Annotated in this window: 53 protein-coding genes (2 of these 53 running past the window's edge); 25 read left to right on the top strand and 28 right to left on the bottom strand. The window is 52.0% G+C overall.

The window, feature by feature from the left end:
- The 4 genes from BBB56_RS10555 to pqiB form a co-directional block, all read right to left on the bottom strand.
- Window positions 1-16, bottom strand: partial view of a transporter substrate-binding domain-containing protein gene (locus BBB56_RS10555; RefSeq protein ID WP_123800914.1) — the 5' end (the start) only. The gene continues 821 nt to the left of window position 1, outside the view; 16 of the gene's 837 nt are visible here — the first part of the coding sequence; its start codon is at window positions 14-16; the stop codon falls past the left edge of the window.
- Window positions 17-268: 252 nt separating this feature from the next.
- Window positions 269-1,120 (bottom strand): MurR/RpiR family transcriptional regulator, encoded by an 852-nt coding sequence (locus tag BBB56_RS10550; protein WP_123800913.1) that lies wholly within the window; start codon window positions 1,118-1,120, stop codon window positions 269-271.
- Between the two features lie 156 nt (window positions 1,121-1,276).
- Complete coding sequence (locus tag BBB56_RS10545) at window positions 1,277-1,939, bottom strand: MarC family NAAT transporter (RefSeq protein WP_123800912.1); 663 nt, start codon at window positions 1,937-1,939, stop codon at window positions 1,277-1,279.
- A 228-nt stretch (window positions 1,940-2,167) separates the two neighbouring features.
- Window positions 2,168-3,820: an intermembrane transport protein PqiB gene (pqiB, locus tag BBB56_RS10540; protein WP_123800911.1), complete on the bottom strand. Its 1,653-nt coding sequence runs from the start codon at window positions 3,818-3,820 to the stop codon at window positions 2,168-2,170.
- Between the two features lie 599 nt (window positions 3,821-4,419).
- Between pqiB and BBB56_RS10535 the strand changes: the two genes are divergently transcribed.
- The gene (locus BBB56_RS10535; protein WP_123800910.1) at window positions 4,420-4,743 is read left to right on the top strand and encodes a DUF3302 domain-containing protein; all 324 of its coding nucleotides are present in this window, start codon (window positions 4,420-4,422) and stop codon (window positions 4,741-4,743) included.
- A 4-nt stretch (window positions 4,744-4,747) separates the two neighbouring features.
- Window positions 4,748-5,884 (top strand): HlyD family secretion protein, encoded by a 1,137-nt coding sequence (locus tag BBB56_RS10530; protein WP_123800909.1) that lies wholly within the window; start codon window positions 4,748-4,750, stop codon window positions 5,882-5,884.
- Window positions 5,885-6,052: 168 nt separating this feature from the next.
- Here BBB56_RS10530 and BBB56_RS10525 read toward each other — a convergent pair whose 3' ends face one another.
- Complete coding sequence (locus BBB56_RS10525) at window positions 6,053-6,721, bottom strand: DUF3313 domain-containing protein (protein ID WP_233593017.1); 669 nt, start codon at window positions 6,719-6,721, stop codon at window positions 6,053-6,055.
- 461 nt (window positions 6,722-7,182) lie between these two features.
- On the opposite strand from BBB56_RS10525, the gene yahO reads away from it, so the two are divergent.
- Both yahO and BBB56_RS10515 read left to right on the top strand, forming a co-directional pair.
- Complete coding sequence (gene yahO, locus BBB56_RS10520; RefSeq protein WP_123800908.1) at window positions 7,183-7,452, top strand: DUF1471 family periplasmic protein YahO; 270 nt, start codon at window positions 7,183-7,185, stop codon at window positions 7,450-7,452.
- Window positions 7,453-7,937: 485 nt separating this feature from the next.
- Window positions 7,938-8,984 carry an SDR family oxidoreductase gene (locus BBB56_RS10515; RefSeq protein WP_123800907.1) on the top strand — a complete coding sequence of 349 codons (1,047 nt, stop codon included), beginning with the start codon at window positions 7,938-7,940 and terminating at the stop codon, window positions 8,982-8,984.
- Window positions 8,985-9,029: 45 nt separating this feature from the next.
- Here the strand turns inward: BBB56_RS10515 and BBB56_RS10510 are convergent, their stop codons facing one another.
- The 4 genes from BBB56_RS10510 to BBB56_RS10495 all read right to left on the bottom strand — a co-directional run bounded on the left by BBB56_RS10510 (window position 9,030) and on the right by BBB56_RS10495 (window position 13,431).
- Window positions 9,030-10,328 (bottom strand): CitMHS family transporter, encoded by a 1,299-nt coding sequence (locus BBB56_RS10510; RefSeq protein WP_123800906.1) that lies wholly within the window; start codon window positions 10,326-10,328, stop codon window positions 9,030-9,032.
- Window positions 10,329-10,613: 285 nt separating this feature from the next.
- The gene (locus BBB56_RS10505; RefSeq protein WP_123800905.1) at window positions 10,614-11,744 is read right to left on the bottom strand and encodes an L-dopachrome tautomerase-related protein; all 1,131 of its coding nucleotides are present in this window, start codon (window positions 11,742-11,744) and stop codon (window positions 10,614-10,616) included.
- A 17-nt stretch (window positions 11,745-11,761) separates the two neighbouring features.
- Window positions 11,762-12,454, bottom strand: a complete 693-nt coding sequence (locus BBB56_RS10500; RefSeq protein ID WP_123800904.1) for an RraA family protein — start codon at window positions 12,452-12,454, stop codon at window positions 11,762-11,764.
- Window positions 12,451-13,431: a hydroxyacid dehydrogenase gene (locus BBB56_RS10495; protein WP_123800903.1), complete on the bottom strand. Its 981-nt coding sequence runs from the start codon at window positions 13,429-13,431 to the stop codon at window positions 12,451-12,453. The genes BBB56_RS10500 and BBB56_RS10495 overlap by 4 nt, the downstream gene beginning before the upstream one ends.
- A gap of 94 nt (window positions 13,432-13,525) precedes the next feature.
- Here BBB56_RS10495 and BBB56_RS10490 point away from each other — a divergent pair, with 94 nt between their 5' ends.
- The 7 genes from BBB56_RS10490 to BBB56_RS10460 all read left to right on the top strand — a co-directional run bounded on the left by BBB56_RS10490 (window position 13,526) and on the right by BBB56_RS10460 (window position 19,869).
- Complete coding sequence (locus BBB56_RS10490) at window positions 13,526-14,413, top strand: LysR family transcriptional regulator (RefSeq protein ID WP_123800902.1); 888 nt, start codon at window positions 13,526-13,528, stop codon at window positions 14,411-14,413.
- A gap of 121 nt (window positions 14,414-14,534) precedes the next feature.
- Window positions 14,535-14,948: a DoxX family protein gene (locus BBB56_RS10485; protein ID WP_123800901.1), complete on the top strand. Its 414-nt coding sequence runs from the start codon at window positions 14,535-14,537 to the stop codon at window positions 14,946-14,948.
- 40 nt (window positions 14,949-14,988) lie between these two features.
- Window positions 14,989-15,654 carry a sugar dehydrogenase complex small subunit gene (locus BBB56_RS10480; RefSeq protein WP_123800900.1) on the top strand — a complete coding sequence of 222 codons (666 nt, stop codon included), beginning with the start codon at window positions 14,989-14,991 and terminating at the stop codon, window positions 15,652-15,654.
- Window positions 15,641-17,233 (top strand): GMC family oxidoreductase, encoded by a 1,593-nt coding sequence (locus BBB56_RS10475; protein WP_123800899.1) that lies wholly within the window; start codon window positions 15,641-15,643, stop codon window positions 17,231-17,233. The genes BBB56_RS10480 and BBB56_RS10475 overlap by 14 nt, the downstream gene beginning before the upstream one ends.
- Before the next feature lie 2 nt (window positions 17,234-17,235).
- On the top strand, window positions 17,236-18,612 hold the full coding sequence (locus BBB56_RS10470; RefSeq protein WP_123800898.1) for a c-type cytochrome: 1,377 nt from the start codon (window positions 17,236-17,238) through the stop codon (window positions 18,610-18,612).
- Window positions 18,593-19,066: a GlcG/HbpS family heme-binding protein gene (locus tag BBB56_RS10465; RefSeq protein ID WP_123800897.1), complete on the top strand. Its 474-nt coding sequence runs from the start codon at window positions 18,593-18,595 to the stop codon at window positions 19,064-19,066. The genes BBB56_RS10470 and BBB56_RS10465 overlap by 20 nt, the downstream gene beginning before the upstream one ends.
- A 566-nt stretch (window positions 19,067-19,632) precedes the next feature.
- Window positions 19,633-19,869 carry a hypothetical protein gene (locus BBB56_RS10460; RefSeq protein WP_123800896.1) on the top strand — a complete coding sequence of 79 codons (237 nt, stop codon included), beginning with the start codon at window positions 19,633-19,635 and terminating at the stop codon, window positions 19,867-19,869.
- Between the two features lie 10 nt (window positions 19,870-19,879).
- Here the strand turns inward: BBB56_RS10460 and BBB56_RS10455 are convergent, their stop codons facing one another.
- From BBB56_RS10455 to BBB56_RS10415, 9 genes are all read right to left on the bottom strand, one after another.
- Window positions 19,880-20,110 carry a hypothetical protein gene (locus tag BBB56_RS10455; RefSeq protein ID WP_123800895.1) on the bottom strand — a complete coding sequence of 77 codons (231 nt, stop codon included), beginning with the start codon at window positions 20,108-20,110 and terminating at the stop codon, window positions 19,880-19,882.
- A gap of 70 nt (window positions 20,111-20,180) precedes the next feature.
- Complete coding sequence (locus BBB56_RS10450; RefSeq protein WP_123800963.1) at window positions 20,181-20,663, bottom strand: MarR family winged helix-turn-helix transcriptional regulator; 483 nt, start codon at window positions 20,661-20,663, stop codon at window positions 20,181-20,183.
- Window positions 20,664-20,846: 183 nt separating this feature from the next.
- Entirely contained in the window at window positions 20,847-23,114 is a 2,268-nt protein-coding gene (locus BBB56_RS10445) for a xanthine dehydrogenase family protein molybdopterin-binding subunit (RefSeq protein WP_123800894.1), read from the bottom strand.
- A 23-nt stretch (window positions 23,115-23,137) separates the two neighbouring features.
- Window positions 23,138-24,130 carry an FAD binding domain-containing protein gene (locus BBB56_RS10440; RefSeq protein WP_123800893.1) on the bottom strand — a complete coding sequence of 331 codons (993 nt, stop codon included), beginning with the start codon at window positions 24,128-24,130 and terminating at the stop codon, window positions 23,138-23,140.
- Window positions 24,127-24,615, bottom strand: a complete 489-nt coding sequence (locus BBB56_RS10435; RefSeq protein WP_123800892.1) for a (2Fe-2S)-binding protein — start codon at window positions 24,613-24,615, stop codon at window positions 24,127-24,129. Before BBB56_RS10435 ends, BBB56_RS10440 begins: the two co-directional genes overlap by 4 nt.
- A 524-nt stretch (window positions 24,616-25,139) precedes the next feature.
- Window positions 25,140-25,415 (bottom strand): putative quinol monooxygenase, encoded by a 276-nt coding sequence (locus BBB56_RS10430; protein ID WP_123800891.1) that lies wholly within the window; start codon window positions 25,413-25,415, stop codon window positions 25,140-25,142.
- A 68-nt stretch (window positions 25,416-25,483) separates the two neighbouring features.
- Window positions 25,484-26,650 carry a zinc-dependent alcohol dehydrogenase gene (locus tag BBB56_RS10425; protein ID WP_123800890.1) on the bottom strand — a complete coding sequence of 389 codons (1,167 nt, stop codon included), beginning with the start codon at window positions 26,648-26,650 and terminating at the stop codon, window positions 25,484-25,486.
- Window positions 26,651-27,184, bottom strand: a complete 534-nt coding sequence (locus tag BBB56_RS10420; protein ID WP_123800889.1) for an SRPBCC family protein — start codon at window positions 27,182-27,184, stop codon at window positions 26,651-26,653.
- A gap of 131 nt (window positions 27,185-27,315) precedes the next feature.
- Window positions 27,316-27,612 (bottom strand): hypothetical protein, encoded by a 297-nt coding sequence (locus BBB56_RS10415; RefSeq protein ID WP_123800888.1) that lies wholly within the window; start codon window positions 27,610-27,612, stop codon window positions 27,316-27,318.
- A gap of 1,248 nt (window positions 27,613-28,860) precedes the next feature.
- On the opposite strand from BBB56_RS10415, the gene yddG reads away from it, so the two are divergent.
- Window positions 28,861-29,772: an aromatic amino acid DMT transporter YddG gene (gene yddG / locus BBB56_RS10410; RefSeq protein WP_123800887.1), complete on the top strand. Its 912-nt coding sequence runs from the start codon at window positions 28,861-28,863 to the stop codon at window positions 29,770-29,772.
- A 467-nt stretch (window positions 29,773-30,239) separates the two neighbouring features.
- Here the strand turns inward: yddG and BBB56_RS10405 are convergent, their stop codons facing one another.
- Together BBB56_RS10405 and BBB56_RS10400 are read right to left on the bottom strand one after the other, a co-directional pair.
- Window positions 30,240-31,118, bottom strand: a complete 879-nt coding sequence (locus BBB56_RS10405; protein WP_233593016.1) for a glycosyltransferase family A protein — start codon at window positions 31,116-31,118, stop codon at window positions 30,240-30,242.
- Window positions 31,119-32,787: 1,669 nt separating this feature from the next.
- Window positions 32,788-33,009, bottom strand: a complete 222-nt coding sequence (locus BBB56_RS10400) for a TraR/DksA C4-type zinc finger protein (protein ID WP_123800886.1) — start codon at window positions 33,007-33,009, stop codon at window positions 32,788-32,790.
- 600 nt (window positions 33,010-33,609) lie between these two features.
- Between BBB56_RS10400 and BBB56_RS10395 the strand changes: the two genes are divergently transcribed.
- Window positions 33,610-34,056 (top strand): PACE efflux transporter, encoded by a 447-nt coding sequence (locus BBB56_RS10395; protein WP_123800885.1) that lies wholly within the window; start codon window positions 33,610-33,612, stop codon window positions 34,054-34,056.
- A 456-nt stretch (window positions 34,057-34,512) separates the two neighbouring features.
- Window positions 34,513-34,716: an Hha/YmoA family nucleoid-associated regulatory protein gene (locus BBB56_RS10390; RefSeq protein ID WP_123800884.1), complete on the top strand. Its 204-nt coding sequence runs from the start codon at window positions 34,513-34,515 to the stop codon at window positions 34,714-34,716.
- Between the two features lie 59 nt (window positions 34,717-34,775).
- Here the strand turns inward: BBB56_RS10390 and BBB56_RS10385 are convergent, their stop codons facing one another.
- The 5 genes from BBB56_RS10385 to BBB56_RS10365 form a co-directional block, all read right to left on the bottom strand.
- Window positions 34,776-38,744 (bottom strand): S6 family peptidase, encoded by a 3,969-nt coding sequence (locus tag BBB56_RS10385; RefSeq protein ID WP_123800883.1) that lies wholly within the window; start codon window positions 38,742-38,744, stop codon window positions 34,776-34,778.
- 562 nt (window positions 38,745-39,306) lie between these two features.
- On the bottom strand, window positions 39,307-39,606 hold the full coding sequence (locus BBB56_RS10380) for a putative quinol monooxygenase (RefSeq protein ID WP_123800882.1): 300 nt from the start codon (window positions 39,604-39,606) through the stop codon (window positions 39,307-39,309).
- A 40-nt stretch (window positions 39,607-39,646) separates the two neighbouring features.
- Complete coding sequence (locus BBB56_RS10375; protein ID WP_123800881.1) at window positions 39,647-40,009, bottom strand: hypothetical protein; 363 nt, start codon at window positions 40,007-40,009, stop codon at window positions 39,647-39,649.
- Between the two features lie 140 nt (window positions 40,010-40,149).
- Window positions 40,150-41,166, bottom strand: a complete 1,017-nt coding sequence (locus BBB56_RS10370; RefSeq protein WP_123800880.1) for a zinc-dependent alcohol dehydrogenase family protein — start codon at window positions 41,164-41,166, stop codon at window positions 40,150-40,152.
- Between the two features lie 229 nt (window positions 41,167-41,395).
- A complete protein-coding gene (locus BBB56_RS10365) occupies window positions 41,396-41,680 on the bottom strand; it encodes a putative hemolysin (RefSeq protein WP_123800879.1) in 285 nt (94 codons plus the stop codon).
- A 425-nt stretch (window positions 41,681-42,105) separates the two neighbouring features.
- Between BBB56_RS10365 and BBB56_RS10360 the strand changes: the two genes are divergently transcribed.
- Window positions 42,106-42,420, top strand: a complete 315-nt coding sequence (locus tag BBB56_RS10360; RefSeq protein ID WP_123800878.1) for a NirD/YgiW/YdeI family stress tolerance protein — start codon at window positions 42,106-42,108, stop codon at window positions 42,418-42,420.
- A 163-nt stretch (window positions 42,421-42,583) separates the two neighbouring features.
- Here the strand turns inward: BBB56_RS10360 and BBB56_RS10355 are convergent, their stop codons facing one another.
- The 3 genes from BBB56_RS10355 to BBB56_RS10345 all read right to left on the bottom strand — a co-directional run bounded on the left by BBB56_RS10355 (window position 42,584) and on the right by BBB56_RS10345 (window position 46,716).
- Window positions 42,584-43,549 (bottom strand): hypothetical protein, encoded by a 966-nt coding sequence (locus BBB56_RS10355; protein WP_123800877.1) that lies wholly within the window; start codon window positions 43,547-43,549, stop codon window positions 42,584-42,586.
- 1,867 nt (window positions 43,550-45,416) lie between these two features.
- The gene (locus tag BBB56_RS10350) at window positions 45,417-46,073 is read right to left on the bottom strand and encodes a helix-turn-helix transcriptional regulator (RefSeq protein ID WP_123800876.1); all 657 of its coding nucleotides are present in this window, start codon (window positions 46,071-46,073) and stop codon (window positions 45,417-45,419) included.
- 52 nt (window positions 46,074-46,125) lie between these two features.
- On the bottom strand, window positions 46,126-46,716 hold the full coding sequence (locus BBB56_RS10345; protein ID WP_123800875.1) for a helix-turn-helix domain-containing protein: 591 nt from the start codon (window positions 46,714-46,716) through the stop codon (window positions 46,126-46,128).
- Between the two features lie 996 nt (window positions 46,717-47,712).
- Between BBB56_RS10345 and BBB56_RS10340 the strand changes: the two genes are divergently transcribed.
- The 10 genes from BBB56_RS10340 to BBB56_RS10295 form a co-directional block, all read left to right on the top strand.
- The gene (locus tag BBB56_RS10340) at window positions 47,713-48,030 is read left to right on the top strand and encodes a hypothetical protein (protein ID WP_123800874.1); all 318 of its coding nucleotides are present in this window, start codon (window positions 47,713-47,715) and stop codon (window positions 48,028-48,030) included.
- A gap of 9 nt (window positions 48,031-48,039) precedes the next feature.
- Window positions 48,040-48,279 carry a hypothetical protein gene (locus tag BBB56_RS10335; RefSeq protein ID WP_123800873.1) on the top strand — a complete coding sequence of 80 codons (240 nt, stop codon included), beginning with the start codon at window positions 48,040-48,042 and terminating at the stop codon, window positions 48,277-48,279.
- Window positions 48,280-48,379: 100 nt separating this feature from the next.
- Complete coding sequence (locus BBB56_RS10330) at window positions 48,380-48,895, top strand: fimbrial protein (RefSeq protein ID WP_123800872.1); 516 nt, start codon at window positions 48,380-48,382, stop codon at window positions 48,893-48,895.
- An 80-nt stretch (window positions 48,896-48,975) separates the two neighbouring features.
- A complete protein-coding gene (locus BBB56_RS10325) occupies window positions 48,976-49,689 on the top strand; it encodes a fimbrial biogenesis chaperone (protein WP_123800871.1) in 714 nt (237 codons plus the stop codon).
- 25 nt (window positions 49,690-49,714) lie between these two features.
- Window positions 49,715-52,297 (top strand): fimbria/pilus outer membrane usher protein, encoded by a 2,583-nt coding sequence (locus BBB56_RS10320; protein ID WP_123800870.1) that lies wholly within the window; start codon window positions 49,715-49,717, stop codon window positions 52,295-52,297.
- A gap of 5 nt (window positions 52,298-52,302) precedes the next feature.
- A complete protein-coding gene (locus tag BBB56_RS10315; protein WP_123800869.1) occupies window positions 52,303-53,379 on the top strand; it encodes a fimbrial protein in 1,077 nt (358 codons plus the stop codon).
- 64 nt (window positions 53,380-53,443) lie between these two features.
- Window positions 53,444-54,100: a response regulator gene (locus tag BBB56_RS10310; RefSeq protein ID WP_233593021.1), complete on the top strand. Its 657-nt coding sequence runs from the start codon at window positions 53,444-53,446 to the stop codon at window positions 54,098-54,100.
- A gap of 34 nt (window positions 54,101-54,134) precedes the next feature.
- Window positions 54,135-55,457, top strand: coding sequence for a TolC family outer membrane protein (locus BBB56_RS10305; RefSeq protein ID WP_123800867.1), 1,323 nt, complete (start codon window positions 54,135-54,137; stop codon window positions 55,455-55,457).
- A 25-nt stretch (window positions 55,458-55,482) separates the two neighbouring features.
- Complete coding sequence (locus tag BBB56_RS10300) at window positions 55,483-56,742, top strand: HlyD family secretion protein (RefSeq protein WP_123800866.1); 1,260 nt, start codon at window positions 55,483-55,485, stop codon at window positions 56,740-56,742.
- 16 nt (window positions 56,743-56,758) lie between these two features.
- A protein-coding gene (locus BBB56_RS10295; protein WP_123800865.1) for a peptidase domain-containing ABC transporter crosses the window boundary here: on the top strand, window positions 56,759-57,671 show its 5' end (the start). 1,265 nt of this gene lie beyond the right edge of the window; only the first 913 of its 2,178 coding nucleotides appear in the window; its start codon is at window positions 56,759-56,761; the stop codon falls past the right edge of the window.

Genomic DNA, 57,671 nt, shown 5'->3' with positions numbered 1-57,671 from the left:
GTGCTGTTTTTTTCATTGTGGTGTTTCCCTGGTGTTGGTGAAATGACTTTTTCTACTGAGCATATTTTGTGCCAGTTTTTTCATTCACTCGTTAGCGCGCGCGGGGAATCAGGGACTTTTATGTGTAGAATCATAAAGAAACAAACGTTTCTTTTATTTATTTTTTTATTTCTTAGATTTCATTCGCGGCGCAGCGCTTCGGGAAGGCGACAGGTGAACTGCGCTGTTTCAGGGCGTTTTCCGGCGCGGCGCGCGCCAGAATGGGGCACTATTCAAGTTCGTTGAGAGTCTGGTGCAGGGCTTCAACCTGTGCAAGGTAATCACTGCTGGTTTTGCCCATTTGTCGGGCCACCAGCGAACAGAGCAGATTGCACACGCCAGAGAGCGCGGCGGTGCTGTCGAAGAGTAAACTGCTGTCGGTATGGCAGCGTACCACCCAGCGTGCGTGACGCGCCGGTTTGCCAGAGAGCACATCCGCTATATAGAGCATGGGCACTTCACGCTCCGCCAGCGCGCTCATCGCCGCCTCCAGCGCAGGCATGCGGCGGCGCAGGCCAACGCAAATCACCACATCCTGTCGACTGGACGCGGCCAGATGCTCCGCCAGAGAATCTCCGGGGCGCGGCAACAGGCGGACATCAGGATGAATATGCACCAGGTCGCGATAAATGAGCTGAGCAATCGTCTGGCTGTGGCGCCAGCCCATGACGATAACTCGTCGAGCCTGGGCTATCGCGTTCACCGCCTGCTGTAACTGCTCGCTGTCCAGCGAGCGGTAGCTGTTGACCAGGTTAGCGATCTCTTTCTCCAGATGCTGCTGCATAATGCTGGCGAGCGGCGACGCTGTCGGCGCGGCTTGCAGATAAAGCGGCGAACCGCTGCTTTGCATGTCACGGGCCTGACGTCGCGCGGCTTCATAGCTTTCATAGCCCAGGTGGCGAAAGAAACGCGTCGTGGTGGCTTTAGAGACACCGGCGCTGCGCGCCAGCTCAGTCGCGGTGTTCATCGCCAGTTGACCTGGCGCAGCCAGCAGCACGTCAGCCAGTCGCTGTTCATGGCTGGAGAGCCGATCCCAGTGCTGTCGAATCCGACTCTCTAACGTTGCCGCCTTTGCGCTCATGGTGATTCCCTGAAAATAAAAAAAAACCATCCTGCACAGAGCGTGCCGGGTTGTCACCAGAAATTTTAACGGGAGGCTTTAGCGCTTTTTCAACAGGCTATGCGGGAATTAACGCGCAAGCGACGAGCATAGCCGGTAAAGGTTTCTTCTTTGCCGTCAGTAGAGGGAAATGATTTCACGGATACCGTTAATCATAAACTGCACCCCCATACACACCAACAGAAAGCCCATCAGGCGAGAAATCGCATCGATCCCGCTTTTCCCTATCATACGGATGATGGCCCCGGCGCTGCGAAGGCAGAGCCAGGTGATGAAACTGACCACGAGGAAGATCAAAGGCGGAGCAATCATCACCACCCATGCGGGAAAATCAATGCCCTGCTTCAGGGTCGCCGCCGAGCTAATCACCATTGCGATGGTGCCAGGTCCAGCCGTCGATGGCATTGCCAGCGGGACAAAAGCGATACTGGTGTCAGGTCTGCGAGCCAGCTCTTCGGATTTACTTTGCACTTCAGGCGGGTTTTGGTCTGCGGAGGAGGGAAAAAGCATTCTGAAACCAATGAACACAACAATCAGCCCACCGGCGATACGTAGACCCGGTATTGAGATACCAAAGGTATTCATCACCAGCTGACCGGCATACCAGGCCACCATCAAGATGATAAACACGCAGATCGATGTCGTTCTGGCCACCTGATTGCGCTCAGGCTGGTTCATTCCACTTCCCAGCCCTAAAAACAGCACTACCGTCGTCAGAGGGTTTGCCAGCGGAAGCAGCACTACCAGCCCTAACCCGATCGCTTTAATTAATTCCAGCATGATCCTGCCCCGCCATAAGTCATGATTCTGTGCCTGTCGCTTCCCTGGCAATAAGTCAAACAGCCTGTCATTCATTAAGCGCAGAATGTAAACGCCACTGATTTTTCACCGCCAGCCCGTTTTTGGGCGCTGCGTTATCCTGTCTGGTTTGACGCTGCCTCAGCGTCAAACCAGCGTCATTTTCTCCTGACGTGGTTACAAAAACATCTCGCTACACAATTAACCGCGCTATCGGCTTTCCTGCTTCGCCCTTACCGGCACAGGATCGTCTGCCCGTTTAGCGTCAATGATCAGCGCATTACTTTTGCCGTTGAGGGTGTTCAGCAGCGGCTGAAGCTCCTGAAGCACCCGATCGAGGCGCTGCATATCGCCGACCATTTTGTTATAGGCGGGCGAGCCTGGCTGTAAGCCCTTCATGCTGCGGTTTAGCTCCAGCAGGGTTCTTTGCGTCTCTTCGGGCAGCACTTTCATTGCCGGACTGGCGACAATCTGATTAACCTGCTTAAGCCCTTTTTGCAGGTCGCGCAAGGTACGTTGCCCCTCTCTCAGCGTGCCCGTTGCTTCGGTAAGCAAAGGAGTAAGCGGCAGCGTATTGATTTTATCCAGCGTGGCCACCAGCTTTTGTTGAATCTGGTTAAGACCGCTACGGGTTGTCGGGATAACCTTATAGCCCGCGACCTTGTCAGGGCCATTGTAAGGACCCATGTTGTCGTAAAAATCCACATCGACATAGAGCGAACCAGAGAGCAGATTGCCCGTTTTCAGCGTGGCCCTTAATCCGTGCTTTTTGCCCCGCTCAAGCCGCTGGTCCAGGTTAAAATCTTTGCCCATGCCGCTGATAAACCGCTCAGGCTCAATGCGAATAAGCACCGGCACATGATAGTGAGTATGAAAATCCTGCGTCACGCCGGGCAGGAAAAAAGGCACCTGCGCTACTGTGCCCAGCCGTATGCCGCGAAATTCAACCGGCGCGCCCGCCTGAAGGCCCCGCACCGAGTCGTCAAAGAACATCAGATAATCAACATGCTGGGTATAGCGTGAATTTTGAATGCTGCGCCGATCGTCATACAGGTGGTAGGTTGCTTTATTGCTGGCAAGCTGGCCCAGCTCCCACCCTTCCGGAACGTCAAAGCTTACGCCTCCGCTGAACAGAGTCGTCAGCGAGCCAACCTCTACCCGCATGCCTGCGGCTGACATATCGACAGCGATACCGCTATCCTTCCAGAAGCGCGCATTGGTGGTGACCAGCCGATCGTAAGGCGACGTGATAAACAGCTGATAACGCATCGTCCTTTTTGCCGCATCAAACTGACTGGTCTCCACCGTTCCTACGCGAAAGCCCCGGAACAGCACTGGACTGCCGGGCGTCAGCTGACCGGCCTGGTTACTGTCGAGAATGATCCGGATACCTTTTGCATCAGCGGGCGCCAGCGGCGGAGCATCCAGCAGCGCATACTCTGCGGGCCGTACGCCCTGAGCGCCTGGCTTTAATTCGATATACGCGCCCGACAACAAGGTTCCAAGCCCGGTCACGCCTTCGCGGCCGATCTGAGGCTTAACGACCCAAAAAACAGAGTCAGCGTGCAGCAATTTTTCCATCCCCGTATGCAGGCGGGCCTTAATCACCACGTGACGAAGGTCGTCCGTCAGTTCTGCGCTCTCCACCAGGCCGACCTCAATACTCCGGTTTTTTATAACTGTTTTTCCCGCCTCAATACCCTCGGCATTTTCAGTAACCAGTATTACCTGTGGTCCCTGATGGCTGTAATGATAAAACAATATCCATCCGCCAATAGCCAGCGTGACGAGCGGAATAATCCACACCGGCGACCAGCTTTTGATTTTTTCTATCTGCGTCTCACCTGGCTTGTTATCAGACAATGCCTGACCCCTTATATCAGCAGATTAATTGACGCCACTACATAATTGAAAAAAGCTGCTCGTTGCGCCGCGATATTCATTGTCATCGTCGTATTATAACTGAAAGAGAGAAATCGCCATGATGCCGACCTGCCTGATTAGTCATGTTAAAACACTAACAGGACCACGATAAAATAAGTGATCCCCTGACAACGAAACGGCCCGTTATAAAACCAAATAAAATTCAGCTACCTTTCCAGCGAGCCGGAAAAACCCCTGCCATGCAGACAGGACCTGACAAAACGAACCGTAAAAGTAAAACAAAGCCATGCGACAAAAAATATCGCGTTAATTATCAGAGTAATTATAATCACCCTCACTAATTAACGCCTCGCTTAATTTATCGTACCCTACTATAAAATGAGCCTAATAAAGACGTCTGACCAAATAAACCGGGGCCAGGTAAAACTGTAGCCACTATCACAAAAAGAAAGCTGATACGCCTTTAAGATTGTTCCCATTAAGCGGGAGAAAGTCCCCCACGAATGATTAAGTCCTCGTATCCCCTCGGCTACGGGTGCTATATTAACATCGTACATTCCAGTTTATAAGAGGCGAGTATGTTTCTTAACTACTTTGCGTTGGGTGTGCTGGTCTTCGTTTTTATCGTTATTTTTTATGGAATCATTATACTCCATGACATTCCTTATTTGATTGCGAAATCACGCAATCATCCTCATGCAGATGCTATTCATGTCGCAGGCTGGGTAAGCCTGTTTACGCTCCACGTAATATGGCCGTTTTTATGGATATGGGCCACGCTCTATCGACCTGAACGGGGCTGGGGAATGCAGACTCAGAATAATAATCTGGAACAACTGCAACAGCGCGTCGCGGAGCTTGAGCGAAAACAGGCCGGACTCAACACACCTTCGTCGGAGTAATAGCATGGATTTATTAATTATTCTGACCTACGTCGCGATAGCCTGGACTATTTTTAAAGTCTTCAAAATACCCGTCAATAAGTGGACCGTTCCCACGGCGGCGCTGGGCGGCGTTTTTATAGTTAGCGCGCTTATCCTGCTGATGAATTATAACCATCCCTATACGTCTCTGGCGCAGAAAGCAGTGGTCTCTGTGCCGATTACGCCGCAGGTAACCGGCGTTGTCGTGGAAGTCACGGCGAAACAGAACCAGCGAATTAAAAAGGGAGAAATGCTATTTCGCTTAGACCAGACGCGTTTTCAGGCGCGCGTTGATCGGCTACAGGCTGATCTGACGACGGCGGTTCATAATATTCAGTCTCTGAAAGGACAGCTGAGCGAGGCTATTGCTAACACAAGTCATGTTTCAGCGGAGCGGGACCGGTTATTTCAGGACTATCAGCGTTATTTACAAGGCAGCAAGGCAAAGGTAAATCCGTTCTCAGAACGCGATATTGATAATGCGCGCCAGGATTTTCTGGCGCAGGATGCGCTGGTAAAAGGCTCGCTGGCGCAACAGGAACAGATTAAAAGCCAGTTAAATAGCCTGGTCGGCGGCGAACAGTCTCAGATTGTCAGTCTGAGAGCGCAACTGGCGGAAGCCGAATATAATCTTGCTCAGACCGTGGTGCGCGCGCCAGATAACGGTTACGTCACTCAGGTCTTAATTCGCCCCGGCACTTACGCCGCGGCGCTGCCGCTGCGCCCGGTCATGATATTTATCCCTGAACAAAAACGGCAGATCGTGGCGCAGTTCAGACAAAATTCGCTGCTGCGCCTGAAGCAGGGCGACGAGGCTGAAGTGGTTTTCAATGCGCTGCCGGGACAGGTATTTTCAGGAAAACTGAGCAGCGTCCTTCCTGTAGTGCCGGGGGGAACCTACCAGGCACAGGGCACGCTTCAGTCGCTCAGCACGGCTTCGCCATCCGATGGGGTGCTGGCGGTGATCGAGCTGGCCCCGAACAAAGACGTTGATGCCTTACCGGACGGTATCTTTGCTCAGGTCGCTATTTATTCTGATCACTTCACGCATGTGTCTGTGATGCGCAAAGTTCTGCTGCGCATGACCAGCTGGGTGCATTATCTGTATCTTGATCACTGATGCCCTGTGCGGGCGGGTGGTAAGACGCTCTGACTGCAAATAAAAATCCCTCCTGATAATGTTGATAGCAGAACCTTATCGGGGTTCTCAACATGACCAGGAGGGAGATGTATAGCTGTACTGCCTCGCTCCATTAACACCGCTTCCTGCAACAACTAATCTCTGCGCTTATTGACCCTGGAAATCCACAACATCGGCTACCATCACATCAATCGCGCCTTTAATATCTTCCGCAGTAATCGGCGCCTGACTGTTTGACACTCTGCTGCCATAGGCTTTCCTTACCACTTTCACCACGGGTTTATTGGTAGAGACATCCGTTAACACGGCCTCAATAAACAGGAAGGTATTTTGCGAGCGTTTGCCTGTCACCGTCATTGTCCCCGCGACGACAGCCGTAACGGGTAGAAACTCATAAAACTGTATATCTTTATTTTCAGCTGAGACCGCGGTAATAGCCGTCTTAAGCATTAAGCCCCCCTGATGCGGCTGACTGCTTAACGGTTTGTGTGAACTTACACCGCTTTTAAGACGCTGCTCTGTATACAGGCGAATTTGCTCAAGGGTAGCGGCACTGACGCGACTGTCAGGTCTGGGGGGCGGATAATAGACGACCGGAGCAAAATAAATGTCTTTGTATTTATTTATATTGAAATCTGGAGCAACCCAGCGCAGCACCTCCTGACCAGACGAGGTTTTGACCGGCTTCAGATTCGAATAGTCACCTAAAAAACCCGAATAATCGCTATTCTCAGCCACCTTAGACGAACAGCCTGCAAGCGTCAGGCAGAGCATCATTGCGCTAAGTTGTATACACGCTTTCTTTGAGATAATCATTTTACCTCCAGGATGAAATGAATTACATCATAGCCATATAACCCTTCTCGATTATAAAGTAATTTTTATTGGCACGCTCAACTTTCTTCCCCTGGATAAAAAATCCATCAACATCACAAAAACACATTAAAGAAGAGGAGCGCCGCATTAAAAATGTCAACATCAAATAAAAAAACCTTATAACAACCCCTGTCGCTTATACATAAAACACGCTAACCAGCGCCATTTTCGTTTAGCTAAGCCTCTCTGATCGATGCAGAAATCCGTCCGTATCAGGAAGGCTGACAGGTCCAGATAAAAACGGGAAAACCCTCCCCGGCAAAACAGAATAAAAAATACGGCCACTCTCACAAAAACCAGACTAACAGGCAGAAGCAAATAGAAGGTTAACACGCTATCGTCTATATATTATTGTGGCAACAAAACTCATCCGTGACATCATGTTCATAAAGGAAACACAAATGAAAAAGGTGATTATCGGCACTATCGCCTGTACCTTCGCATTCAGTTCATTTGCCGCAGAAATGATGACAAAGAATGATTTTGAGAAGGTAAAGGATCAGTACGAAAAAGTAGGCAATATATCGACTTCTGGTGAAACCAGCGCCGCTGATGCGAAGTCAGAATTATCAAAGCTGGCTGATGCTAAAGGCGGGGACATTTATGTCCTCTCGTCGGGCAATACCAGTAATAAAATCCATGGTACGGCTGACGTCTATAAGAAAAAGTAAGTGATTAACGCATAAAAGCGTCAGCGCCATGCGAGCACCCCTGGCACCCTGTTTTTTGCAGGCTATTTCCCGCTTGTCGCCCGCTGTCTGAACCGCTGTCGATGTCTGTATCACAGCGCCCGGTTACCGCGGGCGCTGTTATGTTAACCTCTAATTTAACCTGCCTGCATTCAGGACATGCCGCCTGTCGCTTATCACCGTATCGGCGACATTTTCATTAGCGCTTCCTTTCTGACAAATAGCGGCCCGCCCTGTCGCAGCGAGAAGATCGCTCTCTTTTTTGTGCATCCATCCCCTTTGGCAGCGCTTTACCTTTTCCCCTGAGCGGCGCGCTTTTATCGCAAAGAGACGCTGGGTAAGCGCTCCGCAAACCGCGGCCAGGCAGAAAGAAAGAGACGTTTTTCCGTCAGGTTGGCTGCTGGCTTCTAGAATTAATGCGTCAAAAAATGACGCAGACTTCTTTTTAACACCGGATGGAGAGAGAGATGAATAACAGGCATGTCCTTTTAGCAGGTGCCAGCGGCGTTGTCGGCTTTGCTGCGCACGATGCTTTCCAGCAGGCGGGCTGGCAAATTACCACGCTTGGCCGTTCGCCACAGAGTCCTCACGCGTCCGCTCATCTCAGCGCCGATCTGACCTCGCTGGATGACCTTCGTAAGCACCATGCCGCCTTTGAGTCTGTTAGCCATATCTTTTACGCCGCCTTGAAACAGGATGCCGATCCCGGCGTGGAAGCGGATATTAACGCGCAGATGTTTGAAAACCTGGTGACGGCGGTTCGCGCTTCCGCGACGGCGCTGAAACACATCATTTTTATTCAGGGCGGCAAGGTCTACGGCGCGCATCTCGGCGTGTATCGCACACCGGCGCGCGAGGAGGACAGCCGTCATTTTCCACCTAATCTCTATTTTCGCCATGAAGACTACGCCAGAAAAATCGGTGATGAGACAGGCATTGGCTGGACCGCGCTGCGTCCGGATATTGTTATTGGCCACTCATTTGGTTCGCCAATGAATCTGGGCAATCTGATTGGCGTATATGGCACAATCTGTCGTGAAACCGGCACCGCCCTCCACTTTCCCGGCCCGGATGAGGCCTGGCGCCATACCCTGGTGAATATTACCGACAGCCGCATCCTTGGCCAGAGCGCCATCTGGGCGGCAGAAAATGAAAAATATGGCGCCTTTAATATCACCAATGGCGATGTTTTCCGCTGGAGCCATGTGTGGCCAAAACTGGCTGAGTGGTTTGGCGTGCCTGTCGGCGAAGCGCAGCCGATTTCGCTCAGCGAACGGCTCAGCGCGCTTAAACCGCTCTGGGCGTCAATTGCGGATAAGGCGCAGCTGAAAGAGCGTGATATTGACCGGCTGGCGCTGGGCGGCTTTGGCGATTTTATTTTTCATGTGCAGAAAGATGCGATTTTCGATGTCACCAAAGCGCGGCAGCAGGGCTTCGACGCAATGATTAAGCGCTCTGATGAGGTGCTAATAGACCATCTGGAGGCGATGCGGAGCAGCAGGTTAATCCCCTGAGAAACAGAGGAACAGCAGTGTGCAGCTGTTCCTGATAACCCGTCCTTACTGCGCCGCGCTCTGATAAAAAGGGAAAGCGCCCAGCAGAAGGCAGCTGCCCAGAAACACCATGCTGGTAATAAATGACCAGCGCAACGTAAACCGCTGTGTCTGGGCGTAATCCAGTTTTAGCATCCCGACCAGTAAATAGGTGGAGGCAACCAGCGGGCTGAGGATATGCACGGGCTGTCCCACCAGCGCGGCACGCGCCATTTCTACCGGCGCGATCCCATAATGCCCTGCGGCCTGCACCAGCACGGGCAACATGCCAAAATAGAAAACATCATTCGACACCAGCCAGGTGACGGGCACGCTGATTAGCGCGGTGATCACCGCCAGATAAGGTCCCAGCGCCTCTGGAATAATATCTACAATCGCCTGCGCCAGCGCATTGGCCATGCCGGTCTCGGAAAAAATGCCGGTAAAGACTGCCGCAGCGAAAATCAGGCTGGCGACCGACAGAATGGCTGGCGCATGACGCGCCAGCTGCTCCTGCTGCTGACTGAGATGGGGAAAATTAACCAGAAAGACGATCGCCGTCGCCAGCATAAACAGGTAGGCCATTGGCATAACATCCAGCACCAGCAGACCAATTAAGGCAACAGTGACAGCCCAGTTTGTCCAGAAGCGCCAGACCACGCAGGGCTTTTCTTCCAGAGTGATGTCATGGCTGCCCGCCGTGTCGCGACGCCATCCGAGGCGTGACCGCTCATGCCGTCCCAGGATCCACGCCATGACAAATGTCCAGACAACACAGGCCAGCAAGGGCAGCAGCAGAGGAACAAACAGCGTGCTGGTTTCTGCGTGTACGGCGGTTGCCGCCCTGGCCGTTGGCCCGCCCCAGGGCAGCATATTGCCTAATCCCGTGCACTGGAGCAGCAAGCAGGCCGCCTTCAGCGTTGACAGACCGGCACGCTTATAAATCGGCAAAAAAGCGGACAGCACGATCATATAGACTGTCGCCCCGTCGCCATCCAGCGCCACGATAAACCCCAGCAGCACGGTACCGGTAAAGATCTTCACCGGGTCGCTGTCCACGGCGGTCACGATACGCCTGATAACGGGATCGAACATACCCGCATCGGTCACACTCATAAAATAGAGCATGGCGAAGATCAGCATCACACCGGTTGGCGCCACCGTGCGCAGGCCTTTTATGACCATATCGCCTGTCTCGACACCAAAACCGGCAATAAGCGCAAAAAAGGTCGGCACCACAATTAATGCTGTCAGTGCAGAAAGTTTTTTGGTCATTAATAAGCCAATAAAAAGGGCTATCATGAGCAAACTGATAATCAGCAGCATAGTTTTATCCTGTTGCAGGTAGGGTCGCGTTTGCCTGAGACAAACGGGAAACATATCGGAATAGTTAATTAAAACAGTGGCATTAATGTTATTATTGGGAATTATTCTGTTAAAAAACAATGAGTAAAACAACGACTAAAACATTCATCCCTGTGCGCCAATTCATATTTTCAGAAAAATTAAATTTACGGATGGTGATAATAAACAGGCGTGAAATTTGAAAATCAGGCGCATTTTATTATCGGGTTAATAAAAATTAACCGGCCCGGCTAACGGGCCGGATGATTACTGATGATCGCGAGGCGAAGGCTGAATGGGTAAATTCAGGCGATAAAGTTTCACCGGGTACGCCACGGTTGACGGCTTTCCTGCGGTCGTCGCAGGCGTACGGTTAATTTGCGCGGAAGGCATCCACAGCTGCCCCTGTGAAATCCACATTGCATCAATCCAGACCAGTCGCGGGTCCTGCACCACCGTACTGATGTCACCCTGCGGCGTGATGCGCTTTACTGAGCGGGTATTAATATCGGAGGCATAAATGTTGCCCTCTGCATCAATCGCGGTGCCGCCCGTACTCCAGGTCTCCACGAATTTCTGCGTATGGCGCGCCACCTCCTGCTCAGACAGAGACGCATCGTTAAGATAGCGCGTCTCAATTCGCGCCATGGGTCCCGGAATCGCCTGATAGTAGAGCCACTTACCATCTGGCGACACTTCAAGCTGATCCAGTCCGACACGCTTCTCCCGCCCATCGCGCAGGAAGAGCTTTTTGCCATCGGCATAGATGGGCTGATGGTCAATGGAGAGGGGATGATTATCCAGCACCCGCCAGCTCTGGCCGGTTTTCAGATTCAGCACCACCAGTCCCACCGCGCCCGGATCGGTGATATAGGCGAAATCTCCGTTGAAGCGCACGTCGTCAAGATAGCTTTCAGGCTTCAGCGTCGGCGCGCTGAACAGATAGCTCGCCACCACTTTGCGCTGCTGAATATTGATACGCACCAGTTTAGCGCCCTTTTCTACCGCCTTATCGCCGGTGCCTATGCCTTTATTACCTGCATCCATCACCCACAGGTCGCCGTCCGGACCAAAGCGCAGCGCATTGACGTGGAGAAAGTGATGGGCAGGGTCCAGGCTCTCCCACCGGTTCCACGCCTCGTCCGGCCAGGACTCGATTTGACCGTTTTTGACTTCGACCAGCTGCGGTCCCTCGCCTTCCGATTGCGTCAGCGAAGCGAAAATACGTCCTTCAGGGCTAACGGTGACGCCATTCCAGACGCGCGGGGACGTCTCTGCCTGCTGTAACCGGCTGTCCTGCTGCGTGGGCAACTCAACCGGCAACCGATCGAGGGCATAAACCTGGCAGGTCGTGACCATCGCCGCCAGCAGCGACGCCAGTTTGATTCTGCTTTTCATTTTTCTTTCCTTTTTTATTACAGCGGGCAGCCTTTAGCGCGTAAAACGGCGTTGAAGCGTTCCGGATCGGCTGTTCCACGACGATTGGTTTCACGTATACGCGCTTCGCGCTGCTCATGCTCACGCACGCGAGGCAGGAGCGACGCCAGCTGCGACAGGGGAATAGCGATCACGCCGTCGGCATCAGCGACAATCAGATCGCCGGGGCTGACCACCAGACCGGCACACTGAATGGTGACGTTGATTTGGCCAGGCCCTTCTTTGCTCGGCCCACGCAGCGTATTGCCGCGCGCCCAGACCGCCACTCCGCCTTCGGCCCATTCGTTCACGTCACGAATGGCGCCATCAATGACAAAACCAGCAATCTTTTTAGCGATGGCCGAGGTTCGCATCAGCCCGCCGATCAACGCCTGGGTCAAATCGCCCCCGCCGTCAATCACCAGCACATCGCCAGGCTGAGCCATTTCTATCGCCTTGTGGATCATCAGGTTATCTCCCGGACGGACTTTTACCGTCAACGCCGGGCCACACAGGACCGAGTGGGGGTCGTTATGCCAGGCCGTCAGGCCCAGCGCGCCGCACGAACGCCCCATACAGTCACCAATATTCGGGACCGGTAAACGGCGGAAAGCGTCGATGGTGTCAGCATCTGGCACGCCGTCGCGTTGCCCGATAAAGTAGCCCGCAGGCCAGTCAGCAGAAGTTGTCATGAGGGTTCCTTAAGCACGGCGCGATTAACGCAGGTCAGGGGATCAATGGCGACTCCCCGGAGGTAATTGAGGCACTGACGAGCCGCATAGAGGGCAACGTTATCCAGCGCCTCAGGTGTGGAGCCGCCAATATGCGGCGTGATCAGCAGGTTATCCAGGGTGCGAAAAGGGTGATCGGCAGGAAGCGGTTCGGTTGCCACGGTGTCCAGGCCAGCGGCAAACAGCTGACCGCTGCGCAGCGCCGCATCCAGGGCCGCTTCATCGATCAGCTCGCCGCGTGAGGTGTTAATTACCAGCGCGCCGGCGGGAAGCAGGGCGAGCGTGCGGCCGTTCAGCATCTGACGCGTTGCGGCATTGACCGGGCAATGCAGGCTAAGCACGTTGCTTTGCGCTAACAGCGCGTCGAGCGACGCAACCTGCTCATCGGGAAAAATTGCCTGCTGGTTGCGTACAGCCGGATCGTAAAAGCGTACCCGCATACCCAGCGCACGGGCGACACGGGCGACACGCTGACCAATCTCTCCCATCCCCACCAGGCCCAGCGTTTTACCGTTCAGCTCAATGCTGCTGCCGTTGCGCGTCCAGCGGCCGTCGGCAATTTCCTGCTGCAACCAGCTGATGCGGCGTGCGGCGTTAAACATCAGTCCCAGCGTCAGCTCCGCGACCGCCTGGGCATTGGTGCCGGGCGTAGTGAGCACCGGGATACCGAAACCTGTTGCCGCCTCGACATCGATATTGGTGACGCCGACGCCATGTTTGCAGATCACTTTCAGCGACGGGCAGGCGGCGATCGCAGCCCGGCTGAGCGTAACGGTGCGAGAGATCACCGCGTCAAAAGGGATACGCGCCATTATGCTTTCGACGTCAGCCGCCTCCTGGCCTTCGTGCAGATAGTGCACTTCACATCCCGCCTCTCTCAGCGCGCGTTCTCCTCCGGCACCTAAAACCGGTGCGGTCATCAGGATAGTCCAGCTCATGTGTTACTCCCTTGTTAATTTTCATCTAGCCTGGCAGGATGAAACGATAAAAAGTATTCACGAAATTTTATTAATTGATTCCTGAGAGGAATGGATGGAGCTGAAAGATCTGAATTACCTGCTGGTGGTGCGAGACACAGGGCATCTTGGCAAAGCCGCGCAGGCCCTTGGTATCACCCAGCCCGCGCTGTCAAAATGCATCCAGCGGCTGGAAAAATCGTGCTCGACCAGGCTGATTTTGAAGATCGGGCGCGGCATTAAACTCACGGAGGCGGGGTTACTACTTTGTGAACGCGCTCAAAAAGTTCTGCATCTGATGCAGGTTACCCGGCAGGATCTCAACGCGCTGGGGTCGGGCGCGGCCGGCGTGATTCGGCTCGGCGTGGCCGCGACGGCGGCAGAATTTATGCTGCCCCATTTAACGCGTGAACTGTTGCAACACGCCCCGACAGTGCTGCTGGAGGTACAGGTGGGCCTCAACGATCTGCTGCAGTCGCGGCTGCGCGAAAACAAGCTGGACCTGATTCTTGGATACTTACCTCAGGAAAATCATGAGTTTGTTACCCGGCCGCTGACGGAGGACCCGGTGGTGGTCGCGGCCAGCAGCCTGCATCCGCTGGCTGGCGTGCACCCTACTCCGGAGCAGTTGAACCAGTTCCAGTGGCTGCTGCCGTCGTCGCAGGTCGCCACCCGCCAGTGGCTGGAACAGCGGCTACGCAGCGGCGGCTACGCCCCGCCGCGCGTGCAGATGGAAAGCAATACGCTGTCGCCGCTGCGCCAGGTTCTGGCCCAGACGCACCTGCTGAGTTTTCTGTCGCGTCGGCTGCTACACGAAGATATGACACAGCATGCCCTGATTGAGATCCCACTGCCGCTGGTGATGATGCCGCGCACATTCGGCTGGCAGTTTCGCTCGCTGAGCGAACTGACGCCTGCCGCGCGGCTGCTGGTGGATCTGGCTGAAAAACGCTGGCAGTGGTAACCCCCACGCTGAGCGATTCCCGTGCGGTAAAAAACGCTTACCGCACAAAAAGTCAAAAAAAAAGTTTATCGGGACGCTTATTTTAAAAAAATAACAACCTCTGATCCGAATAAATAATATTATGCAAAAAGTTAAAAACAGCATTTGGGTGCTGTCGCGCCTGTTTGCGGTCGGCCTGTTTTTTACGTCCGGACTTGATAAAATATCAGGTTATGAACAAAGTTTAATTATGATGCGCGAACAGGGCGTATCAGGCTATTTTCTCCCCTGGGTTATTTTACTGGAAGTCGCAGGAAGCATAGCCATAACCGCTGGATTTTTAACGCGTTTCACCTGCGCGTTTATGGCTGTCTTTTGCCTTCTTTCCGCCTTTATTTTTTACCCTGGCTATTCTCATGCTCACCTGATGGTCTGGCTGAAAAATACGTCATGCTGCGCAGGTTTTTTACTGTTATTAATTCATGGCGCAGGCAACTGGAGTATTGATAACTGGCTAACCACACGCATTAAAAATAATAAGCGCGTCGCAATTTAAAAAAATAATTCTATTTTATCGACCTCTACCCGGAGTAAAAATGAACAGGCGGACTTTCCTGCGCATGATGCTTGCATCAGGCATGATTATTAGCGTACCCGTTACAGGCTTGGCGGCGGCGGCCGCTGAACCCGAAAATACGTTCCACGCCGTTAGTCAGATCTTAACGGGTCGGCAGCAGCTGGATAGGGCCATCAGCCAGCGGCTGTATTCTCTGTTAGTCCGGCAAAATCCCCTGTTTCCTCAGCAGCTCGCCCGGCTGACGGAACGGCTGCGTCACAGCCACGATCTCTCGCCTGACGCCACGCTGGCGGCATTGTCTGATGAAGAGGTCGCCACCGCGCTCGCCATTATTGCCCCCTGGTATCTCGGCTATACCGGCGATCCGGCGACCACGCGCGCCACCGATGATGCGCATTTCGTCAGTTTTCTCTCTGCGTTGATGTATGAACCGACCGCAGATGTCACGCCGCGCCCGTCTTATTCACAGCGGGGCAGTGATTACTGGCAGGCTGTGCCGGAAGGCGTCAGCGCGCCACCGATGCCCGCGACCATTCATGCCTGGGGCAAGGCGTCGCCGCGCGCGGCGTCTCAGATTGCCGAACCACATCCCGCCTGGCTGGCGATGGTTGAAGGCCGTGCCAGCACCTGGACGGACGCGCTGCGTCTGATTGAGCGCGAGGGGGGATCTCATGACGCAATATGACGCCGACGTGGTGATTATCGGATCGGGCGCACTGGGCGCAAACGCGGCATACCAGCTGGCAAAGGCGGGCAAATCGGTGATTATGCTGGAGGCAGGTCCTTCTGTTCCACGCTGGAAAGTGGTAGACAATTATCGCAACAGCGCCAGCAAACGGAACTGGTGCGCCCCCTACCCTGACCTTCCCTGGGCGCCCAACAGCTATAGCGAAGGGTACATCGACGCGCAGGGCGACGACGATTTTCACTATGTGACCAGCTTTCTGAAAGTGGCCGGTGGCAGTACGCGTCACTGGGCTTCCGCCTGCTGGCGACTGCTGCCGAACGATTTCAAGCTCAAAAGCGTGTATGGCGTCGGGCGCGACTGGCCGATTGCCTATGACGATCTGGAACCCTGGTACCTTCGCGCGGAACGCGAAACTGGCGTTGTCGGCACCGCCGATGAGGATCAAAGCGGTCAGGGACGCGATGCTTTTCCGCCGCGCTCCGCGCCCTATCCTCTGCCGCCGGAAGCGAAACCTTACATGGTGCAGCGCGTACAGGCGAAGCTTGGGCCGCTGGGCTATCAGGTGATCCATGAGCCGCATGCGCGCGTCTCACGCCCTTATGACGGTCGTCCCGCCTGCGCCGGCAACAATAACTGTGAGCCGGTCTGCCCGATAGGGGCGATGTATTCAGGCGATATGCACGTTGAGAAAGCCGTGGCGCTGGGGGTCGAACTCCGTACCGAGTCCGTTGCCTGGAAACTGGAGAAAGGGGCTAAAAACCAGATTGTCGCCGTGCATTACCGCAAGCCTGATGGCCGCGATGTGCGGCTGAGCGCGAAAGTTTTTGTGGTGGCCGCGCACGGGCTGGAGACACCCAAGCTGCTGCTGATGTCAGAGGTGGCAAACAGCTCCGATCAGGTAGGCCGCAACCTGATGGATCACACCGGTCTGAGTATGACCTTTCTGGCTGACGAACCGCTCTGGACGGGGCGCGGCTCGGTTCAACACGGCAGCATCGTTACGCGCCGCGATGAACCCAGCCGCGCGCGGCACTCCGCTATTCGCTACTCGCTGCGCAACCTCGTCCCGAATATTGACGTGACGCCTCCCTTGCTCAGGCAGGGGCTGATGGGGCGCGAACTGGATGCGGCCATACGCGATCGGGCCTCGCGCATTATGAACATCAGCACCATGAGTGAAACTTTACCCAGCCCCACTAACCGGGTTATCCCTCATCCTACCCGACGCGATGCGGCAGGCTTGCCGACCTTACAGGTCAATTATCAGCTGGACAGTTATGTACGCGGTATGCGCCCTCAGGCCTACCGGGATTTCGCCAATTTCCTGATGGCGTTTAACGGCGAGATGGTCGAAGCGCCAACCGGCTGGCGCAACCAGTATCACATCATGGGAACCACCCTTATGGGCGATGACCCGCATGACTCGGTGGTGGATGCGCACTGCCGCAGCTGGGATCATCCCAATCTGTTTCTTGCCACGACCGGCGTCATGCCTACTTCTGCCACCGTCAATCCGACCCTGACAGGGATCGCGCTGGCGCTGCGCCTGGCTGATACGCTGATTCAGGAGCTGTGATCATGCGAACGGCTATCCTGCTTCTTCTGTTGATCCCTGCGCTGACGCAGGCGCAACCCGACAAGGCCAGCCTGCAACGCGGCGCCTATCTGGCCATCGCGGGCGACTGCTCGGCCTGCCATCGTAACCCTGATAACGGCCATCCTTTCTCCGGCGGCTACCGTATCTCGTCCCCGCTGGGCGATATTATCGCCACCAATATCACCCCATCGAAGGTTAACGGCATCGGGAACTACACGCTGGCCGATTTTCGTCGCGTGATGCGTGAAGGACGGCGGCGAGATGGCGGCTATCTCTATCCCGCCATGCCCTATACCGCCTTCGCCTCGCTGACGGAAAGCGATATTACTGCGCTGTATGACTACTTTATGTTCGGCGTCGCCGCCGAGGATCATGCCGTACCCGCCACGCAGCTCCCTTTTCCTTTTTCTGTTCGATCCACGATGGCGCTATGGAACGCGCTGTTTCTTTCGCGAGAGCACCTCGCCAGCGGCAGCGCTGACGCTGTCAGCAGCGCGCGTGGCGAGTATCTGGTTAAAACCCTGGGGCACTGCGGCAGCTGTCACACGCCGCGCAATCTGATGATGGCGGAAAAAAGCGACCATTTTCTGCGCGGCGGTCATGTCGGCAGCTGGCAGGCGCCCGATCTGACGCAGGCTCGCCTTTACGACTGGACAGAAGCCGATCTGGCAACCTATCTGAAAACCGGTTCGCTGCCAGGCAAAGCGGTGGCGGCCGGAGAAATGGGGACGGCGGTGGAAAACTCTTTTTCACGCCTGAATGATAACGACAGACAGGCCATTGCCCGCTATCTGCTGACGCTGGGTCAGGCGCCTGCCGACCGCCTGACAACACGCCTCCCGAACTCAGGCAGTCTGACCCGCGTCGAAACCGGTCCAGCAGCGTCGCTCAGCCGCGCGATCGATGGCCAGCAGATGAGCGGCGCGCAGCTCTATAACGCCGCCTGTGCAAGCTGCCACGGCGCAGAAGGTGAAGGAAGCCACGATCGGCCGCAAACGTTCCCCAGACTGACCGGTTCCTCTGCGGTGACCAACGTCGATCCTGCCAACCTGATTATGACCGTGGCGGAAGGCGTAAACCGGACCACTGCCGCTGGACACGCCTTTATGCCTGCGTTTTCCAACCAGATGAGCAGCAGCGAGCTGGCTCGCCTGCTGGATTACGTCGCAACGCAGTTCGGTGATGGCGATCGGCATATTACTGAAAAACAGGTGTCGCAAACGCTGCACCATCCCCGGCATAACCCCTGGCTGCAAGGCGCACCCTGGTTAGGGTTATGCGTACTCGCTCTGCTGTGCCTGGCGGTATGGCGCTATCGTTCTCAAAAAAGGAGTCAACATGAAGAGATCTCTCTGTAGCCTGTGCTGTGTAGTAGCCTCGCTGTGGGCCACCACGGCCAGCGCCACGCAGACGCAAACCATTCTCAGCGCCAGCGACGCGCAGCAAATTCTGGCGCGCGCCGGGAAGGAAGCGCAGGCTTTAAAAGCGCAGGTCTGCATTGCCGTACTGGATCAGTCCGGTCAGCTGCTGGCTTTTACCCGTATGGATAATGCGCCGCCTGGCTGTATTGACTCATCCATTCAGAAAGGACGAGCAGCGGCGCTTTATCGTACCTCAACCGATAAATATATGGCGCGTGTCAACGGGGCAGAGCCTGCTATAGCCACGCTGCCCGGTATGGTGCCGCTGGGCGGCGGCGCGGTGGTAAAGGTCAACGAGCAGGTCACGGGCGCGGTTGGCGTAAGCGGAACGGCGAATCCCGCTGAAATTGCGATTGCCGATGCGGGCAGCAAAGCGCTGGGCCATCCCTGAGCGCCCTGCTGCGTCAGCATCAACGGTCGCCCTTTCTGCTGCGCAACCGTCTGACCGCCGGCTGGCCCGGCTGTTGCTCTCTGCCATTTCGACCGGATTTCCGCAGCGAGGGCGCGCTCAGGCGCGCCTTCTGCGACGGCAGTGCGCGGATGAAGGCGTTGTGCAGCGAAGAGCAATATCTTCCAGGGGAGAATATGGCCCACTGGTTTCCCCACCGCCGGCCGCCAGGCTCGTCTCCGCTGTCGGCATCCCCTTTTTACAGGCTAACAACATCCCCCTCCAGCCTTAGCGCTTTTTAGCGCTGCTCAGATCACCCGGTTCAGGTGCTCGCTAAAGCGGTCAGGGGGGTTAAAAAGTCAATGAGCCGCAGGTCATGCGGCAGGAATGTAAGGGACAGGGGCAGGAAATTCCTGGCGCAAACAGGTTATAAAGTTGATAAGATTTTAGCGTGCGGCAGGAAGCAGGCCCTTTTACCGTCAACATGAAGAGGTTAACCGGTACAGGCAGCGCCTGAATAAAAGGTTTTCACCAGGCATTCAGAATGTAACTCAAGAACAGATGACAATATGAGCATAAAAGACGAAGAGAAGCTGACCAATATAGTTATAGGCGAAGCGGTGATGGCGCTGTTGCAGCAGGGAACGCCCGTTTTTGCTGAACAGGTTGCCGAGAAACTGAGGAGCATGGCCGCGTCGGAAAGCGACCTGAACAGAAAACAGGCCTGCGAACGCGCGCTGGCTGAAGTGCTAAACGGCTCGGATGCGCAAAGCAGTCAGCAGGACGGCACCGCCAGCCTTCACTGAGTGAAACCCGCTACGAGGGCACCTTTGTCGCAAGAAAGCTCAGCGCATCGTCATACTCTTTTTTAAGCAGTATGTCAGCGCTTTGCCCGGCATGCTGTTTCAGCAAATCGCTGAGGCTGGTCAGCTCCAGCGGCCGACCCGCGTTAAGCAGTTCAGCGGCCATCTGCCCAATGACGGCATGAATATCGTCCAGACTCTCCGCTTTTTCAGTGTTCAACACGTCTTTGTCTATTCTGCTCATTGTTGCCAACAGCCCTGTTCAGTTTTTCAGGAAAATTTCAGCAAGGCGTCAGTGTCCCTGCGGTGCGCGCTCAGGGAATCGCCTTAATCAGCTTTTGCCGCAACGTTGCGACCCTGCGCGTCAAATCAGTTAACTCTTCAAGCGGGGTGTCCATTACCGAAATCATATCGGCCGGCACGCCAGCCGCCTGCGCTTTTAGCTGCTGCCCGGCTTCCGTCAGGGTTATCATCACCCTGCGCTCATCCTGACCGACATCCCGCCGTCTGCTGATCCATCCCGACTGTTCGAGTCTTTTCAGCAGCTGACTTAAGGTACCGGAATCAAGATGGACGCGAGCGCCCAGCTCAGAAACGGTCACATTGTCGGTTTCCCACAGCGCCAGCAGCACCAGATACTGGGGATAGGTCAACCCCAGCGGCTTCAGGCGTGACTGATAAAGTTTGGTCATCGCCAGCGACGCTGAGTAGAGCGCAAAGCAGAGAAACTGATCCACCGTGACGGGCGCATCGCCTTCCGGCATCGACCCGCAGGTTTCGGGTAAGTCATCGTTCATATCATTGCCATTTTCTGTCTGCATGCGAATGCCAGACCGGGGGCATTCGTTTCGGCGCTGATAATATTGAACTAAATTAAATTGATGTCAATGTAATACCCTGTCAGTCTCGCCCGGTGCATTTTATCCGTCAGTACAGGATGGCCCGGAAACGGCGATGCCGGGTAGCATCGCCGAATGGGGTCAGTCGATTAACTTATCCAGAGAAAGGGGTAAATCGCGCACGCGTTTGCCGGTGGCGTGATAGACCGCATTACTGATGGCCGCGGCCATGCCGACAATGCCCAGCTCGCCGACCGCTTTACCGCCCATCAGCGTGGCGTGGTAATCCGGTTCCCCGACGTCAATGGCAATGATGTCCGGTACGTCCGCATTCACGGCTATCAGGTAATCCGCCAGATTGTTATTAATGACGCGGGCATTGCGCGGATCGATAACGCCGCCTTCCAGCAGCGCCTGCCCCAGCCCCATCACCATACCGCCGATCCACTGGCTGCGCGCCAGCTGAGGATTGTAGAGACGACCGCTGTCAAAAGCAGAGACCATCCGCCTGACCCGCACAGTGCCGAAATCTTCATCGACGCGCACTTCCACAAAGTGTGCGCCCCAGCTGTGTGCGGAGAACGCCTCTGGCCGCGTCATCTTCGACATGGAATGCACCGCCTGGTCGCGATCCTCTTCGCTCTCTTCCTCGGAGAAGGTGCCGGAGAGCACCGACAGCGTCAGCGAGTCATTGAGCGCCACCAGTTTATCGTAGCGGATGGCGCGGTCAGGCTGCTGCTTCACGCATACCGCGCCTTCACGCAGGATAAGCCCATCGCGCTCGACCTGAAACAGCGGCGAGTCCGGCGATTCCGTTGCCAGCGTGAAAAGCTTGTCGCGCATGGCCTCTGCCGTTTTATGCACCGCCGCCGTCAGGTTGCCCGCCAGCTGCGAACCGCCCGCTACGCCCGCGCGCGGCAGATCGCTATCCCCCAGCTCCACGCGAATTTGCGTTGAGGGGATCTGTAATACCTCAGCCGCGGTCTGCGCCAGAATGGTATAGGTGCCGGTACCGATGTCCGCGCCTGCGCTCTGCACCACCAGACTGCCGTCGCGGTGAAAAATCAGTTTTGCCTCAGCGGGCGAGCGGCTGACCGGGTAGGTCGCGGTCGCCATGCCCCAGCCAATCAGCTCGCGCCCTTCCCGCATCGAACGCGGCGCCATGCTGCGCTTCTCCCAGCCAAACGCCGCCGCTCCCGCCGCATAAGCTTCTTTCAGGCGGCGCGTACTCCAGGGCGCATCAAGCTGATAATCGCGATCGGCCCAGTTGCGCAGGCGAAACTCCAGCGGGTCGATGTCAAGCGCACAGGCCATTTCATCCATCGCCACTTCCAGACCGTAGGTGGCTGGATTTTCCCCTGGGGCGCGCATCCAGCCGGGGGTGACGGTATTAATCGCCGCGACGTAGTGACGCGAGTAGACGTTCGGCACCGCATAGAGACGACCTGTCACCTTGTTGGTTGCTTCGGCGAAGGTATCAATCAGCGACGTATCGCTCAGGCCGTCATGAATAATCGCCAGGATTTTGCCATCGCGCGACGCGCCCATCTCCAGATTCTGAATGGTGGCCGGGCGGCCCCCCAAACCGGTAAAGGTTTGCGGACGGGTTAATGAGACTTTGATCGGTCTGCCCAGCGCGCGCGAAGCGACGCAGGCGAGCGCCACGTGAGTATAAGGCACCGGCTTGGAGCCAAAACCGCCTCCCACGTAGGGGGAGATAATACGCACCTGTTTCTGCTCGATGCCAAGCCATTCCGCGATCTCCGTCTGCGCGCCCATTACCCACTGGCTCGGCTCCCAGACCGTCATGCGATCGTCCTGCCAGGAGGCGATACAGGCGTGTGGCTCCATCGGCACGTTATATTCGCGCGGCGTCGCGTAACGACCGGAAATTCGGACCTCAGCCTGCGCCATGGCCTGATGAGCATCACCCAGATCGATGTTGGTTGCGCTGCTCTCCTGACGCTCTGCGCGCGGATCGTCCGGAAAGACCAGCGCCGGCGTGGTTTCATACTCAACCTCGACCAGGCTGGCGGCCCAGGTTGCCTGCTCGAAGGTTTCCGCCACCACCAGCCCGATGTTCTGACCGTTATGAATAATTTTATCGTCCTGAATGGGCGTATAGGTGGACTGGGCCGCGCCGCCGTCCGCGATGGCGGTGGGCTTATTGATTTTCAGGCTGTTAAGGTGGGTATAAACCGCCAGTACGCCGGGCGCCTGACGCGCTTTCTCCGTCTCGATGCGGGTGATACGTCCGCTGGCGACGGTGGACTGAATAACCACGCCGTGCACCACATTCTCCGGCTGGTACTCAACCGCATAGGTCGCCTGACCCGTTACTTTTACTTTACCGTCCCCACGCGAGCGCTTCTCGCCCAGCGCCTGATAACTCTTTTCTGCCGTATCCATTATGATTCCTCTGTGTTCGACCGTTACGCCATGCCGCCCGCTTTCATCAGCGCACGGGCAATGGCACGCGGCGCCAGCAGCTTTTTATGCTGATTCTGCGGCAGTAGCTCAGCATCCTGGACCACCAGCTCAGCGGCGCGGCGCAGCGTCTGCTCCTCAAAGGGCTGCCCTCGCAGCGCGCCTTCGACGTGACGCGCGCGCCAGGGCTTAGTCGCGACGCCGCCAACGGCGACGCGCAGATCGCGGATGCGGTCGCCATCCAGTTCGATACCTACGGCAGCGCTGGCGGCGGCAAACTCATAGGAGCTGCGGTCGCGCACTTTCAGATAGTGGGAATGGCGCAGCGCGGCCGTTAACGGCAGCTCTACCGCCACGATCATTTCATCGGCCGCCAGATCGTGTTCCAGATGCGGCGTCTGGCCCGGCAGCAGGAAAAATTCGTCAATGGGAATGCGTCGCTCGCGCTGCGCCGCGTTGCGCACAATCACCACGGCGTCAAAAGCGGTCAGCGCTACCGCCAGATCGCCGGGATAAACGGCAATGCAGCTGTCGCTGGTGCCTAAAATCGCATGATTGCCGTTAACGCCGTCGCGCGCCGCGCAGCCGGAACCGGGCTGTCTTTTGTTACAGGCGGAAAACGTATGTGGATCGCGAAAGTAAACGCAGCGGGTACGCTGAAGCAGATTGCCGCCGATAGAAGCCATATTGCGCAGCTGCGGCGAGGCCGCCTGCCACAGGCTGTCATAGATAACCGGCGCAAGGAGACGACAGCGGGCGTGATTTTCCACCTCGCTCATGCGCGCCAGCGCGCCGATACGCAGGCTATCGCCGCTGAGGTCGATTTCCCGCATGTCGGTCAGCTGGTTGATGTCAATCAGCGCGTCAGGCTGTTCGACGTCACACTTCATCAGGTCGATCTGCGTGGTGCCGCCCGCCAGAAAACGGCTGCTTTCACGCTGTTTCTGCCGTAGCGCATCATCCGCACTGCTGGCGGCAACATAGTCAAACGGATTCATGTTGCCTCCTGGCTGAGATCGACAGCAGCCTGCTGAATGGCCTCTACGATGTTGGGGTATGCGCCGCAGCGGCAGAGGTTGCCGCTCATATATTCGCGGATTTCCTCCGGGGAACCGGCATGGCCTTCGCTAATGCAGGCCGCGGCAGACATAATCTGCCCCGGCGTGCAGTAGCCGCACTGGAAGGCATCGTGCTCCAGAAAGCGCGCCTGCACCGGATGCAGGGTGCCGTCAGGCTGCGCCAGCCCCTCAATCGTCGTCACCGACTGGCCGTTCGCCTGGGCCGCCAGCGTCAGACAGCTCAGCACGCGTTTGCCATTGATATGTACGGTACAGGCCCCGCACTGGCCCTGGTCGCAGCCTTTTTTGGTGCCGGTGAGCGTCAGATGCTCTCGCAGGGCATCCAGCAAAGTCACCCTGGGATCCACCAGCAGCGTATGCGGCTGCCCGTTGATCTCCAGTTGTAAACGCAAATGTTCAGACATAGCTCGTTTCCAGTGTTTAACGGGTTTAAAAAAGGGGGAGTCATGCACGTTATGGGGAATGAATAGTGGTGTGCAGTCCGTTAAGTCTAGACGGCGGAACGGAAGCGGGATCGCCTGATTCTGCAAATCTGTTGCCTGATTAACGCGACGGCGGCGCAGGAGAGGGACATTTACAGGTGGCTGAACAGCGTTTCGTGGTTATCCGGCAGCGCAATACGCGCGGATACCAGACTATTGCCGGCACAGGCATTGCCCATCCGGTAGCCGGTTTCTGAACGGCGGTGCAGATACCAGAGCACCCTGGCGAGGGCAACGGCTCATTATGGAAGCGATTGCGTCCGTTTGCGCCAGCGGTATTGTTGCGACGGATGTGGGCGGTACGGCAACCACTACGGATATAACCCAGGCCGCGGTGGCGTTTATTGATTTCAGAACCACGGTCGCCGAGGCGGTCTGATTAGCCTGTCGCCTGTGAACAAGGAAGCTGCCTGAAGGGCGGCTCCTTGTTCACAGAACGGCATCGCTCAGCTAACCTCGGCGATAACGTACTCTCTGGCAATCCCACGGGTTTCTTTACCCCATGCCGAGGCTTTCGTTCTTGCCTGATGCGCGTCGAAAGTCTCCTGACAGCTAAACAGCTCCTCCACTGACCAGATAAGCGGATCGTTCGTTTCCCTTACCTCAAAAGAGAGACAGCCGCTCTCTGCCTTCGTCAGCCGGGTATGTTCCGGCAGATAACGGCGCACCCGTTCTGCCTCTTCAGGATGTAAACAAACTAAACGGCCAGTGAGCTTAATCATTGTTTTCCTTTCCATCGCCTCAGGTCTCACCTTTCTACACCACCCTGAACCAACGTAAAAGAGAAACCTCAGGGCGCAAAGATGGCTCGCACGCAGCCGTCCTCTTTGTTTTTAAACATTTCATAGCCGCGCGGCGCATCTTCCAGTGAGAAACGGTGGGTCGCCATAAACGCCGGATTCAGCTCATTCTTCGCAACGTGTTCCAGCAGCCGGTGCATATAGCGCTGTCCGTGCTGTTGCGCGGTGCGAATGGTGAGGCTTTTATTAATCATCAGCCCCAGAGGAAACTTATCCATTACGCCGTAAACGCCGAGAATAGAAATATTACCGCCTTTGCGACAGACGTAGAGCGCCTGACGCAGCGCTGCGCCGACGTCCGTTTCCAGATGCAGCAGCTGTTTGGTTTTATCATAAACCTGACTCAGCCCCTCGCCGCGCGCTTCCATCCCCACCGCATCAATACAGCTGTCCGGTCCGCGCCCGCCGGTCAGCTCCAGCAGTGCCTCGTTAATGTCAACCTGGGTGTAATCGAGCGCGATACTCCCGGCGTAGTCACGCGCCATCGCCAGCCGCTCCGGGTAGCGATCAATACCGATGACCTGATGCGCCCCCATCAGCCAGGCGCTCTGCTGCGCCATTAAGCCTACGCCGCCGCAGCCCCAGACCACCACCGTGTCGCCGGGATGAATATTACAGAAATCGGCGCCCATATAGCCTGTCGGCACGGCGTCAGAGAGAAACAGCGCCTGTTCGTCCGTCACCCCTTCAGGGATGACAAAGCAGTCATTATCGGCAAAGGGCACGCGAACATATTCGGCGTGTGAGCCGGCGTAACCGCCGAAGGCATGGCTGTAAGCGTAGATACCGCCGGTAGCATGTCCCAGCACCGTCTCGCCTTTTTCCCACTGGGGATTGGTGTTGTCGCAGCAGGAGGGAAGATGGTGCTGACAATACCAGCAGGAGCCGCAGGAGATAAACGACGGTACGACGACCCTGTCGCCGCGGCGAATATGTTTCACCGCGCTACCGACCTCGACCACCTCGCCCATAAACTCATGACCGAGAATATCGCCTTCGCGCATACTGGGGATCAGACCGTCAATGACGTGCAGATCGGAGCCGCAGGTGGTGGTGAGAATAACGCGAATAATAGCGTCGTGAGGATTAAGCAGGCCGGGATCGGCCACGGTTTCGACGCTGAGATCGTTTACGCCGTTCCAGCAAAGTGCGCGCATTTATTTCTCCTTATCCTGACGTTCGGCATGTCGGCCAGCAGGCTGACCATCCAGCGTGGGGATCTCGCCGGTTTCGGCCAGACTTTTAAAACGGTGCAGCGCTTTGCTGAGGATCTCTTTCGGCAGGAGGTCGAAAAAGGTCGTGACCTTTTTACCCAGCGCGCCGCCGGGCGGCGTAAAGCGCATGGTCAGCGCCAGTTCGGTCCCCCATTCGCCGGGCGCCGGGCGCAGCAGCAGTTCGCCCTCATTAGGCACATCGGCTCCCTCCAGCGATTGCCAGGCAATAATCTCACCTGGCTGCGCCTCGATAATACGGCTCTCCCAGGCATAATGTTTGCCAAGCGGCCCGTCGACCTGCCACAGCGCATCGCTTTTGTTAACCGGCGTCACGGTTGCAAAGTGGCTCATGATGCGCGGCAGGGTGTCGGGCTCCAGCCAGAGAGCAAACAACTCGGTGGCAGGACGGCCAATGGTTATCCAGCGACGAAGCGTTACGATCTCGCCCGCCGCTTCAGGTTGTGATTTTTTAGCCAAGCGTTCCCCCTCAGGCTTTAACAGAGCACGGTTAATTTGAGTTAAGTCCAAGGGAGAAATAATGCGAGCGCACCCGCAGGAAAAAATATTTACTGACTGGTGAAAAAAGCCGGGAGAATTCCCGGCGGGTTTTATGGCTGGCTGTTCTGCCAGTGCTCTTCGCAGCGCGCCCTCGCCTCGGCAGGCAAATCGCGCAGCTCCGGCAGGCTGTCGCCCGATCCATAGTCCATGGCGACGGCGACAGCTTTCTGCTCGTCTCTGGCAGCAAAGGTCAGCTTTTCATCCAGCTTCTGCCAGTCGCCATCCTGCAGACGATAGATCACCGCGTAAACAGGCGTTTTTTCGTCATCGCCATAAATTTCATATTTCTGCACCGGGGCATCGTCAGGACCAAAATGCAGCGTGTCGATCAGTTTGCTATCAGCCATTGTTCCTCCTCTGTGGTTAAGAGTAAGGGTAGTGTAAAGATCAGAAGCAGGCTGAGATTGCGCCTCCGGCATAAAGAATGCCTGACCTCAGCTCACGGGCGGAAGACGCATCCGCCACCTTATCTTGTGCCTCGCCAGCCAGCCGGGCACAGTTCTGTTTACAGATGAGAATAAAACAGATCTGTACGGCGAGGAGATGAAAGCGAGCACGCCTGCACCGTTCTGAGACAGCGTTGCCTGCCTGCTACAATGGCTTGCGCTGTGAGCCTGACGGCTGGCGAAAGATATTGCCGCGCCGCGCTTTGCAGTAGGATATCTAAACCGGGCTCCCATCCTGTTATTCCTGAGCGGCAGGCGGCGCGAATGATTGCCGAATCTGAACGACACAGTGCCACTAACCTTGTGGCCAGAAAATTACCTGATAAGCCATTTTATACCGCCGGAATAAACGTGGTGGATTTTTGAGGTTCCGCAACGCAGAACGCGAGATTTATGCCCTTTTAATCAGGATGTTACCGGCGTATTCATCCCGGTTTCCGATGGTGATTTTCAGGCTGAAAAAAGGCAGGAAAGAGGTGATAGCCAGTCGCCAGAATCGCCCAGGCTCCAAAAGAAAGCTGTTAACTGACAGGCCCCTGGTCAGTCATTATTCCGCCGTTCGCTGGATTAAACGTTGCGTTGTCACTTAAGGAGACTTACCAGTTTTATAACGCCCGTCAGCGATGTTAGCTGGCTTCTCGCCGATGCCTGCATCCGCAGGCATCGCAAAAAGGCATGTTATCCCGACAGGCCTGGCCGCTGCCTTTTACCGCGCAACAGCAAAGTACTTTTCCCTGCGGCGCTGAGGTTCACGCGCAGCCACAGAGAGAGTGCGAGTATCAATCGCCCATTGCCCTGCGTTAGCCCTGGGTTATTTCAAGGCTAAGAAATCAGTAAAAGCTTATAAGGCTTCGCACCGGACAGGAAAGCGCTGCAAAGCACACTAGCGTCATTTTTATCCCGGTCAGGATGATGACAGCAAAAACCATAAAATCGATTTTGTCTGCAATGAACAATATTCTATACATATCATTAGTTTAACAGTCATGATATTTTCGGGGGCAGACAGAAAACGCGCAGGTGTCTCCTTTCCTGGCGACTGAAAGATTTTACAGCCGCGCCGGGGTTCAAGGCAGACTTCCCCCTGCATCTGACAACGCGGTTTGCCGTATCGGTGAACGTTTTTGACTTGAACAAAGGTGGCGGCTTATGTCCCCAAAAAAAGCGACGCTGACTGGCCTGGTTGCCATTCTGCTATGGAGCGCGATTGTTGGACTCATCAAAAGCGTAAGTGAGGCTTTTGGTCCGGTGGGCGGCGCAGCCCTGATTTACAGCTGTAGCGCCGCGCTACTGCTTTTTTCTCCTGGCTTTCCTGACCTGCGCACCTTTCCCCGGCGCTACCTGATTATTGGCAGCATACTCTTTGTCAGTTACGAGATTTGTCTGTCGCTGTCGCTTGGCTTCACCCATACCGGTCGTCAGGCCATTGAGGTCGGCATGGTGAACTACCTCTGGCCGGGTATGACCATTGTACTGGCCGTTATCGTTAATCGTCAGAAAACCAGTCTGATGATTATTCCTGGAATGATGCTGGCGGTAGCTGGCGTAGGGCAGGTTCTTAGCGGCGACCGTCCGTTCTCGCTGAGCGAAATCAGCGAAAACGTCATGAATAATCCCTTAAGTTATGGGCTGGCGTTAAGCGGCGCGATTATCTGGGCGGTTTACTGCGTCGTCACGAAAAAAATCGCCAACGGCAGCAACGGCATCACACTTTTCTTTATTTTAACGGCGCTGACGCTATGGGCGAAATTTCTCCTTTCGCCTCAGCCCGCGTTTGCCCTATCCCCTCAGGCGCTGATCAGTCTGGCGCTGGCCGCCATGGCGATGGGCTTTGGCTATGCGGCCTGGAACATCGGAATACTGCACGGGAATGTTAACCTGCTGGCGGCGGCCTCCTATTTTATTCCGATTATCTCGTCGGTGCTGGCAGCCTTCATACTGGGTTCCCACCTGACATTTTCGTTCTGGCAGGGTGCGGCGATGGTATGCCTGGGATCGTTGATCTGCTGGTGGTCAACGCGAGCGCCGGAGAGCAAAAAAGTGAGGCGCGAACTGCCCTGATCGCGATAGCTCGCCCGCAGAGCAGAAGCGGCGGGCTGCGATCCTTAACTCGACGGCCGTGAAAAGACGTACCCGGCTGTTTCTGTCTTGCAGCACAGCCTTATTTTCCCTTGTGCTGATGCGCTGCGGCGCGATGGATAGCGCAACCGGTGTCCATCGCGCGGCAATACATAGCCGCATATCTTTACGCCGCATCGATTATTTTGAGTTGTTCGCCCGCACTCTCCCCTGTCACGAACGCTGCGCCAGCAGCTGGGCGCGCATCAAAACGCACCTGCGCAATACCCGGTCATGCGCACAAATTCAGCGGGGGTGGCTGATAAAGGGTTTTTCGCTTTCGCGCCGCTCCACGAGACGTCGTAAATCATGAAGGCAGCATTCGCACAGATCGGCGTCCGTCTCAACCAGCCGGCGGAAAAAGCTGCGTTGCACTCCGCACCCGCGGCAGCGGCGATACAATATTTTCTTCATTTTGCCGCCAGAGGATTCAGCCATCGCCACCACCAGAGCGGTCGCCAGTAACGACGAAGAGCAGGCAATGCAGCGGGACGCCGCACACCCTGCGCCAGCGTGACCCAGTCAAAGTTTAAAAACAGGCGGCTGTGTCCGTACTCCTTGCCATACAGGCTGCACTCTTGTTTTTTTCGCAGGTCAACGGGCGTGTTAGCAGACAGATCGCGCGTCAGGCTGTGGTAGCTCTCTTGCCGATCGAGCGTTCTTTCGTAACACCAGACCTTTTTTGGCAGATAACTCTGTCGCGATCCCTGATACTTCTGGAACTTCACGAACCGGTAATCTTCAGCGCCGTAGTTGCCGCTAAACTCTTCATCGTAGCCATAGAAACGTAAAAAGCGCGCGCGGCTCATAAAGAACAGATTGGCGTGGCCTTTATAAAGTGACCCATCGGGTCTTTTGCGCCACATTTTATAAAAGTTTCTTCCAGGATTGGGATGGTTTGCCAGATACGCCAGCGTATCAGGCGGAAAGGCATGATCCAGATCGGACATCAGTATTTTATCGGATTTCGCAAAGGTGACGCCCAGATTGCGCGCGCCCCCCTGATTCCACGGAATATCCGTCGTAACCCTCAACCAGCGAAAATTCAAATCTAGTTCAGGCACGTCATATTTCAACGGCGAGCAGTCATCGACAATGATAAACTCTGTTCTGTCAAGAATATCGGCAGGATATGATTCATACTGTTTAAGCAGGGTTGTAATTGAATCAATGCTTTTTTGATTGCAGTAGAAATGCGTGATGCACGTCAAATCAATATGTGATTTATCGGCGGCGTGTTTATTATCGGATAATCTTCGACAAACATTTAACATATTATTAGTATTCATAGTTAAGCAAAAACTGTCAGCATAATTTAATCAGCGCTATGCTAAAGCATTATCGATGAAATGATAAGCGCTAAGCACCACCTTGCGTTAATTTAAAGATAAATTAAAATAATTCAAAACAGGCAGCATCATTTGTTCTATGATGACTATACATTTCCTGTGCAGACGACCCTCACGCCCTGACTAAAAGATTGACATTGTTAAATATATTAAAAATCACACCAGAGTGTTATCAGCGCATAAGACATAATGAGGAGAGGAATATCAGCAGGTGAATATCCATTTCGTCTCGTATCACAGAGGTTAAATAATCAGAAATCTGAAATATTGAGATAAAACCCATAGCCATAATGGACCAGCCACATGGTCATGTTACGTTTAAACGTTAGGTGCTTGTAGCGCTTGAGTGCTAATATTTTTCATCTTAACGGCAAAGTTAAAAAATAACTTACTAAGACAGAAAGATATGATTAGTTCATCTAAAAATCTCAGCGCCATCATGTTTATCTGGAGCCTGGCGGGCTTAGCCTTTTTGATTTTTATGATTAGCCGCATTCACGCCAGAGGAATAGTAGAGACGGCCGAGTGCCTGTTTAATAAAAGCCCGGACGATTACACTGACTGGTTTACGCATCTGCCACAACTTATTTACAGAGTGTTATTTGAGACCTGCGATCATAATTACCGCTGAAAATGCCTAGGCGTAAATGGAATGGAAAAAAAAGCGTAACAACGCGTGCCACTTGATAAGAATTAACCATACCAGACATCCGGCAGATCCGTAGAGAATCAAAAAAAGAATGATGTTTGTCACTTTGTCTGAGAATCGCATGGGCACTATTTCCGGCATAAATAAAACGACCTCACCAAAATGACAGATTTAATCAATAGCTCATTTGACATATAATGCTTTTGATGAGTGACATTATCCGATAATGAGCATAAATATCTCTTCAACGCTGGACAGTGTTCAGTACCTCGCTGTTATTTCGCTGAACGAACATGATCTTCGTCAAATTCATTCTCCTTCCTGGCGAGCTGAACATAAGAGCGCACGCTATCAATTCCGAATCAAAGGTAAACGTAACCTGTAAAGAATCAGCAGGCTCTGAGGGTGTAATGTTCAGGTAAAGAGTGACGGTTGCGCATTAGTGCGCTTTGCCGGATTCAGCTTTCCCGATGATATATTGTCTGACCTGAACCGTCTTGCGCTTGCGCGGCCAGCTTTTTCAGGCTGAATATCCTGCTCATCGCCACAAAGCGAATACGCCAGACTGTCTCGACTCATCTCTTATGCCGCAGGCGGCTATTCAGAGCCTGAAAGGTTACTCCTGGAGCAGGAAGGCGACTAACATCCACGTCTTGAGGAGTAAATGGAAAAGGGGGAGTCATGTCAGGTTATGCGAGGCGGTTAGCTATCTGGCATAGCTCAGGCGAACAAATAACTGACGGAACAGTAAGAAAAGAAAGGGGCGCACAAAGAGGTTCATGACCACAGCAAGGCGCGTATCAGGTATCCGTCCAGCGAAAAGGCAGTGCGCGACGCCCCCCCTTGATCCGAACGATGACGCGTTGACCTCTCACATCACCCTGATAACCGAGCGGCATATTTCGCCCTGCTGTCTGAGGCACTGCCGACAGAGAGCAGGTCTGCAATCGGGGCTGTCGATCAGAGCTTTTGCCCGGTACGCTCTCTAAACTCCACGATTTCCTGACAGGTCACGCAGGTAGTCACAGAGGGGAGCAATTTGCGTCGCGCGGCTGGGATCAGTTCGCCACAGTTCTCACAGATGCTACAGCCGGGACGGCTTAATTTACTGCGGATTGCAGCAACTTCGGCACCCTCGGTGAGCGCAATGGCGGCCATTGCCTCATCAATAATATCTGCCATAGACGGCCTCAAATATTACTCAGGAATAATAATGCCAACATTTCCTGTTAAGAAACAAACAAACGCCTGAGCCTGGAGAACCTGGTAAAACAAGCGTAATTCTGTAACACGCACGGCCATTTTTAAGAACAATTTTTTGATCACAGCTCGCACGTAGCATTTATTTCATTAGCGCCAGCAGAAACAAACCCACTCCGCCCCAAAAGCCTGTGCAAAGCAAAAAAATCAACCACCATACATCGCTTCGAGTATAAGCCGGATGCTCATGCTTCATTTTTTCACTCCAGCAGGCCAGTACAACTCTTGTTAGAATCACCCTGGAAATATTTCAGTAAAATCTTTAATCAGAGGAAGTATTTTCCTGTGGAATGAACTTAAACCATACCGGTTAAATCATTTATCAACGGCCTGACACAACCCGCAGCGCCAGTTGATCCATATCAAAGCCTGGCCAGATTTGGCTCTATTTTTTACCCCCGTAAATATCACATTTAACCGGGAAGGTTCAGATTAGATCTGACCTGTTAACCAGGGTGGCTGATTGTTCGTGAAGAGTTTTTATCAGGATTCATCAGAGTACACAATTATGAGATTTTCGCTGTGAGTCATATATCGCCTCTGCCCCGTACCGTTACGGAGCGCGTATTCCATGCTGTTGCATTCGAAGTTGTCGCCAACCTGCTGGTGTTTACCCTGTTAATTATTTTTGCTTCTGCTGCTCCATCACAGTCAGGCGTACTGACCCTGGTCTCTTCTCTTACAGCAATGCTATGGAATTATCTTTTCAACCTGATTTTTGATGGATTGCAGGCCCATTTTGGTTTCAGAAAGGGGTTTCTGGCGCGAAGCATTCATGCAATAGCCTTTGAAGCAGGCCTGTTGCTGGTACTTATCCCTTTCGCTGCCTGGTGGCTAAGCATCACGTTACGCTCAGCGCTGAAGCTGGAATGCGGACTGGTACTCTTCTTTTTGCTTTACACGCTGATATTTAATCTCATCTGGGACAGGCTTAGCGAAAAAATAAAAAATCGCAACCCTTTATGTTAATAATATTTTTCTTCGATGCGAGCATAAAAAACATTACCGGCAGTTGAAAACATCAACAAGAAATAAACCAAACCCATTCTGCATTTTAATTTTGACAACAGCCGTTATATCGCCTCTCCTGATTTGTTAGCAAAGCGTTTTTTCCTGTTCATTCCTTACCGAGCAAAAAGAGAAAAAACATTATAATTCATTGTGCTAGATTGCCATACCATCTGAATATGTATTTCCCCTTCGACACTCACACCTGTAAAATTTATTACTTTTTATTTACGATTGAAATTCCGCACTGGTTGATATTATTCCTTTCCGACATTATAACTACAGCCAGGCACAGAAGTGCTGAAATATGCATTTATCAGGATGGCAAGACTGTAATCTGACTTACGACATCAGAAATATCTTAAACAGTAGTAGCAAGCCAGCTTAACTCAGTAATATTTTTGAATGGAACGAACAGTGACTAAAACAGACTATCTTGAGAAATTAAGGAATTGTCCTTCAACGGATATACTGGATATTGTTACCAGCTATATGCGTAAAAAAATCCCCGCTACCGACATCTCTTCCTTTGAAGGCGCATACGATCATCGCAAAGCAGAACTGATCATGAACAGGCTGTATAGCGAAGTCCCGACCGAAATCTGGCGACGGGTCTATTAAAACAAAGCTATAAAAAAGCGCATCACTTAAGGGGAAGTGATGCGCTTTTTAAGTTGATGTTAAAAGTGGTAAGAGAGTCCGACGATACCGCTGTAGTCGGTTTTAAAGTGGCCACCGAAGCTGCGTTCAGCTTTCGCATTGACAGACAGATCGCGATTTATCCTGCCCTCAACGTCTACGCTTGCCCGATAGCGATTATCAGACCAGGCATCATACTGACGGCCTGACTGACGGTCTGAAAGCGTCGTTTTAGCGCCGGTGTTAACCGGCGAATACTGGTATTCAAGGCTGGCGCTCAGGTTAATGTTTTCCAGTCCGGAGCCAAGGCCGCGTTTGACCGCCCTCACACCCGCCGAGCCGTAAAAGGGGGTACTGGAGCTAAGCGAGATGGTTGCATCCTGACCGGCCAGCGAGTAGCCGGAAACAGCGCCAGCGCTGAATGCGATATAGGGTGTAACCGCCAGCGAGTCACTGTCGCTGCCAAACTGGTAGCCTGTCTTTACACTACCAACCAGCATATGACTGTCGCGTTTTCTGGCGCTGATGCCCAGTACAGGATCAAGAGTGAACTCTTGATCGAGGTACAGATAGCGGCTGGTTGTATTAACAAACCAGCCATTACCCGGCAGCCAGGAGTAATACGCTCCCGCCGTTGTCAGACGATGGCTTTCACTACCCGCGCCTTTAACCTGCCCCTGCGAATAGCTGGCGCTTATACCGAAAAGTTGCCTGTCGCTCTGCGTGTCCCAGCCAACATGCAGAGTTTGCTGCTGCACACTCAACCCCAGAAAACTGCCTTTGCGGCGTTCAAGCGTTACCCAGGAACCACTGCTGTCAGGGAATGTACGCAGCGCCTCCGTTCGGTGGTGAAGCTGACTAACGGCTTCGCTCAACAGATACTGCCGGGAGGCCATCAGGGCGCGCGTATGACGAATCAACGGCTGGTTATCCTGAATGGTGAACCAGTCATCCGCAGTAAATTGAGGAGCTTGTTCCTTTTTCGTCTCTTCAGTATCGGACGTTTCTTTCTCCTGGATTGTATGATCATTTGCGGCGGCAGGATTCTGCGCTGGCGAGCCGTCGCCAGCGTCTGGCTGAGCATCATTTTCAGCCGGGGTATCTGGCGCGGCCGGAGTATCTGCCGCAGCCGGGGTGTCCGCCGCAGCCGGGGTGTCTGCCGCAGCCGGGGTATCTGGCGCAGCCGAGGTGTCTGGCGCAGCCGGGGCGTCTGGCGTCGCCGGAGTATCTGCCGCAGCCGGAGTATCTGGCGCTGCCGGAATATCTGGCGCAGCCGGGGTGTCCGCCGCAGCCGGATCTGCGGCCTCGTCAGTGGATGCGTCCTTATTGTGCTCAAGAACCCAGAGCACCCGGTCGTTTTCATCTTTAACCTGATAGTTCGGTGTATAAATGCTAAAACCACTGTAGCGGCTGGCAAAAGAAAAATAATCATGGGCGGTACCCGCGGGCGCATCGACCATGATGAGATCCTGAGCCAAAGCGACATCCTCTGCCGCGCTCACCAGCAAATTAACATCCAGCACGTTATCGCCGCCGCTCGCCGTTCTGTTAATAGTGAGTTTGTCGCTTTCCAGCGTTGAGGGTTTTACCCCTAAATCCAGTTTCAGGCCGGTCGCATCAAGCGCATCAACGATAAGCGTTTTAGCCGACCAGCTTCCCGCTGGCACCAGAGAGAGCGTTGCGCCGCTTTGCGCCTGCAATGTACTTAGACGACTATTGCCGGTCATTGCCCAGTGGGCATCCGCCGCCAGCGTCATGCGCGTCGTACCGGTGGAAGTGACGGCGCCCTGATAGCTGACTTTGCCGAGATAGAGGCTGGCATTATTGGCCAGCTGAACATTACCTGACACGGTACTGACAGGAAGCCGCGCCAGCGCATCAGCATCGCGTACCGGCTGACTGCAAGTGACATCATCCTTATAGACAATCTCATAGCAGCGCCAGCTTTTCTCTTCCGCCACGTCGCTATTGTTGTAGCCGAATGAAAGACGAGCCGACTCGTCAGCCACAAAATCTGCGCTTACGCTGGCATATTCACCCACCTGAAAAAGGGCATTTTTGGCCACCCTGATTTGGCTGGCCTTAAATAAAGACGTTGTCCAGTCATCCTCGATAACCACGCTACCCGCATGCGCCACAGGTTGTCCCGACAAGAGCAGCGTACCTTTATCCACACTGAGAGCGCCGTTCAGGTTCATTCCACCGGTCAATGCCGTAATCGCCGTTGTATTTTCAGGACTGACGGCGACCTCCATTGCGCCGTTAACGCCATTCTCATCCGTTTCCCCCAGGAAGCCGCGAAATACCTGATGGTTCAGCTGCGTTAAGCGGTAATTGATGGCGGCATCGGCATCTGTGCCGAGGTAGGTCCAGGTTGAGGTACTGCTCTTGTCCGTCGGGAAATACCAGTAAGAAGAGGTATTGAGCTGAAAGTATTCGGTATCTTTGGTATAGGGGTTGTTATATACATAGATGGCCCCTGGCGTTCCTTTCGGATTGCTGCCGTTAAACCGGTTAAAAGGCACATCTTCTGCGGTATAGCCGGTAATGTTCAGCCCGGCGCGGCCGTCGCTGCGATGATTCAGCAGCGTTGCGCCGCTATCGGTATGGTTGATCCGTTTGAAAGTCAGCGAGTTGCCATTTAAATCCAGCGTGCCGCCGCGATAGCCAAAATAGATGTTGCTGGTGGCAACCTGGCCAGCATCGTTCAATACCAGCGTCGGCCGTCCGCTCACCAGCGTGACCGAAGAGAAAGCCTGTTTGTTTCCCTCGGCATCGGCGCGCTGATCCAGAATAACCGTGCCATCGCCCACATTCAGACTACCCTGGTTAATGCCTTCAGCGTTGACGTGAAGCGTCCCCTCCCCCACTTTATGCAGCGCATCGTTCGCCAGGCCGTTTACCTGCCAGAGAACCCTTTTATTCGCGTCTACTTCAATACCGCCGCCGGTCCAGGTGGCATTCAGCCCGTCCGCTGGTTTGATGGTGTAATCGCTGGAGAACTGAAGCTTGCCTGCGCCCATATTGATGGGCGCATTAAGCACCACCTGCCCACCTTCACCGTTGAAGCGTAAATCTTTGGTTGCATCCAGTTCTTCACTGGTCGCCGCTGAGGGCGCGATGCTGGCATAAGACTGATTCAGCCCCACCCATGACCACAGGCTGTCTCCCTGGGTGATACCACTATAGTCCCAGTTCAGAACGCCTTTACTGGCTGCATCAGTCACATCCGGCGAGCGGTTTGCCGCCGTAATGGTGTCGATATAACCATCCGGAATGTATTCCCAGATACTGGTTTGATCGGCAATGCGATCGTCAACGAACGCCCCATGCAGTACACCGGCGACCTTCCAGCTTTTGTCCAGCTCGTCAAAGACCATCAGCGGACTGCCGCTGTCTCCCGCCATGGTGCCGATAGAGAGAGGGGACGTCAGCGCATTGTCCGGTCCGTAGCTGGTTGCCCGTAAACTTGAGGAAGTAAAGTTCACTGTACTGGCGTTAACGGTCCCGCCACTCACCCAGTTATACGCGCCGCTCAGAGTAATCCGCGCCGTCTGATCCGCATTGACCTGGCTCTGTGTGCCGCCCCCCAGTCGCGTATACCAGGCGTAGCGGGAGAGATCGCGCTTCATGATCTCCGATTTGACCACCGTCCCGGCGGGCGCCGCATCCGTGACCACTTTGTTCAGGCGAGGCAGGTGGAAATCAACGTTTGCATCCGTTGACTCATTACGATTGATTAGCCTGTAGGTCGCGCCATACTGCGCGCCGTTGCCAAAGCCGACCGTAGTGTAACCGGTATTATGTCGGGCGCTGGCAAGGTAAGACGGCGCGACAAGCGTGCTGTACCCGTTAGTGATCACCATGCCAAAGTCAGGCATAAGAAAATCAAGATAGCCGGAAAGCGTGCCATCTTTTTTGTAAACCGGAATATGCGTCGCACCGACAGAATATTTGCCTCTGTTTTCTGCGAAGTCGCGATACTCCTGGACATCGACATCGTATCTCATGATACCCGCATACGATGTGGTGCAGATAAAAGCGGTGCAGTAAAAGGTGTTTTTGCGAAAGTTTTTCAATGGAAACGTCCGTATTTATAATTGATTTATGCAACAGGCGCTAAAATAAGAGTAACACCGGGAAAAATAATCCTGACATTACACCTTTATAATATATTGACCCCTGTCAATAACCGTCCTGGACTTGAAGGGGGTTTAATATAAGCAATTGATTTTTATCATATAAAAAACATAATCATTATAACAAACATGTTAAAAACACATAAAAAAAATGATAAAAACCAACAAGAAACCCATTGTTATAAATAAAAAAATCACCTTGCCGACAGGTATGAATAACAAAAACAGCTGATAACAGACCTGCCTGCCAGACTGAAAAAGATGCGACCATTGCCTAAATAGCAAACATCTATGCGCTTATTACTCGCTATGTTGCAGCGTCATTTTCAGCGCGGCCTGAAAATATCGTTCGCTGCATATGAGGGAAGAAGGGGAATATTTCTCTGGCGAAAGAGGAAACAGAGCAGAACCTTGTCCGCTCTGTGAATAACAGTCAGGCCTGACCGCCCGCCAGTTTTTCCAGCACGATCACCTCGGAATGATCGATCAGCGGCAACAGCTCGGTAAACAGCTCGGTGATATGCGGCGCATTGCTATGCTTGTCCAGTAGCGCTTTCGACTGCCACTCTTCTGTCCAGACAAAACGGCGAGGATTTTGCGTATCACGGTTCAGCTGATAACGGATGCAGCCCTCTTCTTTCAGCGTTGTCTCAATCACACCGCGAAACAGCGCGTCGAGTTTGCTTTCACAGTCCGGTTTAGCAATAAAAATAGCAACAACAGGAACAGTCATACTGGTCTCCTTGGTAAAACTTACAGCCTTCTGTTTTCAGTCAGAAAAAACTCAATTTTGTAGCCTGAGCCATTTCGGTTTGCGCGTTTATCCGGTTATCAAAAATAACAGCCGCAACGGTGCAAGGCCGAATAGTACCTGAGTCATTGACGCTGTTATTTTCTTTTCCTGCGCTGAGCGTCTTAATGCAATTCTGAATTGCCTGGTATCCGTTGCTATGACTGTGCACGCTGAATATGCAAGAAAGAGCGTTCTCAGGTGAACGAAATAAGGTCGCCGACATCAGGCTCTCTGTTGCCCGGCGGGGACGCGGGAACGAGATGTCCAAACGCCCCTGCTGGCTATCCCTCCGACGCGCCAGCCCGTCAGGCTTTTTTGCTCCTGACGGCGGCCACCCGCTCATCCAGTCATTCCTGACAACCGTTGCTTGTCGGGTTGAACCGGGTGGCGGCCAGTCCGGCGACAATGTCCTCATCAGAGCAAAGGTTATCTGAAAGCCAGGCAAGGCCAGTTAAGCACGCGCAATTTCATTAGGGTGTTCGCTTACCATTCAACGGTGATTTTACCCATGTGCCCGCCGCTACGCTGAAGCGCAAAGGCATCGGCAAGGGATGAGAGTCCGGTGAAGCGATCGCTGATCACCGGACGCAGGCCGGTCTGATTCAGGGCGTTAACAAACTCTTGCTGCTGGCGGCGATTCCCCACAATCAGCCCCTGAATTTTTGCCTGCTTAGCCATCAGCAGCGTGGTGGGGATCACGCCCTCATGGCCTGTCAGCACGCCTATCAGGGCAATATGTCCGCCAATCTTAACGGCATTGACCGACTGCGCCAGGGTTCCTGGTCCGCCAACTTCAATCACGACATCTGCGCCAGCGCCATGAGTGAGATCCCGCACCGCGTTACCCCAGTCAGGCGTGGTGCTGTAGTTAATGGTTTCATCTGCGCCCAGGCTACGCGCCTGCGCCAGCTTCTGGTCAGACGAAGACGTAACAATCACGCGCGCGCCCATTGATTTGGCAATCTGTAGCGCGGTGATCGATACGCCTCCTGTACCGAGCGCAAGAACGGTGTCGCCGGCTTTCAGGGCCGCATCGCCAGCCAGAGCGCGCCAGGCCGTCAGGCCGGAGGTGGTAATGGTTGCCGCTTCAGCATGGCTCCAGCCGGCGGGCGCCAGCGTAAAATGGCTGGCAGGACGGACCACGTACTCTGCGGCAAAACCGTCAGCCCCATCGCCTGGCGTTTGCGTAAAATCCGCTACCTGAGCAAAAGGTCGGCCATCTGCCCACTGAGGAAAGAAGCAGGAGACAACGTTATCTCCAGGCCTGAACTCTGTTACCCCGTCACCGACCTCTTCAACTACGCCAGCGCCATCGGCCATCATGATGCGTTGCGGAGCGGTCGGCATCGCGCCTTCCGCCACCAGCAGATCGTGGTAGTTCAGGGAGGTCGCATGGATGGCGACGCGAATTTCACCGACGCCAGGCTTGCCGGGATCGGCCAGCGTCGTCAGCGTCAGATTATTTAGCCCGCCCGGCGCCGTTAAGGTCATAGCTTGCATAGTTCACCTCGTGTTCAGTTTGACAGAGAAATGTTCAGCATAGCTGCCGCCGGCATTAAGCGGACAAGTTCGTCGCTGGACGGCTTCAACTTTTTCAGGCGCTGCATACGAGAGAACAAAGGCAAAAAGACAGGCCAAATCATGCGCATAACCTGAATCCGGCTATGCGCGGCATAACGACAGAGGAAAGTGACAAGATATTTTATTAATTTATGTCAGATATAAATAATCACTCTTTCTGAGGACGGAATTCGTTTTGACTGCCTGCTGCTGGATGATCACGGCGGAACAGCGCCCACTCCTCAATCCGTTCACCTGAAGGTAACGTACAATAGGCCGTCACGCCCTTGTCGGTCTGAACCTGGGTGAGTTGCCCGCCCGACTGCACACACCAGTCGGCCGCGGGATTATGCATGTTTAACCGTTGCGGATGAGAGGCTTGCTGCGCGCAGGCGCTAAGCTGTAAGCCTGCCAGCATCAGCGTAGCGGGCAGTACCATGCTGTTAATCTTCATAAAGTCACTCCTGAACAGGTTTGAATAGTCTGGCGTAGGCGTTAGTTAAGCACAGGCTTTGATTTAGGGGATTTTCATCGTTATTTAACCTGATTATTGCCCTTGTTAAGGGCATCTGTACGGATAAAAGCCGATCCTGACAGGTTTCAGATAACAGTCGCCAATATTAATGCCTGGTTAATTAACCCTGCATAAACAATAAATTTTGCCTGTATGAACCTTTATGAGCTGCGATAGCGCCTGTGCGCTGAACGGCTCTTTTGTTAAGGAGCAATGGCTGATCCCGTGGCGGCGTCAGTGCGCAGATGACACATTCTGGCGAAAAATGAGGGCGTTAACACGCGTCAGGTCAAGGCGGGGTATCAGGTTAATTTTTACTATTCACCCGTTAATGGAAGTGGGTTTATTTATTAAAGGAGCTATATATGAAGAAAAAAGTGTTAATCGTTCTGGCGCTGCTCTGTTCCACATCGGCATTTGCGCGACAAGAGGTTAGCGTCGCTCAGGCTAAAGATATGCGTGACGATCGGCATGTTGCTCTGACGGGCACCATTACCGGACGCGCCGATGAGGATCACTACTGGCTACAGGATTCAACCGGCCGCATCCTTATTGACCTTGATGACGATGATGATGATGGCCGCTACCTGACGGGTAAAAAAGTGCGCATCACGGGGGAAGTTGATCGGGACAATGGCCACGTTGAAATTGATGTCGATCGGATCTATATCCTGAAATAACGGCGCTTTTTCCATGCAGAAGCTCACGCATGTGTGGGCTTCTGCAAAGCAATTTCAGCTTATTTCGCAGATAGTTTCCTGCTCGCGCAGTACAGGCCGCAGCAGATCATGCTTATCTGTACTTATGCTGTTATCTCTTCAGGCGGCCACGAATACGCCGTGTTTATCTCAATGCGGACGAGCCTGGCAGCGGCGCGCAATGCCGAGGCCCACCCTCTTGCACGCTGACATCACTGCTGAGCTGGAGCGTGACCGTATTGAAGGCTTCCCTTTCGCCGTTGCGTTTCGGGCTGTTCAGGCTGAGCTGGGCGGTCCACTTTGGGTGATTCCATTTCGTCCCCAGTTCTATGGCTGCTTTCGCCTCCTCTTTGAGAAAATGAGAAACTTTCCAGCGGGAATTTTCCAGCAGAGCTTTTCGCGCCTGATTTGGCGATGCAGGCACCAGGCCTGTTTTCCTGGGGTCAGGCAGATTGCGCGTTGGGGCAATATCCTGACTCAGCGGCACGCTGAGCTGTTGTGGTATCTGATGCCGGGGGATGTCAGTCATCTCCTGAGGTGCAGCAAACGCCTGCATTCGGGTTGCGTCCTGATTAATCTTCAGAGCGAAATCGCTATTATTTCTGGCCCTGGCCTCCATGCGCTGAAACAGGTCCTGAAGCCTGGCGAATGCCTTATTCATAACAGCGATGATGTTTGCACCGGTTACCGCCGTGGTACACAGTGACAGTAGCAGTGGATTAATGTTCTCCTGAGCGATCGTTATTTGCGCCAGCTGTCTGGAACAGACATCCGCCCCTCCCTCAATGGCTGCATCGGTGCGACCGTCATCGTAAAGCAATTTTCTGATTGTCACATTTTGGGAAACAGGATTATTTTCGTATGCAGACTGACCAGAATGATTTACTGTGCGCAGACCGGCGCTCAGCTGAAATTTATTCGCTGCATTTTTCTGTTCACTGTCGTAATAAACATCTGCGCCAGCCGGTCCCCCTGAATACGCTGAGGGATACCCGGCAGTCATACGAATCATATTAATAAATCCTGTTGCGTCAGCGTTTAAAACAGGATGTAAAAATACCAGCCCCATGAGTAAATGACGCAACGAATGTTTTGACTTCTCTGCAAACATAATTTTCTTCATGGTTAACGTAAAGTAACAAGTAAATGGTCGGCTATTTTCCTGCCGTCGCTTTTGCTCAGCGTGAACAAGTTGTAACCGCACAAAGCACCAGCAACCAACATTAATTCTACATAAATTAAAAATATAGATTTTTATGCTTAAGTTTAGCCATTTTTTATATCATTTAACTGGATAACCTCTCCCTGGGTCAGCGCAGCCCGTTTCAGAAAAGAACGAATGTAATCAGGATAAATCGCTTTTCCCACAGCAAAAAAAAGCGATGACCTGCGCCATCGCCCGTACGTGTTAAATCACACTTATGCCCTGCTACATTAACAACCCGTTCGTCGCGTCATCATTGTTATTACAGTCGTTATAACTGACGCCGCTTTGAGCTTCAGACAGGGAAAGCGTCCACTCTGATATATTCATATTAAGGGTGTCTGTTTCTCCATTGATATTTGATGCTGACACACCGTCGGTAATGCACTCTGTATTCGCATCATTATCATTATCTCAGTGACGTTGAATAGAGCGCTCATACTTGCTTAACGTGTGCGTTTGCGCTGCGTTCTTCGCTCTATGGACCGCTTTATTTACGCTCACTTTTTTTGAGGAAGTTCACCATTATCAAGTGTTATTGAAATTCCGGAGCAGCGTGTCAAACCTTCACCTTTTTAACGCTGGTGAAATCCGTACTGCTGATCGCAACAGCCTCATCACCCTTTTTCGCATCGATCGAAGTTGCGCCGTATGCGTCGAAAAGATCACTGCTATCGGTTTCGTTGAGATTTTAATGCGCAGGCCGAGACCCAATATGGATTGAGCCTTTTTATCGTCAGACACAGGGTGTTATTCCGGTCAATCAGACGGCTTTTCATCGCAGTCCCTTCCTCATCGCCCTGCTCCGATCGCTCCAGCTGGCCGTCCGTCAGCAAGTGGGCATCCGCCTGCTCGCCCCAGATCAGAGGTAAACAGAAATTGCTGGCCGACCTTATGGTTCACCGCGTTAAAATACTGCGCGTAGATGCCGCCTGGGCGCGCCACCTGGGCCGTGTCTGTCGCCAACAGGAATATGACCACGACGCGCCTCTCCAGGGGACTGACTACCTTCGACATGTGCTGTTCGTCGACCGTTGTCGATTGATCAAAAATGCGGTGATTATCGCGAGTCGTCCGCCGCATAAATGCGGTCCCAGACGCTTAGTTGTTATGATCCTGCCCCGTTGTCGCTGGTATCTCAGGCCACATAGAGCTGCCGTTGTCCCGCCGCCGCGAATACCTGCTTATTCACCAGGAAGCAGGTCGTTGCGGCATACAGCGGGCGGCGCCTGCTGCCCTCATTATTTGTCACAACAATGTGATGGTGTTAACAGGCTGAGAAGAAGGCGGTTCAATGGACAAGTTATCCTGATTGCCAGTCTGACCGGTCATTAATGAACCATCAGACCGCAGTATGATTACCGTCGAGTCAGGATTATTCGATGCTCTGGAAAATGCAGGTCGTCCGTTCTGATTTGCATCCGCGATGGAATTCATATGTATCGTCATGCTTTTTGCAGAAGAACGGCTCCCGCCGCCGCCCTCTGGAACACAGCAACAGCCGTATCGTCTCCGGCAGCAGCGCAATCCAGAATCAGAAAAGGCAACCCGCTCAGTGCATTCTCTCCAGCGACCAGCGGAGCGGCAGTGCATAGCTTTCGCCATCCGGGACCAGCTTAGCGCGTTTATCCTCAATAAGAGCTGACCTGTATTCGCTAACGTTGTCGAATGTCGGAATGTATTCCTGGAGGTTTCACTGCTGTGTGCAAAAAACACCCAGCAATGATAAAAAATCTGGATCAGGATGAAAGGTGAAAAGACAATTATCAAACGATCATTTTTTCATTTCAACGTCTTCAATTACGCCTTTATAAAGCTGGCTTAACGTTAAGTCATTAAGAAAAAGATACAATTCAAGCTCCCCTTTGAGGTCAAACTTTCTCATTACATTGTATTTGTGAGCATAAATAGTCTTCACTGACAAACCAAGACTTTTAGCGATCTGTCGAACGCTTTTCCCTTTTTTAAGAAAGCTCATTACCTGTAGCTGTACAAGCGAGATATGGGAGAAGGTACATTTCAGACAGTCTGACTCCGCGAAAATCTTTGCCTCCTGATTGCTGACAGTTAACCAGGCTTTGGTAATTTTATCTCTTACTTGTCTGACAGTTTCATAACGGCCTATGGCCGTTAAGGATTGATAGCAGACTGGCAAGGAGGCAGGATCAATATTGTGTGCATAATCAGCGAAAACAAGCAAAAGACTGCCCGTCTTCCGATAACGAAAGACGGGCTGGCACATAAAAAGACGCCATTGCGAAGAGTTCATTACAATGATATCAGCTCTTCGCAAATGGTCGCTATCAAATTCGGTCAGAAACTCAACATTTACGCTCGATAGCAACGCCTCCTTAATAATTTCAGAGACGCCAGTCCTAAAATAATAGTCCTCATCTCTGCAAAATAGTTTGATAACAGTAACAAAATCCATTTTATGCCCCGATAATTCTGGGTTATATGTTTTCAGCTATGTAGGTTTTATTTTAGCTGAATTTTCCGTTAACCAGCTCCAGCTCTCCTTTCTCTTTCAGTTCTTTGAGCACCCGACAAATCGAGCTTTTTGAAAGGTGAGAACTATGCTCAATTAAATAAAGTGCAGAAAACCGTTTTTTCAGATGTGGCGGGAGCTTTTTCCAGCGCCCGATCAACGAAATCACCTCATCATAAGAGTTGCCTTTGGGTAACTGTATATAGCTCATTAAGTCTGAATATTGCCCGGACACAATTGACATGGCATCGTTAAACAAATCTTTTTCGAAAACCAGGTGCCAAAACGTGTCATAATCTATGAAACTGACTTTCCCGTAGTCAATTCTTTCCAGATAAACGGGAGGGTCATCCAGCGCTGGGGTAACACCAACAATGAAAGGTGCAGACAAAATATTAAGAACTTTATGTCCGTTTTTTAGTTTAAGTAAAAAGTCACCGTCCAGTATGAACATAACCCGACGAACACTGTCTTTCGTCAGATGGTAACGGCGTTTGCCTCGCGAAATCTCATCAGGGTTCGCAACTTGCGTGTATCCCGCTAACGCATCGATGATTCGCTCATGATTCTCTGTCACTCTATGCATATCAATTGACTCAATCAAGCTGACAATCGCAGCCAGTGGTTAGTATCAACGATAACGAAGATCCGTTTTCATGGTGTAATTATTTTTGATCTCGTTGAGCTTAAGTTTCTTATACCTCCTGTTTTTTTATCATAAAATTATTATCAGATGTTCATTATATTAAACGCAGCCCAGTAAAACTCAATTCACCGCTCACCCAAAAACCAAAATTTAAACCCACAAAATAACAAAAAAACAGAATTTACACCGCATATAAGGCATCACGCTGGATGATGATCCTGAAAAAGCCAGTCTTCATGCTTTCCAGATACCTTTTTTCTGAAAAATTCAATTTATCAATACCAAAAGAAATCACATGTTATAAATGGCTTCAACCCAAAATTAAAAGTAAACATTGGATCAAAAAAAATTCCAGTAAATTAACAAGCATTCCGGCATTGGAAATAAAGTTAACTTTCACCTTCATCTTAAATGATTTTCTTCGTTGAACGCAAGTTAATCACAGCCGTGCCAAAATAAACATTTAAATTATGAAATGCACATTATTTAGATTTTTAATCTATTTTTTATCTTTTAAACAGAACATAAAACCAGATAGCCTGACGTTAACTCTCCATCCTTTTAATTAAAAGAGTTAAACTAAATTAAGCGCGTCCTTCCTTATGCAGACTACTGCTCTACACCTCTTAATCAGCACTCGCCAGGCCTAAACCTGTCGCTTTTATGAACGAGCGTCATTTAATACCTCTTCACGTAATAGCAAAAGGGATAAATTCACCCACTGTCGTACCTACTTGAAACAAAAAAAAATTTAAATTAATTAAAAAATTAAAACCGTTGTTATCTTATTGTTTCAAAGGAGAACCGATTTTTATTCCGTTAAGATAAAATTCACATTATGGACTTATTACTATTTAAGTTACCTCATCAAACCAATCAAATAGAACTACTTGCAGGAAGCAAAGCCATATTATTTAAACTGGAGGAATTAGCGAAGTGAGAGAATTAACTATTTGTGAAATGCAGGCTGTTTCTGGGGGTGATTTTTTTGAATTTGTCGGCGCCGTTATTATCGGCGGTATTACCGGCACAACGTCTTATGCTATGAAATGGGCAATGAGTGGCGGTAGTACAGGCGGCATTATTGGTGCCGGCATCATTTCTGGTGGTGTAGGCCTGATCATTGGTTCCGTAGTAGGGCTAATCAATGGTGTACTTTACGGCGCCATTAATGGCTGGGATGTAACCGTAGCATGGTTCAACACCCTTGTTGAAAATACACTAGACCCGAATGCACCTGTCATTACCGCTTGAGGATAAACGATGCGCGAATTAAATAGTGAACAAATTAAAAACGTAAGCGGCGGAACGCTGACATCCGTCATTATGGATTTTTTTAACCAGGCGACTAAGTCCTCCTCTAAAGAAAAGACGAACTGGACTCGCCCAGAGAACATTCCAGAGACAAATACAATCAGTGGTTCGACTTTTGGCCTTGCCGTCATTGGCATCGCCGCTGTTGCAATTTATACCGTGCTGTCGCTGGGTTTTTCACAAAAGTAATGCCCCATTATTAACAGTTTCACTAAGCTGAGTAATTAAGCAGCTTTACGTAAATACTCAGCAATCTGTAAGTTGCTCGTAAATTTAACAAGGAAGATATATGAAAAAGATTTCATTGATTGCTCTTGGCCTGCTGGCCGCTGCTCAGGTACATGCTGCTTCTGATGGCACTATTGAGTTCAGTGGCAACATCAAAGGTCAGTCGTGTACGGTCACGGTGAATAATGGTTCTGGTAATGTCGTTAAGATGCCAGATATTTCCATAAGCCAGCTGGCTGAAAAAACTCAAACCGCTGGCGCCACTACTTTCTCTATCAATTTAACAGATTGTTCCACTGCAACAGGTGATGTTCTGGCTTATTTTGAGGCGGGCGCGAATGTTAATGCTGATGGCCGTCTGATCAATAAAGGCACAGCTGCCAACGTTGAGCTGGAACTGCTTAACAACACAACCCCTGTGGTAGCAGGCAACCTCGAACAGCAAGCTGGCCTGACAGCAGTACCGCTGTCTGAAGGTGCAGCAAACATGACTTATTCTGCGCGCTACTACGCCACTGATAAAGCAGGAGAGGGTACGGTTCAGTCATCCGTGACTTTTTCCATTCACTACCTCTAATCCATTCAGATGAGGGCGCCGCCCTCATCTTTCTTATGTTTGCTGACTCAATAAAATTATGAAAAAAAAAAATTAACCTGATGGCGGCTTTACTGGCTGTCTGTGTGTTCTTCTCACCCGCTTTTGCAAGCGTGACTATCATTGGCACACGCGTTATCTATCCGGCTTCAGAAAAAGAAGTCACGGTTCGTCTGGATAATCGAGGAGACAAACCCGCGCTTGTTCAGACATGGATTGATGATGGTGATCCTGTCCAGCCAGTGGATAAAACCAACGTTCCCTTCGTCCTGCTACCTCCTGTATTCCGCATGGAAGCAGGCAAAGGCCAGACGTTACGAATGATCTATACAGGCAGCGACTTGCCCATAGATAAAGAGTCTGTTTTCTGGCTCAACATACTGGACATTCCGCCTAAAGTTAAAAGCCATACAAGCGAGAATCTGTTACAGATGGCGATTCGCAGCCGGATAAAAATCTTTTATCGCCCTGCCAGTTTGAATGCTGAAGGCGCGAATCAGGCAGCATCCAGCCTTATCTGGCGTAAAAATAATAAAAGTAAGTTACTGACAGCAGTTAATCATTCCCCTTACTACATCAACGTGTCTCAGGTGAGTGCCGAAGACGGTGCCGGTCACAAATATGTTTCCGAACGAGGGGACATGCTGGCACCCGGCGAAACGAAAGATTTCGTGATGAAAGGCGGGATCATAAATCAACTCAAACCGACCATTCATTATCAGTATTTAGACGATCTTGGCGCGGCTCGTAGCGTTGTCGGCCAACTTAGCCAGTAATTTCAGGGATAAAAGGATAAGGGTCATGGCAAGGGAAATTTCGGTAGAGCAAGCCGGCAGGCATGCTGGCCGCTCTTTTTTAGCGCTCTTTCTTACTGCTGCAATGGCATCTGCTTACGCTGAGGAACGTTATGAATTCGATGGAGCCTTTATCAAAAACATGCCGGGCGTAGAGGTAGATGTTACTCGATACGCCGAAGGCAATCCTCTCGATCCTGGTTTGTACATGCTGGACATCTATCTTAATGGACGTCAGGTAACCCGTGATAATGTCAGAGTGGTTCGTGAAGGAAACCGTTCCAAAGTCTGTCTGAGCCATAATCTGGTCAAAACGCTGGCGCTTAAAAACACCGTATTTACAGAAAAACAGACCTCTGCCTTACAATCCGAGAGCCAATGCCTGTCGATTGAAGAGGTCATTGAAAACAGTAGCGCCACAATCAATAGCGCCGATATGCAAATGGAACTTTCTATTCCTCAAATTTATCTGTCTCGTCATGCGCGCGGCTATGTCGCGCCCGAATTTTGGGACAGGGGAGAAAATGCATTCACGCTTACTTACAATACCAACTATTACCGTTCTGTTTACAGCGAGAGAGAATACGACGCCTTTTATAGTCGGACACTGGCTGGATTGAATCTTGGCGGCTGGATGTTTCGTCACGACGGCACGCTGAGCTGGCAGCGTCAGGATAATAAGGAATCTCATCACTATAACAGCATCAATACCTATGTTCAGCACGATATTCCGTCGCTTCAGTCGCGCATTCTGATTGGTGAAGGCAATACCAGCGGTGAATTTTTCGACACAATTTCTTTTCGTGGTGTGCAATTAGCTACCGTTGACCAAATGCTGCCAGACTCACAGCGTGGTTATGCGCCGGAAATCCGCGGTGTTGCACGCAGTAATGCTCAGGTTACTGTGCGACAAAACGGCAGTAAAATTTATGAAACGACCGTATCCCCTGGCGCATTTAATATTACCGATTTGTACCCTACCGGCTACGGCGGGGATCTAAATGTCACTGTCAAAGAAGCTGATGGTAGTGAAACCCACTTCAGCGTTCCCTATGCGGCCTTAACCCGTCTGAAACGTCCGGGGATGACATCTTATACGTTGACTGGCGGGGTATCGCGTCTCAGTAATTTGGTATACACCCCTTCCGTTTACCAGGGAACGATTCAGCACGGGTTTAATAATAATCTTACCGGCTATGCGGGCATCCTGGGGTCGGATAATTATACCTCTTTACTTCTTGGCAGTGCCTTTGCTCTGCCATTCGGTGCTATTTCCCTGGATATTGCCGGCGCGAAAACGGATTATGGGGAAAACACGGAGCGGGGGGTAATTTATCGGGCAATGTACAGTAAGAAAATCCCTCAAAGCAATACTAATTTTACTTTATCTGCCTATCGATTCTCCACCTCAGGTTATTACAGTTTTAACGATGCATTACGTATTAACAGCTATTACAAAAAGAATATTAACCCTGATCGACATTACCTTTCTCGCCCCAGGCAACGATTCACACTGACTGCCAGCCAAAATTTAGGGGAGTCATTTGGGAATGTATATCTGTCTGGTTTCGTTCAAAATTACTGGAATTACTCCGGCACCAATACGCAATTTCAGTTAGGCTATACGAACAGTATTAGAAAAGCATCCTATACATTTTCTGCTAACAGATTATTATATGCCACAGGTGGACATGAAACTCAGTTGTCTCTCGATTTTTCAATTCCACTGGGGAATAATAGCAAAAGCTTTTTTACCAGTAATGCTACTCATACCAGGGATGGCGTTACCGCACAGGCATCTGTCAATGGCATAGCCGGAGAATCTGACCAGTATAATTATAACGTCAGTGCAACACGCGATAATGACGATAGCTATGCAGGTTCGATCGGTGGCCTGTATCGTTCGCCCTTTATTACGCTGAATGCATCCTATACAAAAGGAAACAACTACTATTCAGCTTCGGCAGGTGCCAGCGGTGCTGTAGTGGCTCTGTCAGATAGTCTGACGTTGAGTGGATATCAGTCGTCGACTTATGCGCTTATTGATGCAGAAGATGCCGGAGGCGCACATATTCCTGGTTATCCCACTATCCTGTTAAATGATAGTGGCCGGGCCATAGTACCAAATCTTAATCCATATCGTATAAACGATCTGGCAATAGATCCCAAAGGTATTTCGCTGGATGTAGAGCTTGAGTCCACACAACAGCGCGTTATTCCTGTAGAGGGCGCCGTTGTCAGGGTGCGCTACAAAACAAATAAAGGAAAACCTTTGTTAATCAGCGCCAGTCAGCCTGACGGAAAGGCATTGCCCTTTGGCGCTTCCGTTAAGGACGAGAACGGAAATCTGGTCACGGTTGTCTCACAGGGCGGAAAAATTTATCTGCGCATCAATAACGATGTCAGCCGCTTACACGTATCCTGGGGAAAAATGCCAGCGGACAATTGTCTGGTTAATCTGGAATCTGGCGATATACAGTCCAGTGATAATCTGTCTATCGCAAGATTAAATACAATATGCAGTAGCGAACAGACGCCGCCTGTTCGCTATGTTTCGACTGGCAAAATTAATAATGATAATGAAGGTTAGCTGCCATGAAGCCTCTTTTAGCCACAAAAACATTACCAGGCGTTATTTATATCACTGCTGTCGTATTAGTTTTTTTTCTTACCGTACCTGAGAATACTTATGCCGCCAGCAGTGCTGTTACTATGGAGTGTAAAACCTTTGTCGGTGGCACCAACAGAGCGGTGCTGGACTTCAGCACACTAAGCGTGAATATGTCGCCGTCTGTTCCGGTCGGTACCGTGGTTGCAGAAGGTCAAATACCAATTCTGGTCGAATGCGCCTTAAATAATTATAGCCAGTATCAGGATGGCGAAACCAGTGAAGTTTATTTTAAACGCTCCGCGATCGCAGATGATGCTCTGGGTTACGGCCTGACATTATATACCGGATTAAATGGTCATATGACGGCTGAAGCGGGCAGTGAGCCTACCGGCATTATAATTAGTGAATGGGCGATGACCTCTGGCGGTCAGGTAAAGGATTACCAAAAAGTCACGCTCAACATTCCTTACCAGATTAAACGAACGTCAATGTCAATGCAGGGTTCGTCATTAACAGGAACCATTGGTACCATTAATAATGCTTTTGCCGTCGGATCAATGGTTAGTGGAAAAGATCTCCCTTTAGCTATTACTAACGTTAAAAAGTTTGTAACAGTTAAAGATGAAACCTGCTCTGTTGTCAGCGATACCAGCCAGAGCGTTTATCTCAGCAGTTACTCCATCAGCACCAGTAGCGGTTTGGGCTCAGGGGTAGGACAGACCAGTTCGCTAACTCCGTTTAATATTCAGTTAAACTGTGAAGCGTTACTTTCCGGATCCTTCGACGTCATGATGCAGTTTGACGGGAACGCCGTTAGCGGCCTTTCGGAGAGCGGAGTACTGGCGCTTAATGACACATCAACTGCTCGTGGTGTCGGCGTGCAAATTCTGAATGAAAATGAGCAATCAGTAAGTCTGGCAACACCTTTCAGAGTAGCGTCCTTTCCGCTCTCTTCCGCACTGATAACTGTGCCTTTATTTGCCCGTTACTATCAGATAGCCGACAGGATAACTCCGGGAAGTGCCAATGCTGTCGCAAACTACACCATTACTTATCAGTAAATATTCAGGACTCGATGGGAGTTCTGTTTGACCTGACTCAAAATAGAAAGGTTTATCAGTGGATATGTCATCAAAGAAAAGAACACTGCGAGTTGGTGTATCTGATGAAAGCCCGTTTATTGTATGTTCTGTTCAGTCCACACTGGCAACAGAATTTATCCAGCATGAAATTATTTCTTGTCCGGCTGACACTTCTGAACTGTTAATTCATTTAAAGAAAGAGTCGCCTGATATATTAATTACAGATTTTAGTTTTAATCTGGATCGTAGTGATATAAACGGAGTAAAAAAAATCGAAGAAATCACAAAGTATCACCCTGACATCAGAATCATTGTACTGACATCGCAAACTAATCAGGCCGTCCTTAAGAAAGTATTGCAAACACCTATTAAGGCTATTATCAGCAAACGTGACGACAATCGGGAACTGACAAGAGCCTTCCGCTGGATTTGTGCTGAGAACGCCGGGATTTATTACTCTTATCAAATGAAGGAGCTGTCCAGAAATTCTCTGGCAGGACAGGAAAATTCACTGCTGTCGCCGACAGAAGTTGAAGTAATCAGATTGTTTTCTCTGGGTTATAGCCTGATTGATATTGCTAAAGCGCGTAAGCGCAGTGTAAGTACAGTTGCCACGCAAAAATATAATGCGATGCGTAAACTTCATCTTCAGACTAATACAGATCTCATCAAGTATGTCTTTGCGCAGGGATTAATTTAACTCTGCCACTTTTTTGCATGAAATATCGGGAAATATGAAAGTATATATTAACTACTCATTATTAATAGCGCTCTTACAGACGTCATTTTTAACCCAGGCTACGACGTTACAGCAGGCGGCTCAGGCGGCGCTCTCTTATGACTCTGCGCTCCAGGCCAGCAAAAAAAACAGCGAAGCGGATCAACAAAAGTACTGGCAAGGGATGTCTGGCATGCTCCCTACCCTGACGCTCGAAGGCAGCTGGGATCGCCAGGAACAGCCTGATAAAAAGTTTCAGAGCGGCGTCACGTCACACAACTATGCTGTACGCGTCAGGCAACCGCTGTTCGATATGAGTAAGTATGCAGGCTGGCGTAAAGGCGTCGCTATTGCCAATACCGCCGACGCGCAGGCGCGTCAGGCAGAAGAGAAGTTGCTGAGTGCAGTGGCAAACGCCTATTTCACCGTGTTGTATCAGCAGGAAGTGCTTCAGGCTGCTCAGGCCGCCAGCCATAATTTTAAACAGCAGATGGAGAAACTTCAGGCCGGGTTGCTTAATGGCCAGAATACTCGCACGGAAGTTGATGAAGCCAAAGCGAACTTCGCAATTGCTCAGGCGAAAGAGATTGAAGCGAGTAATCAGCTGCTTCTGGCAGGCGAATCAATGCACCGCTTATCCGGTATCAATCCGGATACCCTTGAGCCGGTCAATTTTCAGTGCCTGAAGACCACGCCCTACTCCTCTTTAGCGGAGGCTATCAAAGCCAGTCAGCAGCGTAATACTGACATTAAAGTTGCGCGTTTCCAGACCGAGCAGGCAGACGCTGACGTGCTGGCAGCCACCGGCGCCCATATGCCGGTGGTATCGCTTTACGCCAGCTACGGTAAAAACTGGAGCCGCAATGATGATGACGGCAACCTTCTTTATGACGCCATTTTCGGCACTAACTCCAAAAGTAATAACCTGCAATACGGTGTGAATGTGTCGGTTCCTGTCTTCGCCGGCGGCAGCCAGCTGTCCCAATCCTGGGAAGCCGCTTATCGCCGGGAAGCGGCCAGATATTCCACGGTGGAAGCACAGCGAAAAGCGGTACAGGACACGCGAACGGCCTGGCTCAGTCTGACCAATGGCAACGCGTTACTCCGCGCCGAAAAAAATGCGGTTGAATCCGCCCGTGAGAAAGTCGTGTCGGTTAAATACGGTCGTGAGATGGGATTTCGCACGGTAAATGATGAGATGGACGCACAACAAAAATATTACAACACATTAAAGGAACAGGCTGAGGCCCGCTTTCACTATCTCAATGCGCTGGTCAGCCTGGCGCAAAGCACCGGATCTTTATCACTGGATATGCTGCAATTTTTCCAGTGCCGTTAACGTATAACTGATGATGAATAACAAAATGGAACAGTCACTTTTTCGCCAGGAAGCGCTTGATGCGGCTAATCGTGGAAGCCTGGGTACCGTCGCACTCTATTGTCCGCCTTATCGCTGGTTAGTTATTTCCGTAGTGGTGGTCATCACGGCCGCAACCGCTCTCTTTTTTATTTTTGGTAACTACACCAAATACGAATCCTCGACAGGAGAGCTTTTGCCAAAAAACGGCATGCTGGTTATCCCTCCCCCGGTCAGCGCCACCGTTATCGATATTCCGGTAAAAGAAGGCCAGCGCGTTGAAAAAGGCGATGTGCTGATGGTGCTCTCGTCTGAAGTATCAACGCAGCTTGGCCAGACGCGTCAGGTCATCGCGGAAAACCTCGTCGCGCAGCGTGAAAGGTTGCAACAGGATCTGTCCACGCTGAGCAAAATGCATGACGTTGAAATGCAGGGGCTTACTGAAACGCTCAACAGCCTGAAATTGCAGAAACAACAATTACAGCTTCAGATCGCTCATCGGAAAAAGCAGGCTGATCTGGCGCGTATGCAGCTGGAGAAGCTGAAGGCGATGCACAAGCAAGGATATGCTTCAGCCCGTCAGCTGGAAGAACAGGAGTCAAACCTGCTCGAAAGCCAGGCGCGCTACCAGGAGTATCAGCGTCAGATTTTAGACACGGCACAAAAAATCGTTCAGGTTCAGCAGCAGCTGCACGAGAAGCCGCTGGATAATGAAAAGAGACGCAACGACATCGAACGTCAGCTTGCAGATAACCGTCAGTCAATGGCGGAAAATGAAGCACGCCGCTCGTTTGAGCTTCGCGCGCCGAAAAGCGGCTACGTTGGCATGATCATGGTCAAAAATGGCCAAATGCTGAACGCAGGCCAGTCTGCGCTGGCGATCCTGCCAGGCGACAGCGAGCTGGTTGCCCGCATCATGGTGAATACCCAGTCTATTGGTTTTATCCAACCCAATCAGCGTGTTGTGCTGCGTTACAAAGCCTTTCCTTACCAGAAATTTGGTCAGCAGTATGGCCGGGTGATTGAGGTTTCGCGTGCCGCGCTTTCTCCCCAGGAAGTAGCCACCCTGACCGGAAAAAACAATGTTCAGGAACAGCAGTACCGCATATTAGTCGCGCTGGATAAACAAACTATTACAGCCTATTCGCAAGACGAACAACTCAAACCCGGTATGGCGCTGGATGCCGATTTTATTGTCGACAAGCGTCATCTGTATGAATGGGTCATGGAACCCCTGTTTGCCCTGGGTCATAAAATTTCTCTCTAATTAAAAGGTCTGTGTTGTGTCGTTAACTGAGAAACTTAATTTTCGCTGGTTCAACCGTTTGCCTGTTATCCGCCAGTCCCAGGCCACAGAGTGTGGATTAGCCTGTCTGGGTATGATTACCAACTACTATGGGCATGAGATTGATATGATCACGCTGCGACGTCGGTTTGCGACGTCGTTGAAAGGCGCTACGCTGGCAGATGTGATCACTATGGCACAGCAGCTCAATATGAGTTCACGCGCGTTGCGTGTTGATCTTGAGGAGCTGTCTAAGTTACGTACGCCCTGCATTCTGCACTGGGAACTGAATCACTTTGTCGTACTGAAAAAGGTGACGGGTAATAAAATTGTTTTGCACGATCCCGCACGCGGCATTCGTGAGCTGACCTTTAAAGAAGTCTCAAGCGCCTTTACGGGCGTTGCGCTGGAACTTCTGCCGTCTGCGACGTTCGAGCAGAAGGAAGAGAAAGCCCGTATCTCTATGAGAAAGCTGGTCGGCAGCGTAACAGGCGCCAAATCAGCCTTTGCACAGGTCCTTATCTTATCCGTTGCGCTGGAACTCTTCGGCGTTCTGACACCCTTTTTTATGCAATGGGTTATGGATATGGTGCTGGTATCCGCGGATTATTCTTTATTAACGCTGCTCGGGGTCGGCTTTATTTTAATTGCCCTGTTTCAGACCATGATTACAGCGTTACGCTCCTGGGTAATGAGCTGGTTCTCCAGCCAGCTGAGCATACAGTGGACCATTAACGTCTGCCACCATATGCTCAAGCTGCCGCTGGACTGGTTTGAATCCCGCCACGTTGGCGACATTCTTTCTCGCTACGGCTCACTAAACACCATTCAGAGCACACTGACCTCCCGCTTTATCAGCACCGTGCTGGATGGCGTGATGTCCATCGTGACGGTAGTCATGCTGTTTATCT

It is taken from the genome of Candidatus Pantoea deserta (assembly GCF_003813865.1).
GTDB lineage: Bacteria > Pseudomonadota > Gammaproteobacteria > Enterobacterales > Enterobacteriaceae > Pantoea > Pantoea deserta.
Note: the sequence above shows the minus strand (reverse complement) of the source record. Positions and strands in the feature narration are given on the sequence as shown.

What these genes read in the sequence shown, in the direction of transcription:
- BBB56_RS10385 (WP_123800883.1), bottom strand. Translation starts at nt 38,744, where the DNA reads ATGAGATACGATGTCGATGTCCAGGAGTATCGCGACTTCGCAGAAAAC.
- BBB56_RS10305 (WP_123800867.1), top strand. Translation starts at nt 54,135, where the DNA reads ATGAAAGTATATATTAACTACTCATTATTAATAGCGCTCTTACAGACG.
- BBB56_RS10360 (WP_123800878.1), top strand. Translation starts at nt 42,106, where the DNA reads ATGAAGAAAAAAGTGTTAATCGTTCTGGCGCTGCTCTGTTCCACATCG.
- BBB56_RS10310 (WP_233593021.1), top strand. Translation starts at nt 53,444, where the DNA reads ATGTCATCAAAGAAAAGAACACTGCGAGTTGGTGTATCTGATGAAAGC.
- BBB56_RS10300 (WP_123800866.1), top strand. Translation starts at nt 55,483, where the DNA reads ATGGAACAGTCACTTTTTCGCCAGGAAGCGCTTGATGCGGCTAATCGT.
- BBB56_RS10315 (WP_123800869.1), top strand. Translation starts at nt 52,303, where the DNA reads ATGAAGCCTCTTTTAGCCACAAAAACATTACCAGGCGTTATTTATATC.
- BBB56_RS10425 (WP_123800890.1), bottom strand. Translation starts at nt 26,650, where the DNA reads ATGCGCGCACTTTGCTGGAACGGCGTAAACGATCTCAGCGTCGAAACC.
- yddG (WP_123800887.1), top strand. Translation starts at nt 28,861, where the DNA reads ATGTCCCCAAAAAAAGCGACGCTGACTGGCCTGGTTGCCATTCTGCTA.
- BBB56_RS10485 (WP_123800901.1), top strand. Translation starts at nt 14,535, where the DNA reads ATGCAAAAAGTTAAAAACAGCATTTGGGTGCTGTCGCGCCTGTTTGCG.
- BBB56_RS10320 (WP_123800870.1), top strand. Translation starts at nt 49,715, where the DNA reads ATGGCAAGGGAAATTTCGGTAGAGCAAGCCGGCAGGCATGCTGGCCGC.
- BBB56_RS10515 (WP_123800907.1), top strand. Translation starts at nt 7,938, where the DNA reads ATGAATAACAGGCATGTCCTTTTAGCAGGTGCCAGCGGCGTTGTCGGC.
- BBB56_RS10535 (WP_123800910.1), top strand. Translation starts at nt 4,420, where the DNA reads ATGTTTCTTAACTACTTTGCGTTGGGTGTGCTGGTCTTCGTTTTTATC.
- BBB56_RS10330 (WP_123800872.1), top strand. Translation starts at nt 48,380, where the DNA reads ATGAAAAAGATTTCATTGATTGCTCTTGGCCTGCTGGCCGCTGCTCAG.
- BBB56_RS10380 (WP_123800882.1), bottom strand. Translation starts at nt 39,606, where the DNA reads ATGACTGTTCCTGTTGTTGCTATTTTTATTGCTAAACCGGACTGTGAA.
- BBB56_RS10500 (WP_123800904.1), bottom strand. Translation starts at nt 12,454, where the DNA reads ATGACAACTTCTGCTGACTGGCCTGCGGGCTACTTTATCGGGCAACGC.
- BBB56_RS10445 (WP_123800894.1), bottom strand. Translation starts at nt 23,114, where the DNA reads ATGGATACGGCAGAAAAGAGTTATCAGGCGCTGGGCGAGAAGCGCTCG.
- BBB56_RS10510 (WP_123800906.1), bottom strand. Translation starts at nt 10,328, where the DNA reads ATGCTGCTGATTATCAGTTTGCTCATGATAGCCCTTTTTATTGGCTTA.
- BBB56_RS10465 (WP_123800897.1), top strand. Translation starts at nt 18,593, where the DNA reads ATGAAGAGATCTCTCTGTAGCCTGTGCTGTGTAGTAGCCTCGCTGTGG.
- BBB56_RS10405 (WP_233593016.1), bottom strand. Translation starts at nt 31,118, where the DNA reads ATGAATACTAATAATATGTTAAATGTTTGTCGAAGATTATCCGATAAT.
- BBB56_RS10370 (WP_123800880.1), bottom strand. Translation starts at nt 41,166, where the DNA reads ATGCAAGCTATGACCTTAACGGCGCCGGGCGGGCTAAATAATCTGACG.
- BBB56_RS10455 (WP_123800895.1), bottom strand. Translation starts at nt 20,110, where the DNA reads ATGAGCAGAATAGACAAAGACGTGTTGAACACTGAAAAAGCGGAGAGT.
- BBB56_RS10550 (WP_123800913.1), bottom strand. Translation starts at nt 1,120, where the DNA reads ATGAGCGCAAAGGCGGCAACGTTAGAGAGTCGGATTCGACAGCACTGG.
- BBB56_RS10365 (WP_123800879.1), bottom strand. Translation starts at nt 41,680, where the DNA reads ATGAAGATTAACAGCATGGTACTGCCCGCTACGCTGATGCTGGCAGGC.
- BBB56_RS10450 (WP_123800963.1), bottom strand. Translation starts at nt 20,663, where the DNA reads ATGAACGATGACTTACCCGAAACCTGCGGGTCGATGCCGGAAGGCGAT.
- BBB56_RS10525 (WP_233593017.1), bottom strand. Translation starts at nt 6,721, where the DNA reads ATGATTATCTCAAAGAAAGCGTGTATACAACTTAGCGCAATGATGCTC.
- BBB56_RS10325 (WP_123800871.1), top strand. Translation starts at nt 48,976, where the DNA reads ATGGCGGCTTTACTGGCTGTCTGTGTGTTCTTCTCACCCGCTTTTGCA.
- BBB56_RS10400 (WP_123800886.1), bottom strand. Translation starts at nt 33,009, where the DNA reads ATGGCAGATATTATTGATGAGGCAATGGCCGCCATTGCGCTCACCGAG.
- BBB56_RS10490 (WP_123800902.1), top strand. Translation starts at nt 13,526, where the DNA reads ATGGAGCTGAAAGATCTGAATTACCTGCTGGTGGTGCGAGACACAGGG.
- BBB56_RS10530 (WP_123800909.1), top strand. Translation starts at nt 4,748, where the DNA reads ATGGATTTATTAATTATTCTGACCTACGTCGCGATAGCCTGGACTATT.
- BBB56_RS10470 (WP_123800898.1), top strand. Translation starts at nt 17,236, where the DNA reads ATGCGAACGGCTATCCTGCTTCTTCTGTTGATCCCTGCGCTGACGCAG.
- BBB56_RS10545 (WP_123800912.1), bottom strand. Translation starts at nt 1,939, where the DNA reads ATGCTGGAATTAATTAAAGCGATCGGGTTAGGGCTGGTAGTGCTGCTT.
- BBB56_RS10355 (WP_123800877.1), bottom strand. Translation starts at nt 43,549, where the DNA reads ATGTTTGCAGAGAAGTCAAAACATTCGTTGCGTCATTTACTCATGGGG.
- BBB56_RS10350 (WP_123800876.1), bottom strand. Translation starts at nt 46,073, where the DNA reads ATGGATTTTGTTACTGTTATCAAACTATTTTGCAGAGATGAGGACTAT.
- BBB56_RS10415 (WP_123800888.1), bottom strand. Translation starts at nt 27,612, where the DNA reads ATGGCTGATAGCAAACTGATCGACACGCTGCATTTTGGTCCTGACGAT.
- BBB56_RS10495 (WP_123800903.1), bottom strand. Translation starts at nt 13,431, where the DNA reads ATGAGCTGGACTATCCTGATGACCGCACCGGTTTTAGGTGCCGGAGGA.
- BBB56_RS10345 (WP_123800875.1), bottom strand. Translation starts at nt 46,716, where the DNA reads ATGCATAGAGTGACAGAGAATCATGAGCGAATCATCGATGCGTTAGCG.
- BBB56_RS10375 (WP_123800881.1), bottom strand. Translation starts at nt 40,009, where the DNA reads ATGAGCGGGTGGCCGCCGTCAGGAGCAAAAAAGCCTGACGGGCTGGCG.
- BBB56_RS10435 (WP_123800892.1), bottom strand. Translation starts at nt 24,615, where the DNA reads ATGTCTGAACATTTGCGTTTACAACTGGAGATCAACGGGCAGCCGCAT.
- yahO (WP_123800908.1), top strand. Translation starts at nt 7,183, where the DNA reads ATGAAAAAGGTGATTATCGGCACTATCGCCTGTACCTTCGCATTCAGT.
- BBB56_RS10335 (WP_123800873.1), top strand. Translation starts at nt 48,040, where the DNA reads ATGCGCGAATTAAATAGTGAACAAATTAAAAACGTAAGCGGCGGAACG.
- BBB56_RS10430 (WP_123800891.1), bottom strand. Translation starts at nt 25,415, where the DNA reads ATGATTAAGCTCACTGGCCGTTTAGTTTGTTTACATCCTGAAGAGGCA.
- BBB56_RS10475 (WP_123800899.1), top strand. Translation starts at nt 15,641, where the DNA reads ATGACGCAATATGACGCCGACGTGGTGATTATCGGATCGGGCGCACTG.
- BBB56_RS10440 (WP_123800893.1), bottom strand. Translation starts at nt 24,130, where the DNA reads ATGAATCCGTTTGACTATGTTGCCGCCAGCAGTGCGGATGATGCGCTA.
- BBB56_RS10460 (WP_123800896.1), top strand. Translation starts at nt 19,633, where the DNA reads ATGAGCATAAAAGACGAAGAGAAGCTGACCAATATAGTTATAGGCGAA.
- BBB56_RS10505 (WP_123800905.1), bottom strand. Translation starts at nt 11,744, where the DNA reads ATGAAAAGCAGAATCAAACTGGCGTCGCTGCTGGCGGCGATGGTCACG.
- BBB56_RS10480 (WP_123800900.1), top strand. Translation starts at nt 14,989, where the DNA reads ATGAACAGGCGGACTTTCCTGCGCATGATGCTTGCATCAGGCATGATT.